Below are 57,068 nucleotides of genomic sequence, written 5' to 3' on the forward strand. Positions count from 1 at the left end.
AGCTGGAACACGCCGAGCGTGTCGCCCCGGGCCAGCAGCTGGTAGGTGGTGGGGTCGTCGATCGGGATCTTCTCGATGTCGACGTCCACGCCGCGGTTGGCTTTGACGATCTTGATGCAGTGGTCGATGATGCCCAGGTTCCGCAGACCCAGGAAGTCCATCTTGATCAGGCCCATGGCTTCGCACGACGGGTAGTCGAAGCCGGTGATGATGGTGCCGTCCTTGTCCCGCATGTGCAGCGGGATCAGCTCCAGCAGCGGGGTGGAGGAGAGGATGACGGCGGCGGCGTGCACACCGGTGCCGCGGATCAGGCCCTCGATGCCCCGGCCGGTGTCGATGATCTTCTTGACGTCGGGCTCGTTGTCGTACAGCGCCCGGATCTCGGTGCCCTCGTTGTACCGGGGGTGCTTGTCGTTGAAGAGGTCGGCCAGCGGCACGCCCTTGCCCATGACGTCCGGCGGCATCGCCTTGGTGATCCGGTCGCCCATCGCGAAGGGGTAGCCGAGGATGCGGTTGGCGTCCTTGACCGCCGCCTTCGCCTTGATCGTGCCGAAGGTGTTGACCTGGGCGGTGTAGGCGGAGCCGTACTTGTCGGTGACGTAGCGCACCATCTGGTCGCGCTGGCGGTCGTCGAAGTCGATGTCGACGTCCGGGGGGTTGATGCGCTCGGGGTTGAGGAACCGCTCGAACAGCAGGTCGTGCTCCAGCGGGTCGAGCTGGGTGATGCCGGTCAGGTAGGCGACCATCGAGCCGGCCGCCGAGCCACGGCCCGGGCCGACCGGGATGCCGTTGTCCCGCCCGTACTGGCAGATGTCGGCGACCACGAGGAAGTAGGCGTCGAACCCCATCGGGGTGATCACGCCCATCTCCAGCTCGACCCGGTCCAGCACCTCCTGGCTCGGGTTGTCGCCGTAGCGGTGCTTGAGGCCGGCGGCGATCTTCTGCCGCAGGTACGAGGCCTGGGTCTCGCCCTCGGGCACGTCGAACTGCGGCATCCGGTCGACGTAGGTGAAGACCTCCTCGTACGACTCGACCCGCTCGGCGATCGCCAGCGTGTTGTCGCAGGCCTCCGGCAGCTCGCGGAAGAGCTCGCGCATCTCCTCGGCGGTCTTGACGTAGTAGCCGGTGCCCTGGAACTTGAACCGGTTCGGGTCGTCCTTGTTCTTGCCCACGCCGACGCAGAGCAGGCTGTCGTGGGCGTCCGCCTGGTCGGCGGTCACGTAGTGCGAGTCGTTGGTGGCGAGCAGCGGAATGTTGAGCTGCTTGGCCAGGCGCAGCAGGTCCGCGCGGACGTCCTGCTCGATGGACAGACCGTGGTCCATCAGTTCCAGGAAGTAGTTCTCCTTGCCGAAGATCTCCTGGTAGGCGCCGGCCGCCTTGACCGCCTCGTCGTACTGCCCGAGCCGCAGCCGGGTCTGCACCTCACCGGAGGGGCAGCCGGTGGTGGCGATGATGCCGGTCGCGTTGGCGGCGATCAGCTCGCGGTCCATCCGGGGCTTCATGTAGTAGCCCTCCATCGACGCGAGCGAGGAGAGCTTGAAGAGGTTCCGCAGGCCGGTGGCGTTCTGCGCCCACATGGTCATGTGGGTGTAGCGGCCGCCGCCGGAGACGTCCTTGCCGCCCTCGCCGTCCGCGCTGGCCGGCCGCTGGCCGCCGGGCGACCAGAACACCTGCTTCTTGTGGAAGCGCGAGGACGGGGCGACGTAGGCCTCGATGCCGATGATCGGCTTCACGGCGGTCTTGGCGGCGGCGTGGAAGAACTCGTAGGCGCCGAACATGTTGCCGTGGTCGCTCATCGCGATGGCGGGCATGCCCTGTCTCTCCGCCTCGGCGAAGAGCTTGCCGTTCTTCGCGGCCCCGTCCAGCATCGAGTACTCGGTGTGGACGTGCAGGTGCGCGAAGCTGTCGGACACGGCGCTGGGCTCCTCGGTGGTTCCGGGACGGGGAAGCGGTCCAGGTTAATCGGTCGGCGCGTACGACACGCCGCGCCGGACCACCTCACGGACGGCAGCGCCGTCGGTATCCGCTGGTCCGCCACTCGCCAGCAGCAGCTGGAGGACGTTCTGCACCGAAGAATCTTCGTCGCCGGACGGTGGGACGACCCCACTTGACGCCATCGGCGCAGAAGAATCTCCTGTCCTCGCGGGGCGGCGTTCGTGGTCGGGTCGACGACCGTGGAGAATGTGCAGGTGAGCGATGTACGTGAAGTCCTGGATTACCAGACGTTCGGTCGGGCGGTGCGCGAGCTGGCGCAGTCGGTGGCGGATGACGGGTTCGAGCCCGATCTCATCCTGAGCATCGCCCGTGGTGGTGTGTTCGTGGCCGGGGGTCTGGCCTACGCGCTGGACTGCAAGAACATTCATCTCGTGAACGTCGAGTTCTACACGGGGGTCGGCACCACCCTCGACATGCCCGTGATGCTGGCACCCGTTCCCGAGGCGATCGACTTCACCGACAAGAAGGTCCTGATCGCCGACGACGTCGCCGACACCGGGAAGACGCTGAAGCTGGTGCGCGACTTCTGCCTCGGCCATGTCGCCGAGGTGCGCTCGGCCGTGATCTACGAGAAGTCGCACAGCCTGGTGCAGTGCGAGTACGTGTGGAAGCGGACCGACGACTGGATCAACTTCCCGTGGTCGACGGAGGCGCCGGTGGTCCGGCGCGCGGGTGGCGTTCTCGACGCCTGAGCGGGATCGGATCCGGAAACGGGTCTCCCGTACCCTGGGCAGGGCCGCGCGGTGGGTCCGCGCGTGCCCGCCCGGGCCGCTCGGCGCGCCGGGGGCGGGATGTCCGGGCGCGAGCGGGAGGTGTGGCCGGTGGACGGCGGCGGCGTTCTGTGGTGGGTCCTCGGCGCTCTGGTGGTCGTCTCCCTGGCGGTCGCGGTGGTGCTGGTCGTGAAGCTGGTCCGCGTCCGCAGGCTCCTGGTGGCGACCGGTGTCCCGATGTCGGCCAAGGTTCTCTTCTGGGCGTCCATCGCCTATCTGATCAGCCCCGTCGACCTGCTCCCGGACCCCGTTCTGCTGGACGACATCGGGCTGCTCCTGGTGGCCCTGCGCACCCTGCACAAGGCGGTCGGGAAGGCGTCGCGCGGATCGGGCGACGCCGACCGGTACGGGCCGGCCTGACCGTTCACAGCGGCTGAGCGGATCCCCGGCGCGCCCACGGGCTCCCGGTCCGGACCGCCTGGGCACTCGGGGAAAACGAGCCCGGGCCGGTGGGGGGCTCGGCTAGGGTGGGGAGACGCTTCGGTGCCGTGGGGGACGCGGTCCGCGCGGGGCGGGGAGGGGTGGCGGGGTGCTTCCGAACACGGTGCAGCAGTTGGCCGTCCTGCTCGCCCTGGTGCTGCCCGGGATCTTCTACCAGGCCGTCGCCGACCGCCTGCGCGGGCCGCGGGCCTCCGAGCAGGAGCCGCAGAACCGGGCCCTGCGGGCGATCGCCATCAGCGGGCTGCTCGACGCCGTCTACGCGGTGGTCGCGGGGCCCTGGCTGGCCCGGCTGCTGAGCGAGGGCGACGGCGGGCCGCTCGCCGGGGTGCTGCGGCATCCGCGGCAGGCCGGGTTCGTCGTCCTGCTGCTGGTCGTCGCGGTGCCGTCGGGCCTCGCCTGGGGCGCGGCGGTGGTGGGGCGTCGGCGGGAACGGGCGCGCTACGAGCCGACGCCGACGGCCTGGGACTTCCTGTTCGCCGACCGTGAGCCCTGCTTCGTCCGGATCCGGCTCAAGGGCGGTCTGTGGGTGGGGGGTTGGCTGGGCTCGCGGTCGGCGGTGTCGGCCTTCCCGCAGCAGCAGGACATCTATCTGGAATCGCAGTGGCGCCTCAGCGGCGACGGGACCTTCCTCGGCCGGGTGGCGGGCACCGCGGGCGTCTACATCAAGGGCAGCGAGGTCGAGGTGCTGGAGTTGCTGGCGCCGCCGGGCCCGGAGCGGGCACCGGCGCCGGTACCGGTACCGGAGACGCGGAGGGAGCAGGGTGATGGCAGCGGCACGGGACGGGCGCAGCGGTGACGACCAGTCGGTGGAGAGCCTGATCGAGGAGTACCGCGACCGGCGGGTGCTGCGGATCACCGGCGGTGCGGCGGAGCCCGAGCAGGGCCCCGAGGGCGCCTCGGGCACGGCGCAGGGCGAGACCGAGCCGTCGGCGGCGCCCGAGGGCGGCGGTCCGGAGGCGTCCTGACGGGGGCGCCCTGACGGGGGGCGTCCCGAGCGGGGCGTCCCGACGGCGCGCCCGCCGGTCTCAGGGGCCGACGTGCACGTGCGCCGCCCACAGGTGCGGTGCGGGCAGCAGGCGTTCGCGCAGCGCCCGGACGGGATGGTGCAGGGCGAGCGCCGGGTCGAACGGCCCCTCGTGGGCGGCGTCCCGGCGCAGTGCGGCGTAGAACTCCTCGGTGAGCCGACGCGCGACCTTGTCGGAGACGGTCCACAGCGTGCCGATGACGTGGGTGAAGCCGGCCAGCTGGAACGACGGCGCCAGGTGCACCGCCTCGTCCGGCAGGCCGAGCCCCCCCTGGGAGGTCGAGCAGGCCGACAGGAAGGCGAGTTCGGCGTCGACCGGGCGCCGTGCCGAGATGTCGAGAGCGCTGAGCCTGCCGTCGTGGAGGATCAGGCCGCTGTTCGACGGGCTTTCCGGGTCGCTGACACCGTGGCAGGTGAAGTGCACCCAGGGGTGGCGGTACAGCTCCCGGCGAACGGCTTCCACGGAGGCGTGCTCGCCGTCCAGCCGCAGGCCGCCGGGGAAGAGTTCGGCCACCAGGGCGGCCTCGGGTCCGGCGCCGGGCAGCGGCGGGCCGCCCGGCGTCTGCGCGAGCGAGACCACCAGCGGGGCGGGGCGGCGCCGGGGCGAGGCGGCGGCCCGGCGGCGGGCACGCAGCAGGGAGCGCAGGGTCGGGGTGTAGGAGGAGACGACCCGGTCCATGACCCAGGTGCCGGGGATCCGCGGGCCCTTGCCGGCGGCGTGCAGCGGCAGGAACGCCAGCCGGCCGGTCGGGCACCACCACAGCCGCGGCCACTCCTCCTCGCCGAGCGGGGTGCCGCGCAGCCCGAGCCGTTCCAGGACGGGACCGGCCAGGCTGTCCCACAGCCACGCCAGGACGGAGCGGTGCAGGTTCATCAGCTCCTTGGCCCGCGCCACGCCCTCGTCCCCGTAGGCGACGTCGATCCACCGCTCGGTGAACGCCTGTGCGGCGACGGTCACTTCGCCCGGGGTGAGGTCCGGCAGCGGTACGACGTCGATGCGCGCGCCGCCGCCGGCCGGTGCGGCCAGGACGAGGGCGTGCGAGCCGTAGTCGCTGACGTTGACCACCACCACGGGGCCCCGCTCCGCCACCGAGAGCAGCTCCCGGGTGGTCGGCGGACGCAGGAAGTCGTCGAGGTCGGGCAGCGCGCGGATCTCCTCCAGCAGCTGGTCCCAGCGGCGGGACAGGATGTGGCGCTCCTCGGCGTCGCGCAGGCCGGCCGCGCTCCCGGCCGCGTCGGCGGCCCCCTGGACGAAGAAGGCGTCGGGCGCCTCGGTGCCGGTGAGCTGCAGCGCGACCGGGTGGTCCCGGCTGAGCCGGTCCCGGATCCGCTCGAACTCCTCGGCGCGGGCCGGGTCGAGCGTGCGCAGCCGGGACAGGTCGCCCTGGTTCTCCAGACCCTGGGCGAGCAGCACCCCCCTGCCCTGTTCGAGCAGGGCGAGGGCGCGTTCGGGATCGCCGGCCCGGATCGCGAGCGCCGCGGCCGAACTGGCCAGCCCCCGGCCGGAACTCAGCCGCTCCTCCTGGTCGAGCCGGTCCAGGTGACGCGGGGCCACCCGGGACAGCAGGCCGACCGCGTGGGCGAAGCCCTCCAGGGCCTCCGCGTCCCGGCCGGTGCGCGCGGCGACGGCACCCCACAGCCGCGCCGACTGGAGGCGGGTGTGCGGCGGGAGGGACGTGTCCTCGGCGTTGCCGCGGAGCAGCCGGACCGCTTCGGCCAGGTCGACCCGCTCCCCGAGTTCGGCGCGCCGCAGTTGGGCCGTCGCCAGCACCCGGCGGGCCAGTGCGTGGAACTGGTCGGTGTCCTGCGCCTCGGCGAGCGCCTCGCGCGCGGCTGCGGCGGCCCGGCGCAGCGCCGTTCGCGCCGCGTGCTCGGGGAGCAGTTCCGCGGTGCCGAGACCCGCGTAGGCCAGTCGCGCCAGCGCGAGGGTCCGCAGCGGGTGGGGGGAGCCGAGTTCCCCGATCAGCTCCTCCAGCCGGCGGCAGGCCTCGACCGAGGCGGGGGCGTCCGAGGCCATGCGGGCCTGCTGGAACCGCATCATGGCCAGGTTGAGCGCGGCGCGTTCGCGGGCCGTGGACATCCCGTGGCGGTGGTCCGCGGCCTCGCTCAGCAGGGCGATCGCCCGGTCGTGCAGCGCGGTGTCGCCGGTGGTCGTGAACAGGGTGAACAGCGCCATGCCGAGGTTGTTCAGCACCAGCGGACGCTGGGCCGAGGTCGGGCCGGTGTGCTCCAGGGCGGTGCGGAACACGGCGGCGGCCTGGGCCTCCCAGCTGCGGTCGCCCGTTCTGTTCGCCCGGTCGAGGAGGGCGGCGCCGAGATTGGTGAGGACCAGGCCCCGGTCCCCGTATCCCGGGGGCGCGGTGGCGACGGCGGTCTTCAGGGTGTCGAGCGCGGCGTCCATCTGCTCCTCCGAGCCGGACTCCGCGGCCAGGGTCCATTCGAGGTAGCCCAGACCGGCCAGGACGGAGGCACGTTCCGGGTGGTGCCCGGGCAGGTGCTCCAGCGCGGCGCGGCAGGTGTCCATCGCCTCGGTGCGCAGCTGTCCGTCCGGCCGGAAGCCGTACAGGCTGCCGAGGCAGATGGAGAGCCCGAAGAGGGCGTACGGCTGGGGTTCGGGCGCCAGCAGGGCGATGGCCTCGCGGTAGTGGCCGACGGCGTGCTCCAGGTGGGCCGGCTCCCCGTTGAGCTGGAAGCGCATGCGCAGGCTGGTGCCGAGGCCGATCAGGCAGGCGACCCGGGTCTCGCGGCCCCCGTCGGGCCCGGCCAGGGCCTCGGAGAGCAGGATCTGGGACCGGTCGAGTGCGGCGGTGTCCGAGCGCAGCCAGGCGAGCGAGTTGAGCGCGTCGGTGAGCCGGCAGACCATGGGAAGCCGTCGGGGGTGGTCCGCCGGGGCGAGGGCCAGGGCCTGGTCGAGCAGGTCCACCGCCCGGTCGAGCAGGTCCTCCTCGATGCCGAGGTCGGCGAGGCCCAGCAGGGCGGAGCCGAGCTGGTACCGGTGGTCCGCGCGGTCGGTGGCGGGGCGGTCCGCGTCGGCCGCCGTGACCTCGCTCAGCAGGGCGACGGCCTCCCGGTAGTCGGCCGGGTCGCCGGTGTCCTCGCCGCGCTGGGCCCAGTGGATGCCGAGCCGGCCCGTGAGGTCCAGGCGCTGCGGGTCGTCGGCGGGCAGCAGCGCGAGCGCGCGGTGCATGGACGCGAGGCTCTGCTGCCAGGCCGCCTCGTCCTCCCGGCCGGCCCGGACGGCGAGTGCCCATCCCAGGGCGAAGCGCACCTCCGCCTCGAAGGCGGGCCCGGGGGACGGCAGGTCGAGGCAGGCCCGGTAGTGCTCCACCGCCTCGGCGGCGCGCTCGGGCCGTCCCTCCCGCGCCGCGGACTCGACGAGGGCGTCGGCCAGCCGGCGTTGCGCCTGCGCGCGGTCGGCGGTGGCCTGCGGACGCTCGCGCAGGAGCCGGCGCAGCAGGGCGATCGGCTCGGCCGACGGGTCGTCGGCGCCCCCGGCGTCGGCGCGCAGGCCCAGCAGGTCGGCGAGGGCGACGGCCCGGTCCAGGCGGCGCGGCGGCAGGTCCGCCGGGGTGGCGTCGAAGGCCTCGGTGGCCCGGGTGACGGCCGCCGAGAGGTCCTCCGGGCGCCGCTCCTCCAGGTAACGCCTGACCAGGGTGCCGGAGAGCAGCATCCGGGTGTCGGCGAACCGCGGTGTCCCGGCCGGGGCGAGGTCGGCCGCCTCCTGGGCCGTGGCGACCGCCAGGGTGGTGGTCCCGGCGTCGTCGTCCGGGGCCGGGAACCTCAGCAGGACGAGGGCCAGGTTGCAGAGGTACTGGAGCCGTACGGCCGGGCCGGTCGCGGCCTCGACGGCCTGCCGGGCCAGGGCGATGCCTTCGGTGTGCAGCGCGGGCCGGTCCTCCAGCGTGCCCCGGGCGATCAGTGCCATGCCCAGGAAGGAGAGCCGGTCCGTCTGCCCGGCGGTACCGGTGGACGCCGTGGAGGCGTCGTCCGGTGTGCTGTGGTCCGGGGCGCCGCGGTCCGGTACGTGGACCGCCTCGCGCAGCAGCGTGGCCGCCTCCGGCAGGCCGGCCTCGTCGCCGGCCAGCACGGCGGCTCGGGTCAGGGACATCCCGAGCTCGACGCGGTACGCCGTCAGGCCGGGGTCGTCCGGCGGGCACAGGGCCAGCGCGGTGCGCCCCTCGGACACGGCTTCGCGGACCGCCTCGTCGATCGCCGTGACGTCGGACCAGAACCGCAGCGCCGTACCGAGGTTGGCGTGCCGGCGGGCCTGTTCGCCGGGCGCGGACGGCGCCGCCGCGACCGCGGCGCGGCCGGCCTCCACGGCCTCGGCGACCGACGAGGCGTCGAACCGGTCGGTGTAGTCGTTCAGCAGGGCCACGCCGAGCGTCGACAGCACCGAGCCCAGCAGCGGGCCGTCCGGTGGGCAGCCGGCCGCCGTGTGGCGCAGCAGCCTGACCGCCACGGCGGGCGCGCCGGGGTACCGCCGGCGCTCGAACGCCAGCAGGACGGCCAGCCCCGCGGCGTGCGTCTGCTCGACGTCCGCGCCGTCGACGCTCGCGCCGTCGACGGCCGCGCCCTCCCCGGCGGCCACGGCCAGCACGGCGGCGAACGCGGGCGGCATCAGGTCCGGCCACTGGCGCCGCACCGGGAGCAGGTACAGCAGCGCCTCGCCCAGCAGCGCCGGGTCGCGCGGATCCGCGGTCAGGAAGGCGAACAGATCGCTGTAGCCGAGCGTGTGGGCATGGACGAGCGGGAGGTCCGCCGCGGACGGCGGTCCGGCGGCCCGGAGCACGGCCGTCGCCGCGGACGCCTCGGCCGTGGCGAACCACGCCGCCGCCGCGGGGTCCGCCATCGCCGGGTCGAGGCGGGCGGCGAGCAGGTCGTTGGCCTCGTCCGGGGTCACAGCCAGCCGCCCTCGGCGGGGATGTCCTCCGCCAGCAGCACCACCAGGTCCTCCCGGCTCGGCGTCCCGGCCCCGGCCAGCCGGGTGGCCTGCCGTTCGACCATCTCCTCCAGCAGCGTCCGCGCGTCACGGGCGTTGGCCGGGTCGCCCCGCAGCTCCCGGCGGGTGAAGCGCTCGGTGAGGAGCTCCGCGACGCCCGGAGCGAGGCGGTAGGTGTGGCGCTCCGCCTCGTGGAGCATGATCTCGGTGAGTTCGGCGGGGCCGTACGGGGTGAACTCCAGGATGCGGGAGAAGCGGGAGCGCAGACCGGGGTTGGAGTCCAGGAAGGCCCGCATCTCCTCGGTGTAGCCCGCCGCGATGACTACGACGTCGTCCCGGTGGTCCTCCATCAGTTTGGTGAGGACGTCGATCGCCTCCTGGCCGAAGTCGGTGCCCGAGCCGAACCGCCGCGCCAGGCTGTACGCCTCGTCGATGAACAGCACACCGCCGTCGGCCCGCTCGAACGCCTGATGGGTCTTCTGCGCGGTGTGCCCGAGGTACTGGCCGACGAGGTCGCCGCGCGCGACCTCCACCAGGTGGCCCTTCTTCAAGGCTCCGAGCGCGGCCAGGATCTGGCCGTACAACCGGGCCACGGTGGTCTTCCCGGTGCCCGGTGGGCCGGAGAAGACCAGGTGGTGGGCCCGGGGCGGCGGGGGGAGGTCGGCGTCGGAGCGCCAGCGGGCCAGCCGGAGCAGGTCGACCTGGACGGCGACCTGGCGCTTGGCCTCCGCCAGCCCGATCATGCGCTGGAGTTCGGCGATCGGGCCGGCCTCCGGCTGCAGGATGTCCTCCGCCGTGGCCCCGGTGCGGACGTTCTCCAGCAGCACCCGGTTGTTGACCGCCACCGCCTCGCCCGCGCAGCCGGTGACCTCGCCGTCCGTCACGCTGCCGAACACGTCGTCGTCCAGGCGCAGGCCGTCGCCGCCGGCGCCGTACACCCGCACCCCGGTGAGGATGACCCGGCTGGCGTTGCGCGCCCAGATGCCGTTGAGCCGGCTGCCGGAGACCTCCAGCCGGTCGATCTCCACGCTGGTGTTGGAGATGGCCAGCAGCCCGGTCTCACCCGGCTTCGACACCGTGCAGTCCCGGGCCGTCAGCCGGCTGTCGTCACGGCAGTTCAGGCCGTACAGGCCGGCCCGCTCCACCGTGACGTGCTCGGCGGTGGCGCGCACGGCGTTCTGCAGCAGCAGTCCGGAGGACGTCGCGTCGGCGATGACGGCGCCGACCAGCCGGATCGTCACACCGGTACCGTGCCCGCGCACGCCGTACTGGCAGCGCTCCAGGCGCAGTTCGGCCAGGTCCACCACCGAGCCCTCCTGGACCTCGACCGCGCTCTCGGAGTGGTCGTGGACCCGGAGCCGGGTGAAGTCGCCGCGCGCCTTGTGCACGGTGACCCCGGTGCCGCCGAAGGCCACCGCGCAGTCGTCGACGACCGGGAAGCCGCCGGACACCACCCGGATGCCGTGCTGGCCGGCGTTCTCGATCCGGCACGTCTCCAGCCGCCCCCGTCCCTGGTCCTCGACCAGCACCCCGTCGGCCCGGCAGTGGGCGAACAGGCAGTCCCGGACCCTGGGGTCGGCGCCCCGCGCGACGTACAGGCCGGTCGTGGCGCCGTTGACCGTGGTGTCCTGCACGGTGCCCTGCGCCTGGCGGTCGAAGACGATGCCGGACGCGTGGACCTCGTCGATCCGGGAGCCCAGGACCTGCACCGCGGAGTGGTCGCCGGCGGCGATGGCGGTGTCGCCGGTGCCGCGGAACTCGCAGCCGCGGATCTCCGCCGTGGAACCGGTCACGTCGATGCCGCGGCCCCGGCTGTCCGTCACCGCGCAGTCGGTGATCTCGGCCTTGGCGCGGTCCTTCAGCACCAGCGCGTGGTCGCGGGCCGAGAGGAACCGGGTGCGCTCCAGCGTGCCGGTGGCGCCGACGAGTTCGGTCCGGCCCGCGGTGATCTCGCAGTCCCGCAGGATCAGTTCGGAGCCCTGGGAGGCGAGCAGCGCGTACTCGCCCGGCCCGTCGATCCGGCAGCCGCGCAGCTCCAGCCGGCCGGTGGTGGCGACGGCCGTCGCGCCGCGGCCCTGCACGGTCAGGGAGTCCAGCGTGATGTGCCCCTCGCACTGGAGGGCGGATTGCTCGGGCGTCTCGATCACCACCGGCTCCTGGCCCGGCGCCCCGACCAGTTCGACGGTGCCGGACAGCACCAGCGGCCCCGCCTCCCGGTACCGGCCCGGTTCGAGCAGCAGGCGCAGCGGCCGGTCCCTCGGCGCGGCCCGCAGCGCCGAGGCGAGCGTCCGGTGGACCGTCCCGCGCCCCGGTCCGACGCGGACCGTGACGGCCTCACCGGTGACGGGCCCGCCCTGCCCGGTGCGGTCGGCCAGGAGGTTCGCCCCGTACGAGGCCAGCGCGTCCGCCAACTGCGCGGGGAAGACCGTGAGTCCGTGCAGGTGGCCGAGCGCGGGGGAGTGCACCGGCAGCAGGTCGACGGACAGCCCGTTGGCGGGCAGCGGCCAGTGCGGCAGCGGCGCCGGGCGGTCCGCCCCCGCGTTGAACCGGGCGCGCACCGACGTCACCCGGAAGCGCTGACCGACCAGGGAGACGTCCTGCTGCGCCGTCTCCAGGGCGGCGATCCCGGACCACGGCAGGGACCGTTCCCGGCCGCCGACGCGCACCACGACGGCCCGGCTCTCCACCCGCAGCTCGCAGGGCCGGGACAGGCCCAGGACCAGCCGCCGCACCCCCACGGATCCGAGCAGGACCAGGGCGACGGCCGCCAGGACCGGCTGCCCCAGGACGGGCGTGTCGAGGGAGCGCAGGACGAGGAGGGAAGCCGCCACGGCCACCAGCACCAGGATCCCCTGCAACCGCAGCAGCATGCGGGCGGGCCTGGACAGCAGCGCGCCGGACGCGAAAACCGCGGCCCCGCCGGGACCGTCCGGCAGCCGGGTCGTTCCGCCCCACCGGTCGGACGCCCACGGTGTGAACACCTCGTCGAGGCGTTCCAGGGGAACCGCCAGCGGGGCCAGGTCGACGAGGATGCCCTGCCACGACGCCGACCAGCGCGGCGAACCGCGCCCCGGCAGCGCCGTCGGGCTGCCCTCCGAGGTGCGCACCAGCAGGGAACCCCGGTAGAACGGTGCCGCGTAGACGGCCTCGGATCCCCGGACCGGCAGCACGCACAGACCGGCGATCGCGTTCCACGGCAGCCTGACCTTCCGCAGGCCGCCGCTGAGTTCGAGGTATCCGGGATCGACCACCACCGTGGGCGGCGCCAACGCCAGGGTCGCCTGCCGGAGCAGGACCACCGCCCACACCGCGGTCGCCACGACGTCGACCACCGTCGGAAGCGGCCACCCCGGTTCCTCGCCGAACAGCTCCAGCGCGCACGCGACCAGCGCGGCGGCGGCGAACACCGCGGCCGCCGCCCGCCGGCGGCGGTACTGCCCCGACGGCCGCAGCCGGACCCGCGCACTCTCCCGGCCATCCGCCCGCACCATCGCGCCCCCCAGGAACCGCCGGCTGTGTACTCCCATCAAATCAGCCAACTCGTGTCCCTGGCTGTCTATTTGGCTATTCCGCCCGGCCACCGGCCGGGTGGGCCGGAGGGCGCGGCCGGGATGACGGCGGCGGGGCGCACCCCCGCCGCCGGGGTGGTGCGGGCCCGGCGGCGGGGGTGGCACCTCGTGTGCGATCGGTGCCGGGGGGTGCGATCAGGTGTGCTGCGCCCCGTTGAAGACGTTGTAGGCGTCGTCGCGGTAGTAGGAGCTCACCGCCCACCACTTGCCCTGCCAGCTGTAGCCCGTCACGAAGTCGCCGGTCTGCACGGCCGAACCGTCGGTCTGGTCGTAGTTCACGAAGAACGGTCCGCCGCTGGAGCCTCCGCTCAGGCCGTTGCAGTTGTCGATCAGCGCGGTGGACGGCTGCTCGGGGCCGGCCACCGGCTGGCCGCCGCACCAGAGCATGTGCTCCTGGCTGGCCGGGGTCTTCCCGGGGATGCCGATGATGTGCGCGTAGTTGTTGAGGGGCTGGTTGAAGCCGATGCCGGTGGCCCCGACGACGTCCGCGATGTGCCGGCCGTTGAGGGTGTTCAGCACGATGAACGCGATGTCGCCCTGCGGGGCGGGAGCGTCCACCCAGCCGGCCGACCGCCAGGACCACCAGCCGTAGGGGGCGTTGCCCGCGTCGTAGCCGGGCGCGAACTTGAAGTCGCTGCCGCCCTCGACGCAGTGCCGGGCGGTGGCGATGACGTCGCGGTTGGCGCTGGAGACGACATTGGCGGTGCACACGCCGCCGCCGGTGAGCAGGCGCCCGGTGGTGACCCAGACGCTGGCCTTGGCGAGCGAGGGCGCGCCGGCGGCCGGGGCGACGGTGGGTTCGGTCGCGTGGATCTTCAGCGGCCGGCCGTCGAGGGAGCTCTGCGCCTCGGGCGTCCAGGTGGTGGTGGCGGCGTTCGCCGGGTTGATCAGGACATGGGTGCCGCCGCTGACCCGTTCGATCGGCTCGGCGCCCTTGGCCGGTGCGGCGGACGAGACCGGTGCGACCAGGCCGATGGCCGCCACCGAGACCACGACTGCCGTGAGGAGACCGCGCATGCGCATGGGTGTCCCCTTCCTTCCTCTGCTGGGGGATGTGCTGTCCCGGTCAGTCTCGAAGCGGCATGTCCACGACGCGTCGACAGCGTGTCAACGGCCGCGTCGGCGTCCGCTGTCGTCCGGTGTTCACGTCGACCGTCTTTCGGCCAACCGTGCGAAAAGTCTGGTCGTGAGCACGACACCCCCCTAGAGTGACCGCGACCTTCCGCAAGTGTCCTTTTCTTCACGTCGGTTCACCGGCCCTCTGGATGTTCGGCGCAGCCTGTTCCCATCATCGAGCCGGAAAGGGCCGGGCCAGTGACACAGGCGTTCCAGTCCCCCGGCTTCGCCGCGCTGGCGGCCGACCGCGCGGTCGAGACCCGGCTCGTCGACGACCGCTGGCAGGCGGTGGCCTGGGACCTGGGCACGGGGCGGCGCCGGGTGGTCACCGACCGGCCGGGGGGCGTCCACCTGAGCGAGATCGAGCCGGACGGCGGCGCCATCTGGTGGTTCGACGCCGATGCGGCGGGGGAGGGGCGGTGGCTCCGCGAGCCGTTCGCGGGCGGTGAGCCGGGCGGGGAAGCGGACGGCGGGACAGCTGGCGGCGAGGCGCTGCACGGTGTGCCCCGCGGGCGGCCGTACGGCGTGGCCTTCGACCGGACCGGCGCGCTCGCCGCGGTGGCCGTCGGCGTCGACGGCGTCTCGCACTGCTACGTCGGACCACCCGCCGGCGAGGCCCGGCCGGTCGCCTCGGCGCCGGGGTACCTGAGCCTGGCCGACCTGTCGCCGGACGGCCGGCTGCTCGCGCTCGGCGGGCGGCCCGACGGGGACGACGCGGTGGTCCTCTGGCCGACGGAGGGCCGGCCGGAGGCCCGCACGCGCGCTTGGCCGGGCGCTCCGCAGCGTCTCGCCGGGAACCGCCGACTGCGGCTCTGGCCGATCGAGTTCAACCCGCTCGCGCTACGGGAGCCGGAGCTGCTGCTGGTGGTCGAGCAGGACGAGCGGTACGCCGTCGCGACCTGGCGGGCGGGCGAGGGACTGCGCCGGTACCCGGGGCTGTCGTTCGACACGGAGATCTCGGCGGGCTGGTACCGGGGGCCGCGCGGGGTGCTGATCCAGCACGAGCAGGCCGGGCGGAGCCGCCTCCTGCTCGCCGACCTCGGTCCGCCGGCGGGCCGGGGAACGCCGGAGCGGGAACCGTCGGCCCGGGAGCTGCGCACCCCCGGCGGCACGATCCACGACCTGTCCAGCGCCCCGGACGGCACCCTGCACTGTGTCTGGAGCCGGGAGTCGACGCCGCCCCGCCCGCTGGTCCTGCGCCCCGGCACGGAGCCGGCGGACGACTCCGCACCGGAGCGGGACGACACCTCCCGCACCCGGCGCTGGACACCCCGGCCGTACGGGCGGATCCACAGCTTCGTCAGCACCCCGGCGGGCCCGGGCCCGTGGCCGACCCTGTTCCTGGTGCACGGCGGCCCCGCCACCCACGACCGGGACTCCTACGACCCCCGGGTGAACGCCCTGGTCGGCGAGGGCTACGCGGTGGTGCGCACCAACTACCGCGGCTCCACCGGCTACGGCGCCCGCTGGCAGCACGAGTACGGCCACCGGGTCGGACTGGCGCAGATCGAGGACCTGGCCGCCGTCCGCGCGGAGCTGGTCGCCGACGGCACGGCGCTCGCGGAGCGCACCGGCCTGTGCGGATTCTCCTGGGGCGGCTACCTGGCCCTGCTGGCACTGGGCGCCCAGCCGGAGCTGTGGTCGCTCGGCATGGCCGCCCAGCCGATCGCGGACTACCCGGCGGCCTACCGCGGCACCACCCCCGCGCTGCGCGAACTCGACCGGCAGCTGTTCGGCGGCACCCCGGAGGAGGTGCCCGAGCGCTACCGCGCGGCCGACCCGCGGTCCTACGTGCACCGGGTCCGCTCGCCCGTCCTGCTGGTCGCCTCGCGGACCGACGAGCGCTGCCCGCCCGACCAGGTGGCCCGGTACGCCGCGGACCTGAGCCGGCTGGCGGTGCCGCACGAACTGCTCTGGGTGGACGGCGGCCACTACAGCCGCCGGACCGCCGACCACCGGTCGGTGCTGGCCGCGATGGTCCGGTTCGCCGGGCGCGCCTGGCCGACACCGGCCCCCAGGACACCCCGCGGTGATCGCCCCGGGGGACCCGCCGAACCGGTGGAAGGAGGTGAACAGCCATGAAGCGTCGCAGCATTCAGAACGACCCGATCAGCACCCCGGAGCGTGACCGGGGCGCCGTGGTGGTCCAGAACTTCGCGCTCGACATCACCAAGGCCGCAGCGGTCGCGCCTGCCCTCAAGGGGCAGCCGAAGCCGAAGAAGGCACCCGAGGGCAAGTGACCCTCCGTCGCTCCGGGGCGCCCGCGGTGCCCCGGAGCGACACCTCGCCCGGCCCCGACCCTCACCGACCCGTCCGCGGACAACAGAAGTGGCCACCATGCGTATCGTCCTGCTGCACATGCCCTGGGGCGCGATCGACGTGCCGTCGCTGGCGCTCGGGATCCTGCACACCGCCGCCGCACGCGCCGGCCATCAGGTCGAGGTGCGGTACGCCAACCTGGACTTCGTCGACTGGGCGGCCGGGAACGCGGGCTTCGGCGCGGACGACTACCAGTACTTCTCCGAGAAGTCCTACTTCCAGGGCGCGGGCGACTGGGCGTTCGCCGGCGCGCTGTACGGCGACGGCGAGGCCGGCGAGGGCGGCGCGGACGACGACGAGTTCGCGGGCTACTTCGCGTACCTGGCCGCCAACGGCGCGAGCGAGCACGAGATCGCCCTGACCCGGACCACCCGCGCGCTCGCCCCCGCGTTCATCGCCCGGCTGGTCGAGGAGATCGCCGCCGACCCGCCGGACCTGGTCGGCTTCACCACCACCTTCCAGCAGAACACGGCGAGCCTCGCCGCCGCGCGGCTGCTCAAGCAGCGCTGCCCGCAGGTGCGCACGGTGTTCGGCGGCGCGAACTGCGACGGTCCGCAGGGCGCCGCGATGCACCGCAACTTCCCCTTCCTGGACTACGTGGTGCGCGGCGAGGGCGAGGCCGCCTTCCCGGCGCTCCTGGAGGGCGGTGACCTCTCCGCCGTCCCCGGGCTGTGCTGGCGCGACGACTCCGGGACGTCGACGGCCAACGCGATGACGACGCGCCCGCTGCCGCCCGCGGCCATCCTGGCGCCCCGCTACGACGGCTTCTACGAGCGGCTCGACGCCTCCGTCGCGGCCGGCTGGGTCGATCCCAAGCTGGTCCTCGAAGGCTCCCGCGGCTGCTGGTGGGGCGAGAAGCACCACTGCACCTTCTGCGGGCTCAACGGCTCCTCGATGGAGTTCCGCTCCAAGCCGCCCGCGGACTTCCTCGCCGAGGTGCTCACGCTCGCCGAACGGCACCGGCTGCTGGACGTCTACGTGGTCGACAACATCCTGGACATGGGCTACTTCGACACCGTCCTGAAGTCGCTGGCCGAACTCCCGGTCGATCTGCGGCTGCACTTCGAGATCAAGGCCAATCTGCGCCGCCACCAGTTCCAGCTGCTCGGCGACTCGGGCGCGGCCCAGGTGCAGCCCGGCATCGAGAACCTCAGCACCCGGGTGCTGCGGATCATGGACAAGGGCGTGACGGGCTGCCAGAACGTCCGCGCGCTGCGGGACGCGCAGAGCGCCGGGGTCTCGGTGACCTGGAACTACCTCTACGGCTTCCCCGGCGAGCAGCCGGCCGACTACGAGTCGGTGATCCGCCAGCTGCCGGTGCTGCACCACCTGGACCCGCCGACCGGGGCCGGACGGATCGCGATCGAGCGGTTCAGCCCGTACTTCGACCGCCCCGAGCTGGGCTTCGCGATCACCCGGCCGGCCTTCCAGTACCGGGCGACCTACCGCCTCCCGGAGAGCGAGCTGAACGACCTGGCCTACGTCTTCACCGCGCCGCCGCGCGGGATCGGCGGCGAGCTCGCGGAGCGGCTGAGCGCGGCCGTGGACACCTGGCTCGCCCGGTTCCCCGACAGCCGGCTCACCTACCGGGACGCGGACGGGCGGATCGTCCTGGTCAACACCAGGCCCGGGTTCGACTGGCGGGTGGTCGAGCTGACCGATCCGGTGGAACTCGCCGCCTTCCGGCTGCTGGCGCAGCCCCGCTCGGCCGCCGCGCTGGCGGCCAGGGTCCCCGGCGGCGCGGCGGCGGTCGAGCCGGTGCTGGAGCGGTTCACCGCGCTGGGTCTGCTGTTCCACGACGGGGACGGCTATCTGCAGGTCGCCGTCGAGTCCGACAACCAGGTGCTGATGCGGATGCGGCACCGGCACGGCCCGGCCGCCCGTCCGCGGACCGAGGAGGTGCTCGATGCCGTCGCGACCGGCTGAGCGGAACGACGCCGCCGCCTGGGCCGAGGCCGGCCCGGAGGTCGAGCTCTGGCTCGACCACGACCCCGCCGCGAGGGAGCTGCCGGGCTACGCGCTCGGACACCGCACCCTGTCCGGCCCGGCGCAGCAGGAGGTCACCGGGCTGCACCGGGCCGGGGTCCGCTGCCTGCGGCTGACCGAGCCGGTACGGCTCTGCGCGGACGCGCCGGCGGCCTCGGCGCGGGCGCTGATGCTGCTGCGCGAGGCGACCGGACAGGGGCTGGCCGTGCTCTGGCAGGCGGTCTGCACGGACGGCTGCGCGACGCGGCGCCGGTTCCACCACCTGTACCCGCCCGAGCGGTTGACCGGCGACGGGGCCCCGCAGGACGTCCTCGCCGACTGGCGGGCCACGTACTACCCGAGCAAGTGCGTCGTCCGGCGCGGCCCCGGGTTCGTCGAGGTGCGCGACCGCCGGTTCGGGACGCTGGAGCTGTTCACCATCGACGAGCCCGGCCACCTGGCCCAGCTGGACGCGCTGGCGGAGGGCGTCGAGCTCGGGCTGCTGCCCGAGGCCGTTCACCGGGACCTCGCCGAGGCCGGTCTGATCGCCGAACAGGCCGGGCGTGCCTGGTTCCTGCCCATGCGGGTGCGCCGCTGGCCGTTCCCGTCGCTGACCGTGTGACCGCCGGAGCCCCCAGCCCCCAGCCCCCGGCCCCCAGCCCCCAGCCACCGCGTCCAACCCGTGCCCGAGCCCCAGCCCCAGGAGAGACCATGAGCACCGCGGTCGACGACGCCGCCGCCCGGATGTCCGCCTTCATCCGCGACCCCTACCCCACCCTCGCCCGGATCCGCGAGGCGGGCGCGGTCTCCGTCGTGGAGTTCGGCGAGGGCCTGCCGGTCTACCTGGTGACGCGCCACGACGACGTCCGCGCCGCGCTGATGGATCCCCGGTTCGGGCAGGACGTCCGCCGCAGCCAGGCCATCGCGAGCGGGCGGGGCTCCGCGCTGACGCTCGGCTCGGAGGTCGTCCACATGCTCAACAGCGACCCGCCGGACCACACCCGGCTGCGCCGCCAGATCCAGGGCGTCTTCACCCGCCGGCGGGTCGACCTGATGCGACCGCTGGTCGAGCGCATCGCCGGCGACCTGCTGGACGGGCTGCGCGGGCGGGAGACCGCCGACCTGGTGACGGACTTCGCCTTCCCGCTGCCGATCATGGTCATCTGCGAGCTGCTGGGCTTCCCCCCGGAGGACATGCAGGCCTTCCGCACCTGGTCGACGGCGATCCTCACCCAGGGCGGCGAGCTGACGTTCCAGCAGGCCACGGCCGAGCTCAACGACTACCTGCGGGAGCTGATGACCGCCCGGCGCGCGTCGCCGCGCGCGGACATCCTCACCGATCTGGTGCAGGCCGCCGACGCCGGCGAGCTCACCGAACAGGAGGTGTTCTCGATGGTCTTCCTGCTGCTGATCGGCGGCCACGAGACCACCGTCAACCTGCTCGGCACCGCCACCCTGGCCCTGCTCCACCACCCCGACCAGCTCGCCCGGCTGCGCGCCGATCCGGCGATGATGCCGGTCGCGATCGACGAGTTCCTGCGCTACGAGTCCCCGGTGAGCATGGCCACCCTGCGGTTCACCAACGCCGACGTGATGGTCGACGACGTGGAGATCCCGGCGGACGAACTGGTGCTGCTCTCGCTCGGCGCGGCCAACCGGGACCCGGCCCGCTTCACCGATCCGGACCGGCTGATCCTGGACCGCGGTGATCCGGGCCACCTGGCCTTCGGGCAGGGCCTGCACCGCTGCCTCGGCTCCTTCCTCGGCAAGCTGGAGAGCGAGGTCGCGCTGACCGGCCTGCTGGAGCGCTTCGGAACGATCGAGCTGGCCGCGGAGGAGGCGACCCTGCCCTGGCGCAACACCATCATGCTGCGCGGCCTGGAGTCGCTGCCGGTCTCGCTCGATGGCTAGCAGCACGGGGGCGGGGCGCGCGGCGGGTCGTGCGACGGGTCTGGCGCGGTTCCGGCCCCGGATCGGCGTCGCCCCGCTGCGCTCGCGCGGCTACCGGCTGCTGGTGATCGGGCAGGCCACCTCGGAGTTCGGCAACGCCTTCCAGGTGGTCGCCCTGCCGCTGCTGGTCTACTCCCTCGCCGGAGGCGCCCGCCAGCTGAGCCTGGTGGTCGCCGCCTACGGCGCGGGACGGCTGGCCGCCACCCCGCTCGGCGGGATCCTCGCCGACCGGTTCGGCGCCCGGCGGGTGATGCTGGCCGCCGACCTCGGCCGGCTGCTCGCCACCGCCGGGCTGTGCGCGGTCGCCGCCGGCGGGAGGGCGGACTTCTGGCTGATCGGCGCGCTCGCGCTGCTGGTCGGCCTCGGGGCGGGGGTGTTCCTGCCGGCTGCCTGGGCGATCACCCCGACCCTGCTGCCCGCCGAGGACCTGCACGCGGGCAACGCGCTGAACAGTACGGTCACCTTCGCCGCCGGGCTGGTCGGTCCGGCGGTGGCCGGCCCGCTGGTCGCCTGGCTGAACCCGGCCGCCGCCCTGGGACTGGACGCGGTGACCTTCGCGGTGTCGGCGGCGACGCTGCTGCTGATCGGTCGCGGCAGCCTCGTCGCCCCGCCCCGCCCGATCTCCGAACGGGCCTCGGTGCCACGGAACTTCCGCAGTCTGCTGCGGGAGTCACCGCTGCTGCGGGCGGTGCTGACGGTGACGGTGATCGCGAACCTGACGGTGGGCGGCGCCACCAGGGTCGCCCTGCCGGCGCTGGCCACCGGAGGATTCGCCGCCGGTGCCGTCGGGCTGGGCCTGCTGCTGGCCGCGTTCACCGGCGGTGCGCTGGTCGGCGGCCTGTTCGCGGCCGGCCTCACCGAGGTGCGCTCGCGCGGCCGCACGGCGATGCGCTCCGGCCTGGTGATGGGCGCGGCGATCGGGCTGGTGCCGTTCACCGGGCTGGTCGGTGCCGTGCTGCTGCTCTGCCTGGCGGGCGGCGCCAGCACGGTGACCAACGTCCTGGTCGTCACCGGCGTGCAGAAGAGCACCCCGCCCGCGCTGCTGGCCCGGGTCATGGCGGCCATCACCTTCTGCGGGCTGGGGGTCTTCCCGCTCTCGGTGATCGCGGCCGGCGCGGCGGTCGACGCGTTCGGGAGCCGGGGGGTGTTCGCGACGACCGGGCTCTGCCTGCTGGGCGCCTTCGGGTACGCGCTGACCAGGCGTGAGATCCGCGAGCTGTGAGGACGGCCGGGGTGGCCCAGGACGCCCGGGAGGCCCGCGGGGATCGCGGGCCTCCCGGGCCGGCAGGTCAGCGCGGTGGGGCCGCGGTCCAGCCGGGAACGCAGGAGAGGAGCCGGACCACGGCGTCACGGATCTGGTCGGAGTGGTCGGCGGGGTTGCCCCGGAAGAAGAGTCCGACGTCGAGTCCGTCGGGGCGGGGCCGGATCCGCATGTGCTCGATTCCGCTGCGCGGATCCAGGTGGGCCCAGAGGGTGTCGTGGATGCGCTCGGCGTCCATGGAGGTGGGGTGGGCGGAGTCCGGGTGACTCAGGACCAGGTGGAGGAAGCGCACCGCCCTCAGTCCCAGCCGATGCCGGTCGACGTCGGCTCCTGCGCCGCCGGAACGGACGGGACGGCGGACGGGGCGCCGGGTGCGGCGGCGGGCGCGACGGTCGCCCGGGGCCGGTACCGGCCGATGCCGTCACCCAGCACGGCCGTCGAGGCGGCACCGGTGCCGAGGGCGCCGACGGCGCACCCGGCCAGCAGGGCGGCCATCCCGGCGAAGCGAGCGGTCCTGGACATGGTTCTCCCCCGAATTCTCATGGCGCGGCCGGTGGTTCGGTCTCCCGGAGCGGATGCCGGTCCGGTGCTCCGGCGCCGGTGCTCCTCGTCCTCCCGGCGCCTGAGAAGAGACTGCCCTTCCGGATCCCGCAGCGGAACGCCGATCCACCGGCACCAAGCTGCCCGGCACCTTGGTGCCTCCGAACCGTCGAGCGTTGCAGCCCCGTGTCGGCTGCTGGAAGAATCACCGGTCGCACGGGCCGATCGGTCGGGGAAGCGACGCGCACGGGGGTGCGGCCATCATGCTGCTGGGTGTCCTGGGCCTGGAACCGGTGGTGGAGCAGGTCTACGCGACGCTGCTCGACCGTCCGCAGTCCGATCTGGCCGGGTTGGTGGAGATCACCGGGCTGACCGGGTCGCAGGTGCGCGGCGCGCTCGACGAACTGGCCGACCGCGCCTTCGTCCGGCCGTCCCGGGAGACGGCGGGCGGGTTGCGGGCGGTCAGTCCGCAGCTCGCCCTGGACCTGCTGCTGCGCCGGCAGGAGGCCGAACTGGCCCGCCGGACGCAGCAGCTGGCGGAGGGGCGGGCCGCGGCGGCGGAGGCCGTCGCGGCCTACGGGTCGCTCGCCCCCAGCGCGGTGGTGAACGGGGCGGAGCGCCTCGTCGGTCTGGACGCCATCGAGGCCAAGCTGGAACTCCTCACCAAGGAGCTGCGCCACGAGTGCCTGTCCGTCATGCCGGGCGGCGCCCAGTCGCAGGCCAGCCTGGACGCCTCCCGCCCGCTGGACGCCGACGCGCTCGCCCGCGGGGTCGCCATCCTGACGCTCTACCAGGACAGCGTCCGCAACGATCCGCCGACCCACGCCTACGCGCACTGGCTGACCGCGCTCGGCGGTGAGGTCCGCACCGCGCCGCTGCTGCCGCCCCGGATGCTGATCTTCGACCGCGAGGTCGCCGTCGTCCCCATCGACCCCGGCGACACCAAGGCCGGCGCCCTGTGCACCCGCGAACCGGGCATCGTCGCCGCACTGGTCGCGGTCTACGAGCACACCTGGGCCACCGCCGTACCGCTGGGCGCGGCCGCCCGCGAGAACGAGGAGGGTCTGACCGCCGCGGAACGCGAACTGCTCACCCTGCTCGCCCGGGGCCTCACCGACGACGCCGCGGCCAAGCGCCTGGGCATGGGCCTGCGCACGGTCCGCCGGCAGATGGCCGGGCTGATGGAGCGCCTCGGTGCCACCAGCCGTTTCGAGGCCGGCCTCAAGGCCGCCCGGCGCGGCTGGCTGTAGCGGATCACCCGGGAAGGCCGTCCGTCGCGGCGAGCGGGTCGGCGAGCGGTCCGGCGAGCAGGTCGACGGGCAGGTCGACGGGCAGGACCGGGTCGGGGCGGTGGCCGGCGGCGGGGCCGAAGACGGCCGGCCAGTCCGGTTCGGCGCCCAGGGTGAAGAGCGTGGCGACGGCGGTGAGCAGGGTGGCCCGTTCGGGAAGGCCGGCGCGCAGCGCGTGGGCGAAGCCGCCCTCGGGGGCGGCCGTCCGTGCGAAGGCGCTGAGCACGGGCGCGGGCCCGAGTTCGAGGAAGGTGCGCACACCGTGCTCCGCGAGCCAGCCGATGCCCTGGGCGAAGCGCACGGGGCGCCGGATGTGCGCGACCCAGTAGCCGGGGTCGCCGAGCTCGTCGGCGCCCGCCGGGCGGCCGGTGAGGTTGGAGACGACCGGGATCCGCGGGGCGCGGTAGTCCACGGCGCTCGCGGCGGCGCGGAACTCCTCCAGGATCCCGTCCATGTGGAGTGAGTGGAAGGCGTGGCTCACCCGCAGCCGGGTGGTCTTGACCCCCGTGGCGGCCAGCGCGGCGGCGACCGCCTCGGCCTGCTCCTGCTCGCCGGAGATCACCGTGGCGCCGGGTGAGTTGACGGCCGCGACGTCGACCCGGCCGCCGCCGTGGCGGCCGATCGCCTCGGCGACGGCGGCCTCGTCCGCGGCGATCGCGATCATCGCCCCGCCGGCCGGCGCGGACTGCATCAGCCGGGCCCGGGCCGCGACCAGTTCGCAGGCGTCGTCGAGTGTGAACACTCCGGCGACATGGGCGGCGACCAGTTCGCCGAGGGAGTGACCGATCACCTGGCCGGGGGTCAGCCCCCAGTCGGTGACCAACCGGAACAGGGCCGTCTCCAGGGCGAACAGGGCGGGCTGCGCGTACCGGGTGAGGTGGAGCAGCGCGGCCGGCTCGGAGCCCTGGGGCGCGAACATCACCTCCAGCAGGGGCCGTTCGAGGTGCCGGTCGAAGCGGGCCGCGATCTCCTCGATCGCGGCGGCGAACACCGGGTACCCGGCGTGGAGTTCGCGGCCCATGCCGGGCCGCTGGCTGCCCTGGCCGGTGAACAGGAACGCCGTCGGCCCGGCACCGGCGAGGGCGGCCGGGACGGCGTTGGGCGCGAAGCCGTCCTCGGCGAGCGCGGTCAGGGCGGCCAGCGCCTCGCCGCGGTCGGTGGCGACGAGCGCGGCCCGGTGCGGCCGTGCGGCGCTCCCGGTCCCGGTATCGGAGGTCGCGGTCGCGAGTGCGAACGCCGCCGCGCCCAGGTCGAGTTCGGGGTGCTGCTCGACGTGGTCCCGCAGCCGCGCGGCCTGCCGGGCGAGCCCGGCGCCGTCCTCGGCGGACAGTACCCAGGGCAGCGCGCGCGGGGGAGCGGCGACGTACTCGGCGAGGACGCCGTGGAACAGGTCCAGGAACTCGGCGCGGTTGTCGCGGACGAAGAAGTGCCCGCCGTCGACCTCGTGCAGGCGGAAGCCGGACGTCGTGCGCTGCGCCCAGCCGGTCGTCCGGTCGCGGTGCACCAGCGGGTCGGCGGTGCCCGCGAACACGTGGATCGGGCACGGGAGCCGGGGGGCGGGATCGTCCCGGTGCGTGCGCCACACCGCCAGGTCGTCGCGGAGCGCGGTGGTCACGGAGTCGACCCAGTCGGGGTAGGCGAGCACCTCCCGCGGCATTCCGGTGATCTCCAGGACGAACTCGATGAGGGCGTCCTCGTCGAGGTCCAGGGACTCCAGCGTGTGGGCCGCCTCCGGAGCCGGGAACGCCCCGACGAACAGCGCCTCGGGGGTGCGCAGGCCGCGGGCGGCGCGGCGGCGCACCAGCTCGTAGCCGACCAGGCCGCCGAGGCTGTGCCCGTACACCAGGTACGGGCCGGTCAGCAGCGGTGCGAGGCCCTCGTCGAGCCGGCCGATCAGTTCGTCGAGGTCCGCGGCCCGCGGCTCGCCGCCGCGGCCCGGCAGGTTGACCGGGACGACCTCCAGTTCCTCGCCGAGGCGGTGCTGCCACCCGGAGAACAGGGAGGCGTCGCCCCCTGCGTGGTGGAAGCAGACGAGTCGCATCGGAATCCCGGCCATCTCTATTCCCTCCTCGCGCTCGGACGCCTGGGATTCACTCTTTCGAAGGGCTCTAAAGCGCTGTACAAGGCATGGTCATGACTGCGTGTTTAAACTGGATCGAACACTCGGGATTCCCGGTCGCGGTCACCGGGGGAGTCCACCACCGATGGGAGCACTATGCGCGCGGTCGGTTTCACCTCACCCGGCGGGCCGGAGGCACTGCGGGTCATGGAGGTGCCCAGGCCGGCCCCGGGCCCGGGCCAGGTCCTGCTCGAAGTCGCCTACGCGGGCGTGAACTTCGCCGAGGTCTACCGCCGCCGGGGCTGGGCGCGGACCAACGGCGAGGCGGTGGTGCCCGGGCTGGAGGTCTCCGGGACGGTGGCCGGCTGGGGCGCGGGCGTCGACGGGCTGTCGGTGGGCGACCCGGTGGCCGCGCTCACCCACGACCGGGTCGGGGCCAGCGGCGGGTACGCGCAATTCGCGGTCGCTCCGGCGGAGTTGGTGTACCCGCTGCGCACCCCCGCCGGTGAGGTCGACCTGCTGGCGGCGGCCGCGCTGCCGTGCACCGTCACCACCGCGTACGGTCTGCTGGCGGCGGGCCGGCTCGCCCCCGGGGAGGACGTGCTGATCCACGCCGCACTCGGCGGCGTGGGCAGCACCGCGGCCCGGGTCGCCCGCCTGCTCGGGGCCCGGCGGGTGCTGGGCACGGTCGGCACGGCGGCCAAGCTCGACCGGCCCGAAGCCGCGGGCTACGACCGGCTGTACCTGCGCGAGGACCTCGACGGCTGGGTGCGGCCGGACGGCCCGGACGGCGGCTTCGACCTGATCCTCGACTCGATCGCGGGCCCGACCACCGAGGCGAGCCTGCGGGCGCTGCGCACCCTGGGCCGGGTGGTCGTCTACGGCAACCCGGGCGGCCACGACGACACCCGGCTCTCCGCCCAGGAGCTCTGGCTCTCCTCGCGGGCCGTGGTCGGCTACAACCTGGGGGAGATCGCCGTTCGCGCCCCGCATCTGCTGCGCGAGCAGGCGCTGGCCGCCGCCGGTCTGCTGGCGGACCGGCGGCTGACCGTCGACATCGGCGAGGTCCTGCCGCTGGAGGAGGCGCGGGAGGCCCACCGCCTGCTGGAGAGCGGGGCCAGCGTCGGCAAGCTGGTGCTCCGGCTGGCGAACTGAGCCGAGCCGAGCCTCCCGCGGCGGATGTCCGCTAGTCCGCCGCGCGCAGCAGCCCTCCGATCCGCTCGGCGAAGCCCCGGTTGGCCGCGGCGGCGGCCGCGCTCACCCGGTCCATGTAGAAGAAGCCGTGCATCAGCCCCTCGCCCCGGGACACGGTCACCGGGACGCCGGCCTCCCGCAGGCGCCCGGCGAGCGTCAGCGCCTCGTCGTGCAGCACGTCGAACTCCGCCAACTGGAAGAGCGCCGGGGGCAGTCCGTCCACCAGTGGTGCCCGCGCCGGGGTGGCCTCGACCGGCGGATCGGTCAGCCGCTCGCCGAGGTACTGCGTCCAGAACCACTTGGCGTTGACGCGGGTGAGCGCGTACCCGTGGGCGTAGCGCCGGTACGAGGGCGTGTCGAAGTCCGCGTCCAGGGACGGGGTGATGACGGCGAGGGCCCGCAGCCTGCCCGGCCGCGTCCGGGCGAGGCCCACGGCGGCGCCGACGGCCAGTGCGCCGCCGGAGCTGTGCCCGCCGACGCCGATCCGCCCGGGGTCGGCGCCGAGTTCGGCCGCGTGGTCCACGGCCCAGGCCAGGGCCGCGGCGGCGTCCTCGTTGGGGAGCGGGAAGGGGTGCTCGGGGGCCGAGCGGCACTCGACGGCGAGCACCGCGACCTGCGCGGTGGCGGCGATCCGCCGCACCGGGGTGTCCTCCACCTCCAGGGAGTTGGCCACGAACCCGCCGCCCACCACGAACACCAGCAGCGGCAGGGCCTGCTCGGGCCGCGGGTGGTACAGCCGGGCCCGGATCGTCGTGCCGCCGGGGCCGGGGACGCCGATGTCCTTGACCTCGGCGACCTCCGGTCCCTCCAGCGCCACCTCCATCCAGCCGTCCACGGCGGTCCGCACCTCGGGGACCGTGAAGTCGTGGAAGTCGACCTCCCCCTCGGGTGCCGAGTCGAGGAACGCCCGCATCTCCTCGTGCAGTGCCATCAGTACCCCATTCCCAGTCCGCCGCTCACCGGCAGGACCGCGCCCGTGATGTACCGCGCCCGTTCGTCCGCGAGGAAGCGGACGGCCGCGGCGACCTCCTCGACCGTGCCGGGGCGGCCCAGCGGTGTGGCCGCCAGCAGTTCCGCGCGCCGCGCATCGGTGATCGCGGCGGCCATGTCCGTCTCGACCATGCCGGGCGCGACCACGTTGGCGGTGATCCCGCGTGGCCCCAACTCCCTTGCCAGTGAACGCGCCAGACCGATCAAGCCGGTCTTGGAGGCGGTGTAGTTGGCCTGCCCGGGCGCGCCCGCCATGCCGACGGCGGAGGAGATGAACACCATCGTCCCGCGCCGTCGGCCGAGCATGCCGAGTGCCGCCCGCCGGGCGACCCGGAAGGCGCCGGCGAGGTTGGTCTCCAGCACCGCCAGGAAGTCGTCGTCCGACAGCGTGAGCGACAACCCGTCACGGGTGATGCCCGCGTTGGCGACCAGCACCTCGACCGGGCCCTGCCGGGCCTCGACCGCCGTGAAGGCCTCCTCGACGGAACCGGCGTCCGTCACGTCGCAGCGCACCGCGAAGAACTTCCCCTCCGGTGGATCGGAGCGATGGGTGACGGCCACCTCGTCCCCCGCGTCCGCGAAGGCGTGGGCGATGGCCAGGCCGATCCCCCTGTTCCCACCTGTCACCAGTACCGAACGACTCACTGCTTCCTTCCCTCTCCGTATTCCCTGCTCGGGGTCAGGGGCTGTCTTGGAACTCGCCCGCAGGGCGGTCAGCCGCGCCCCAGGACCAGGACGCCGTTCTGTCCGCCGAAGCCGAAGGAGTTGCTCACGGCCACCTCCAGCGGCGCCTTCCGGGCCTCCTTCGCCACCACGTCGATCTCGATCCGGTGGTCCAGGCTCTCCAGGTTGGCGGTCGGCGGCACCAGGCCGTCCTCCAGCGCCAGCACCGTGTACACGGTCTCGATGGCGCCGGCCGCGCCCAGCGCGTGCCCGGTGACCCCCTTGGTGGAGGTGACGGCCGGCCGCTCGCCCAGCACCCGGCGCAGCACCCGGGCCTCCGTCACGTCGTTGAGCGGGGTGGACGAGCCGTGCGCGTTGACGTGGTCGACCTCGCCCGGGCCGACCCCGGCGTCGGCCAGGGCGGCGCGCAGGGCACGCTCCGCCCCCTCGCCCTCGGGGTGCGGGGCCGACGGGTGGTGGGCGTCGGCGGAGGCTCCGTAGCCGAGCACCCGGGCCCGTACCCGGGCCCGGCGTGCCCTGGCGTCCGCCAGGCGCTCCAGCACCACCACGCCGGCGGCCTCGGCCACCACCATGCCGTCGCGGCCGGTGTCGAACGGCCGCGAGGCGGCGGCCGGGTCGTCGACGCGGCGGGAGAGCGCGCCCATCTGGGCGAGGCCCGCCATGGTCATGGGGGTGACCGGGGCGTCCGCGCCGCCGGCGATGACGACGTCGCAGGCTCCGGAGGCGAGCAGCTGTCGGGCGGTGCCGATGGCGGTCGGGCCGGAGGCGCAGGCGGTCGCGGTGACCAGGTTGGGCCCCCGGGCGCCGAGTTCGATCGCGAGGTAGGCCGCGATCATGTTCACCGGTGCCATCACCCACACCAGCGGGGAGATCCAGGCCGGGCCCTCCTCCAGGGTCTTGCGGTGCTCGGCCTCCAGGGTGCCCATGCCGCCCATCGAGGTGCCCAGGACGACGCCCACGCGGGCGCCGTCCCAGGTCGCCGGGTCGAGCCCGGCGTCGGCCACCGCCTCGCGCGCCGCCACCAGGGCGAGCTGGCTGACCCGGTCGAGCTTCCAGGCCTGGCCGGGCGCGAAGTGATCGTCCGCCCGGTAGGCGGCGGCCCGGCAGGAGATGTCCACCGGGAGACCGGCGAGTTCCGGGTCCGTGGCGGCGGTCGGGGCGCCGGAGAGTACGCGCTCCCAGTTGCCCGGCACACCGAGCCCGGCCGGGGAGACCAGCCCCAGGCCGGTGACGGCGGTCTCCTGACGGGAGGTCGGTGCGCTCACTTGACCGCCGCCCCCTTGGACTCGATCAGCTCGACGATCTCGGCCACGGTGTGGGCGGAGGTGATCTCGTCCGGGGCGAGCGGCACGCCCAGCGCCTTCTGCAGGGTCAGCGTCAGTTCGACCGTGACCAGCGAGTCGATGCCCAGCTCGTTCAGGGTGCCGCCGGTCTCGATCCGGGCCGCCGGGACGCCGTAGCGGGAGGTCAGGATGGCGGTCAGGTCCTCGGTGATCTTGCTCATGTCGGTGACTCCTCGGTCGGAAGAACAGGTGCGGATGCGGATGTGGATGTGGTTCTGGGAGCGGCTTCCGTGGGTTCAGGAGTCCGCCGGGGCCGGGGCGAGGCCGGGCCATTCGAAGGCGGCGGCGCCCCAGGTCGCGCCGCCGCCGTAGGCCGTGACCAGGACGTGGTCGCCCTTGCTCAGCCGCCCGGCGTCGACGGCGTCGGCGAGGGCGAGCGGGATGGAGGCGGCGGCGGTGTTGCCGACCCGGTCGATGTTGGCCACCAGGCGCTCGGTGGGCAGGTCGAGCTGCTCGGCGACGGCGTGCAGGATCCGCAGGTTGGCCTGGTGGCCCACCACGGCGTCGACGTCCTCGACGTCCCAGCCGACCCGGCCCAGGACCTCGCGCGAGGACTCCGTCATCTTCAGCACGGCCTCCCGGAAGGTCTCGCCGCCGATCATGCTGAAGTACCGGTCCCCGTCGGCGACTTCCGCGTCGGCGCCGGGGCCGCGCAGCGGGCGGGCGGAGCCGCCGGCCCGGACCGTGATCAGGTCCGCCCTGGTGCCGTCGCTGCCGAGGCCGAGGCCGAGCAGGGCGCCGGGCTCCCCGTGCTCGCCGGCCCGCAGCAGCACCGCCCCGGCGCCGTCGCCGAAGACGGCGAGGGTGGTGCGGTCCCGCGGGTCCAGGAGGGTGGAGAAGGTGTCGGCGGCCACCACCAGCACGTGCTCGGCGAGCCCGGCGGCGATGTGCCCCTGCGCCGCGGCGAGCGCGTACAGGAAGCCGCTGCACACCGCGTTGACGTCGTAGGCGGGGATGCCGCCGAGGCCCAGCCTGGCCGCGACGTCGGGCGCGGTGGCCGGGCAGGGCCGGTCCGGCGTGGTGGTCGCGAGGATCAGCAGGTCGGCGCGGGCCGGGCGGCCGCTGGTCGCGGCGGCCGAGGCCAGGGCGCGCCGGCCGGCCCGCTCCGCGAGGTCGCCGGTGGCGGTGCCGGGGTCGACGACATGGCGCTGCCGGATGCCGGTCCGGGTCCGGATCCACTCGTCGGAGGTGTCGAGGCGCTGGGCGAGTTCGTCGTTGGTCACCACCCGTGGGGGCAGTGCGGCCCCCACACCGGCGAGGACGGCGGCACGGGTCATCGGGCACCTCCGGTCGGGGTCGGTTCCTGGGGACGGTCGGGCCGGTCGGGCCGCACGCCCAGCCGGTGGAGGGCGCGGACGACGGCGTCCGGGTCCTCGGGCGGCACCGCGGCGGCCAGGTGGCCGTCCGGCCGGACCACCACCGCGAGCGGGCTGCTGCCGAGGGCGGCGCGCAGTCGGCGGCGGACCAGGGCGTCCGGTTCGACGACCGGGGCCAGTCCGGCGAGCTCCTTGAGCAGCCGCTCCTTGACGCGCTCCCAGTCGGCCGGGCGGGTGCGCCCGGGCCACAGCAGGACGCCGGGTTCGTCGCGGGCGATCAGCCGGCGCCCGTTGACCGGGGTGAGCGGCAGCGGCACCCGGTCGCCGGCGCGCAGGCCGGGCGCCTCGGAGCGGCTGGAGGCCGGGGTGTCGTAGCGGACGCCGAGCTGGCTCACCAGGGGGGTGACGCTGCGGCGCAGCAGTCCGGCGCGGTGGGCGAGGTGGAACAGGCCGTCCCGCAGCAGGATCCGCTTCGGGGTGCGGGCCATGCCCCACTTGGTCTGCGCGGTGGTGGTGCGGGCGACGAAGTGGGCGGCCGCCCGGCGCTCGTGGTCGTAGTGGTCGAGGACGTCCTCGTGCAGGCTGCCGTCGACGACGCCGGCGAGCCGCCAGCCGAGGTTGACGGCGTCCTGGATGCCGGTGTTCATGCCCTGGCCGCCGGCGGGGCTGGTGATGTGGGCGGCGTCGCCCGCCAGCAGGCAGCGGCCGACCCGGAAGGTGGCGGCGATCCGGCACCGGGCCCGGAAGACGGCGCTCCAGCGCAGTTCGCCGACGACGGGCTGCCCCGGGGCGCGGGCGTCGACGGCCTGCTGGAAGACCTCGCGGCCGGGCGGCGGGGTGCCGGGCTCCTGGTGGGGGACGGTGATGGCCAGTCGCCAGACGCCCTCGCCGAACGGGCCGAGGGCGAGGCCGCCGTCGGGGGAGTAGCAGTAGTAGGTCAGGTCGTCGTCCGGCGCGCCGCTGACGGGGGCGTCGGCGACGGCGAAGCTGACGTCGACGACATCGCCGTCGAACTCCACGCCGAGCAGCTGCCGGGTGGTGCTGTGCGCGCCGTCCGCGCCGACCAGCCAGTCGCTGCGGACGGTGCGGACGGTGCCGGCGTCGTCCTCCAGGGTGGCCAGCACGCTGCCGTCGGGCGACGTCCGGTCGAGGGCGGTGAGCCGCAGGCCGGACTCGATGGTGCCGCCGAGTTCGGCGAACCGGGCGCGCAGCACCTCCTCGACGGTGTTCTGGGAGATGACCAGGGCGAAGGGGTAGCGGGTCGTGCCGCCCATCGGGACCTCGCCGATCCGGCGGCCCCGGGAGTAGTAGCCGACGCCGGAGACCGGGTGGCCGTGGCCGATCAGGCGCCGGGTCACGTCGGTGCGGTCGAGCAGTTCCATGATCCTCGGCCAGAGCACATTGGCCCGCGAGTGCCGGGTGAAGCGCCGTTCGGCGTCCACCAGGCGTACCCGCGCGCCGCGTTGCAGCAGCTCGCAGCCGGTCACCAGGCCGACCGGCCCGGCGCCGACGATCAGTACGTCGGTGTGCGTCCCGCTCATCGGGTCTCCTCCTTCGCTTCGTCGGCGGGGGTCGGTGCGGCGGGGCGGGTGCGCCGGGCCGTCAGCCGGGTCACCAGCACGCCGGAGTAGGCGAAGCCGGCGCCCGCGTTGAGCACCAGTCCGCTCTCGCCGGGGGCGAGTCGGTCGACCAGGTCGGCGATCCCGGCCAGGGCGTCGCCCGGTCCCAGGTGCCCGGTGCGGTGCCCGACGGACAGCGTCGGCGCGCTCGTCACCTCGGCGATCGCCGGCACCCAGGCCTGGCGGAGCGTCTTGGCGCCCAGGCGCGGCAGCACCACATGGGCCGGCCGGTCGGCGTCGGCGGTGAGGCCGGCGTCGGCCAGACAGTCCCGGACGACCGCCCGGACCATCTCGCGGGTGGTCGTGGTGAAGGCGTCCAGGCCGTGCCGGCTCAGGTAGGACTTCTTCGCGCGCCGGATGTCCACCCGCTGGTCGGGCCACAACGGGGCGGGCCCGAAGGGGAGTTCGCCGCGGTGCAGCAGCTCCAGCCGCGGGGCGGAGTGCGTCACCAGCGCGCGCAGCCGGAACAGGTCGCGCCCCTCGTCCAGCGGCCCGACCAGCGCGGCGGTGGCGCTGTCGCCGTAGACCAGCGAGTAGTCGGCGTTCCAGCGGTCGAAGGCGGGGGGCGTGAAGCGGTCCGCGGTGGTCACCAGCGCCCGGTCCACCGCGGGGTCCGCGGCGATCCGGGTCGCGGCGACCTCCAGTGCGGCGACGGCGCCGTTGCACACCTGCTGCACGCCGATGGGCTGGGCCCGCTCGGCGCCGAGCGCGGAAGCGAGGTAGTGCGGGGCGGACCACACGTCGTGGCCCTGGTGGTACATCCAGGAGTGGGCGATCAGCCCGAGGCCGTCACCCGGCCAGCCGGCGTCGGCGAGGACGGTGCGGGCGGCTCGCAGGGCCATCTCGGGCGGCGCCTCGGCGGTGGCGACCGGGACCTCCCGGTAGCCGAGGTCCTCGACGTCGTCCGGGTCGAGCCGGCCCTGGGCGAGGGCCTGCCGCGCGCTCTCGCGTGTGGGCGGGAAGTAGGCCTCGACGGCGGCGATGCCCAGTTCGGTGGCGAGGCGCATCTCAGGCCCCCGGCGCGGACCGCGCCAGCCGCGGTTCGAGCCGGCGGATGGCCTGCTCGGCGTCGGTGAAGTGGACGGCCTGCCAGCCGGCGGCCCGGGCGCCCGCGCAGTTCTTCTCCAGGTCGTCGACCAGCACGCACCGGGCCGGGTCGACGCCGGCCCGTTCGGCGGCGAGCGCGAAGATCTCCGGCTCGGGCTTGCGGCTGCCCACCTCGAAGGACATCACCAGGTCGTCGAAGAGGCCCTCGGGCGGGACCATCCGGCGCCAGTGGACGTCCCAGGCGGGCGGCATGTTGGACAGCAGCCCGACGAAGACGCCGTCGTCGTGCGCGGAGCGCAGCCACCGCTCCCAGGCCGGGTTGCCGCTGCGGCCCCCGAACCAGCGGTCGGCGAAGCCGGAGAGGTCGGTGCGCACGCCGTACTCCTCGGCGAGCACCGCCTGGACCTCGGCGGCCCAGACGTCCTCGGTCACCAGGGGCGTGTCCAGCGGGCCCATCGGGTCGGTGCCGTAGCGCTCGCCGACGATCCGCATGGCGCCCTGGAACTGTTCGGGGGTCATGCCCTGGCGGGCGCAGAACACCGCGGTGTCCTCGGCGACCGGCGGGGTGAGCACGCCCCCGAAGTCGGTCCAGACGGCGGAGACGGTGCCGGCCGCGAGACCGGTGGCGGGGCTGTCGGGCGTCGTCATGCGTTCCTCCTGGCGGCCGTGACGGGCGCGTAGGTGATGCCGAGGTCGGCGATGGTCCGGTCGTGCTGGCGCACCTCGACCGCCGCCGTGCCCTCGGGCGTCGCTCCCTCGGGCGCGGCGGCGCCGCCGGGGGCTTCGGGGATGCTCAGCAGGACGGGCGCGTCGAGCTCGGCGAACCGGCTGAAGGTGCCGGTGAAGCCGGTCAGGGCGAGTCCGGCGGCGGGTGCGCCGGTGGCGCGGGCGTGCCGGGCGAAGCACAGCTGGCGGGCCGCGTCGGTGAGGATCAGCGCGGTGAAGTGGTCGTTGGGGTGGACGAAGAGCGTGGGGTGGCGCAGCGGGACGGCCAGTCGGGCCTCCCGCACCGGGGCCGTCGCGCAGAGGCCGGCCACGAGGACGTTCTCCGCCCGGGCACGGCCGACCTGCGCGGGCGGCGCGGGGGAGTCGGCGGGCCGGTCGGGCAGCGCGTCCGACCGCGGCGGTGGTCCGCCGTACTGCAGCGTGCGCAGGGCCCGGTACTCCGTCGCGCCGGCGTAGACGACGCCGATGACGGCCTCGCCGACCTCCGCGCGGCCGGCGCTGAGGGCGATCCGCCAGCGCACCGAGCGGACGGTGCCGGCGCGCTGCACCTGGTTCTCCGCGGTGATGCGCAGGGTCAGCCCGCCGTCGCCGTCCTCGAACAGCCGCTGCGCGGCGGGGTGGGTGCGGACCTCCCAGTCGGTCACCAGGAAGGCGGTGCTGAGCGGCAGTTCGAAGGCGGTGTGGGCGAGATAGCTCCCGGCCTGGCGGCAGGCCTCCAGCAGCACCAGCGGATCGGCGCCCCGGGGATTGTCCGGAAGGTCGTTGTAGTAGGGGTGCCGGCGGGGCAGCCGGGCCGTTGCGGTGAATTCGTGTTCCCCGGCCGGCCGGGCGTCGACGAGGAAGACCTCCGTCTCGGCACCGCGGTGCACCAGCGCACCGATGTCGGCCGCCGGAAGAACGTTCCCTGCGGTCATCTGAAATGCCCCCCCTCGTTGATCTCAGCTCGATGAAGCCGCGGGCACGGCGACCCTCGCGAGTCGGTGGCGGCGCGGTGGACCCATGCTCGCAGCGGGCATGCAAGGGCCACTCAAGCCGCGGCCTAGGCGGTCCGGCGGCCGCGCCGCCACACACAACCGAAATGACGCGTTCACGCCGGACGTCAAGTTCCGGCCAAAGGTGGCCGGCCGGTTTAGCGGAGAAACAGCCGGTCGTGCAGGAAAGCTGCGATTCGAAGGCGCCGGAATGTGACGCGGGTCATATTTGCGTGTCCATGTCATTTGCCATGATGTTTTCTTGCCCGACGGCCGACCCGTCGGCCTCCCGCAAGTTCCCAGGGGGATTCACGTGTTAACTTTCCAGCTGCTCGGGCCGCTAAAAGTAGCGGTCGATGACCGGCCGGTCCAGATCAATGCCAAGAAACCACGCATTCTGCTCGCCGCACTCCTGCTCGGCGGAAATCGCGGAGTCAGCAACGACCGGCTCGTCTCGCTCCTGTGGGATGGCGAGGAGCCTCCCAAGAACAGCCGCGGCGCCCTGCACATCCACATCAACCGCCTGCGTCGTACGCTGACCGACGCCGCGGGCGCGGGCGGCGACCTCATCCGCACCACCCCCGACGGCTACGCCATCGACGTCGGCGCCGACGAGCTGGACATCCTCCGCTTCGAACAACTGGAACACGAATTCCGCAGGCAGCGCGGCCGCATCGGCCCGCAGGCCGAATCCGACCTGGCCGAGGCGGCGCTGGCGCTGTGGCGCGGGCCGGCGCTCTGCGACATTCCCAGCGAGCGGGTCCGCCGACGGATCGCGGCGCAACTCGCCGAACGCCGGCTCGCCCTGCTGGAATGCCGATTCGAGCTGAAACTGCGCACCGGCTCCCAGGAGGAGGCGATCGGCGGAATCCGCAGCGCCCTGATCAATTACCCGCTGCACGAGGTGCTGTGGGCACAACTCATTCGCGCGCTCTACGAGACCGGCCGCAAGGCGGAATCACTGGAGGCCTATCGAGCGCTTTCCCGGACGCTCGCCGAGGAGGCCGGAATCGATCCCGGCCGGGAACTCCAGGAATTGCACCGGAGCATCCTGGACGACTCCTACGCGCCCCCCGGGGCGTACCCGGCCGTCACGCCGCCGGAGTCGGAACCCGACCACGACGGCGCACCGATCGCCCCCCACAGCTGGACCGAACTCTGCCAGCTCCCGCCCGTCGTCGCGGACTTCGTCGGCCGCGAGGAACCGCTGGAGCAGGTGGCCGCCCTGCTGAAGGGCAACGCTGCGGGCAGCGCGTTGCCCATCGTGGTGGTCACCGGCCCGGCCGGCGTCGGCAAGACCGCGCTCGCCGTCCGGGCGGCCCACCAGGTGCGCTCGCACTTCCTCGACGGCCAGTGGTTCGTCCGCTTCGACGGCGCCGACCGGCCCGAGTCCCCGTCCGAGGTGCTGGCCGAGCTGCTGCGCCGCTCCGGTGTCTCCAGCGCCGCCATCCCCTCCGACGTCGAATCGCGCGCCGCCCTGTTCCGGGCCCGGCTGGCCGACCGGCGCGTCCTGCTGCTGCTGGACGACGTCCGCGACGCCGAGCGGATCGTCCCGCTGCTGCCCGGGACCTCCAGCTGCACGGTGCTGATCACCAGCCGCAGCAACCTGACCGAGCTGGTCGCCCTGCACGGCGCCCGGCTGGTCCCGCTGAACGTGCTCACCGCGGGCGAGGCGGAGTCGCTGCTGGGTACCGTGCTCGGCCCGGGGCGCTCCGCCGCCCGGCGGGAACTCGCCGAACTCGCCGAGCTCTGCGCCCACCTCCCGCTCGCCCTGCGCGTCGCCGCCGCCAGCCTGCTGTCGAGACCCCGGCTGCCGCTGCGCACCTACGTCGAGGAACTGCGCCACGGCAACCGGGTGGCAAAACTGACCGTGGGCAGCAACCGGCGCGCCGCCGTGCAGGCCGCCTTCGACCTCTCCTACCACGCCCAGACCCCGCGCGCGCAGCGGCTCTTCCGCACGCTGGGGCTGGTCCCGGTGCGCGACTACACCGCCGCCTCCGCCGCCGCGCTGCTCGACCTGTCCGTCCCCGACGCCGAACTGCTGCTCCAGGACCTCGCCTTCGCCAGCCTGCTGGAGGAGCACCTGCCCGGCCGCTACCGCTTCCACGAGCTGATGCAGATCTACGCCGCCGAGCGGGCGCGCGAGGAGGACGCCCCGCAGGCCCGCCGGGCCGCCGAGCTGCGGCTGTTCGGCTGGTACCTGCACAGCGCGGCCTCGGCCGTGGTCCCGCGCTACCCGGGCATGATCCGGCTGTCGCCCGCCGAGCGGCCCGCAGCCGTCCACCCGCTGTCCTTCGCCACCGACGAGGCGGCCCTGCAGTGGCTGCTGGTGGAACGCGCCAACCTCATCACCGTCATCGCCTGCGCCGCCGCCCGGGACTCCCGGCAGGCCCACGAGATCGGCTGGCTGCTCACCGATGTGCTGCGCGGCTACTTCTGGTCGGGCTGGAACGGCAACGAGTGGAAGACGGCCGCCGGTTGGGGCCTCGCGTCCGCCCGCAAGGCCGGCGATCCGCCCGCCCAGTGGGCGATGAACTACAGCCTGGGCCTGGCCAACTACCGCAGCGCCGACTACGGCCGTTCCCACGCGCACCTGACCGAGGCCCGCGACCTCGCCGCGCGGCACGGCCTGCGCGCCTTCGCCGCCGAGACCAGCAACGCCCTGGGCCTCCTGCTGCTGGCCCAGGGCCGGCTGGGCGAGGCCGCGCGGGAACTGGAGGGCGGCCTCGATCTGGAACGCGAGCTGGACCTGCCGATGGCGGAGGCCAGGGCCCGGCGCCACCTGGGCAGCGTCGAGCACGCGCGCGGCCACTTCGACAACGCCCTGGCCCAGTTCGCCCGGGCGCAGGAGATCGACCGGGAGCACGGGGTCGAGTTCACCAGGTCGGAGAACCTGGGCCGGATCGGGCTCACCCTGTGCGCCCTCGGCCGGCCCGAGGAGGGACTGCGCGCGCTCTGGCTCGCGCTGCGCACCAGCCACGACCTGGGCGGGCGGTTCGACCGCGTCGCCGCCCACGCACGGCTCGCCGTCGGACAGCTGATGGAACGCCAGCCGAAGATCGCGACCGAGCACGCGCGGGCCGCCGAGATGCTCGCCAAGGACCTCGGCGACCAGATCGTCTCGGCCGACGCGTACAACATCCTGGCGTCCTGCAGCCGGATGTCGGGCCGGCTGGACCTGGCGGAGCAGGAGCACGAGCGGGCCGCCGAGCTGGCCGCCCTCGCCGGGCACGCGCAGTCGGCCGTCGAGGCGCTGTTCGGGCTGGCGCTGATCCGCATGGAGCGGCGCCTCCCGGAGGAGGCGCTGGACTGCCTGGCCCGGGCGATGGGGGCCGCCCGCGGGGACCGCCTGGTGCTCTGCGAGGCGCAGAGCCTGCTGCTGCGCTCGATGGCCTTCTGCGCGATGGGCGCCTGGCCGGACGCCGTGCGGTCGGCGACCGAGGCCGTACGGGCGTACCACGCGCTCGGCGGCACCTGCGGCGAGGAACGCTCGCGCGAACTGGTCCGCCAGGCCGAGTTGCGGATGTTCGACCTGACGCGGTTCCTGCGCTCGGCGCCGCGGATCGTCCCGCTGGCCACCACCGTGCTGGCGCAGTCGGCCTGCGGCTTCGACAGCTGAGCCGGGGCGCGTCCGGTACCCGGACGCGCGTGCGGGGGCCCGGCGACCAGGGGTTCTCGAATGCAAGAGCGATGAAAGCGACCCGACATCGCCGTCTGACACCTTGGAAACCGTTCAGCTCGGGAGCACAGCGTCGTGCCCCCCGTTGTCTGTGCCCGGCTCGGCGGCACATCCACCACGGGCCATCAGTCAGCAAGGAGGTTGTGCTCGTGTCCCCTTCGGCGTCCGTCCTCCACAGGAGCGACGTGTTCGGCTCCATCCACACCGCCGGTCAACCCCCGGTGCGCATCCAGGTGCTCGGCCACTTCCAGGCCGCGGGGGACCACGGCTGCGCGACGCCCAGCGCGCCGAAGGTGAGACAGGTCCTCGCACTGCTCGCCGTCAATGCCCACCAGGTGGTCCCGGTCTCCGCGATCTTCCGGGAGCTGTGGCCCGAGGAGGCCCCGCGCACCGCGCTGCGGACCGTGCAGACCTACCTGGGGCAGCTGCGCAAGCTGCTGGCCGACGCCACCGGCCTGCCCACCGCCGTGGTGGCCAAGGACATGCTGGTCACCGAGGGCCGCGGCTACATGCTGCGCGGCGGCGCGGTGACCCTCGACACCCGGGAGTTCGAGCGCCTGGTGAACCGGGCGCGCAGCGCCGCGGCGGCCCAGGACCACGCCAAGGCCGCCATGCTGTTCACCTCGGCGCTCGCCCTGTGGCGCGGTCCGGCGCTCGCCAACGTCCAGGCCGGCCCGCTGCTGCACGCCCACGTCGGGTCGCTGGAGGAGTCGCGGCTCAGCGTCGTGGAGCAGTGGATCGCGGCGAAGCTCGCGCTGCAGCAGCACCAGGACGTACTGGGCGACCTCACCGCGCTGGCGGTGCAGCACCCGCTCAACGAGGGTCTGCACGCCCAGCTGATGACGGTCCTGCACCGCTGCGGGCGGCGTGCCTCGGCACTGGAGGTCTACCAGCAGCTGCGCACCCGGCTGATCGAGCACATCGGCCTGGAGCCGTCCTCCCAGGTCAAGGCGCTGCAGCAGGTCATCCTGGCCGGCGACCACCTGCCCGAGGCCGTCACGGCGCTCGGCGGGGCGGCGTCCCGGCGGCTGGCCGACCGCGGCCGGCGGGGCCTCGCCCGCCCCGCGTGACGTCTCCGGCCGGGCCGGCGCGACCCCGCGCCGGTGCCGGCCGGCGGTTCCCCACCTTTCCCCGCCCTTTCCTTCCTTCCTTTCACGAGAGGCCGTTCATGCGTCTGCGCATCCACACCGAGCCGTCCCAGGGCGCCTCCTACGACACCGTGCTGAAGGTCGCCCGGACCGCCGAGGAGCTCGGCTTCGACGCGTTCTTCCGCTCCGACCACTACCTGAAGCTGGGCGACGTGGACGGCCTGCCGGGCCCGTCCGACGCCTGGGTGACCCTGGCCGGTCTCGCCCGGGAGACCTCCCGGATCCGGCTCGGCACGCTGGTCACCCCCGTCACCTTCCGCTGGCCGGGCCAGCTCGCGATCCAGGTCGGCCAGGTCGACCACATGGCGGGCGGCCGGGTGTCGGTGGGCATCGGCACAGGCTGGTACGCCGCGGAGCACGCCGCCTACGGAATCCCCTTCCCGGCCAAGCGGTTCGGGCTGCTGGAGGAGCAGCTGGAGATCGTCAAGTCGCTCTGGGAGACGCCGCCCGGCGGCAGCTACGACTTCAAGGGCGAGCACTACCAGCTGACCGGCGCGGTGGCGCCGCTGCGGGCCGGTGACGGCCGGCCGCAGATCATCGTCGGCGGGGTCGGCACCGGCCGGACGCCGGCGCTCGCCGCGAAGTACGCCGACGAGTTCAACACCGCCTTCGTCGCCCCCGAGCGGGCCGCCGAGCTGTACGAGCGGGTGCGCGAGGAGTGCCTGGCGGTGGACCGTGACCCGCGGTCGCCGGAGTTCTCGATCATCCAGACCGTGTGCGCGGGCAGGGACGACGCCGAGGTGAAGCGCCGCGACGAGGCGTTCAGCGAGACCCTGGACGGCAACGCGCTGCGCGGCACGCCGGCCGAACTGGTCGACCGGCTGGGCCGGTTCGCCGAGGCCGGGGCGCAGATCGCCTATCTGCGGGTGCTCGATCTGCAGGACCTGGACCACCTGGAGCTGATCGCCTCCGAGGTCCTGCCGCAACTGGCCTGAGCCCGTCGCGGGACGACGCCGAGGGGCCGCCGGATCTCCGGCGGCCCCTCGGTCGTGGTGGTCGGCGCTCTCAGTCCGCGGCGTGGGCCACCTCGGCGGTGCGCGGCAGCGCGTTCTCCTCGGGGGCGCCGGCCACGGCGCCACGCGGCTCGCGCAGCAGCAGCGCGACGACCACGAAGGTGACGGCGCACAGCGCGGCCAGCACCCAGAGCAGGCCGTGGAAGCCCTGGGCGAAGGCCGAGGCGGCGGTGTCGGCGAACGCGCCGCGCTGCGAGGCGGGTTCGACGGTCTCGACGGCGCTCTTCAGCTCGCCCTGGTTCATCAGGTTGGCGAGCGCGGCCGGGTCGTCGGCGTAGCGGCTGCTGAAACCGCCGAGCTTCCCGCTCACCTCGGACTGGGTGAAGCTGACCAGCAGCGAGCCGGCGACCGCGATGGCGATGGTCTCGCCGGCCAGCCGGACGGTGTTGAACATGCCGGCCGCCATGCCGGCCCGGGAGACCTCGACGCTGCTCACGGCGGCGCCGTCCAGCAGGCCGAAGGAGAGGCCGACGGCGATGCCGATCAGGGCCAGCGGGGGCAGCAGCGTCAGGTAGCCGACGCCGGGCTCCAGCACGGTCAGCCAGGCGAGGCCGACGGCGGTGAGGATCACCGTGAAGGCGATCTGCACCTGGGCGGGGATCCAGCGGGTGGCGTAGCCGGCGATGGTCGGGAAGAACAGCGTCAGGCCGGTGAGCATGATCAGGATGAGCCCGGCCTGCTGGGCGCTGACGCCGTCGGCGGCGATGAAGTACGAGGGCAGGTAGACGGCGAGCGGGGTGAACCCGAAGACCACCGGGATGGTGGCGAGCGAGACGCCGACGAACTTGCGGTGCTTGAGCAGGCCCAGGTCGAACATGGGCTCCGACTGGCGCTGCTCGACCACGCCGAAGAGGACCAGCAGGACGACGAAGCCGATGAAGCTGCCGAGCACCAGCGGGCTGCTCCAGCCGGCCTGCGGGCCCTCGACCAGGCCGAGGATCAGCAGCAGCAGCGCGAGGGTGAAGGTGATGGTGCCGGGCCGGTCGACCTTGCTCGCCGCCGGGTTGCGGGAGTCCGCGAGGGTGGGCGTGAGCAGCAGCACGACCAGGCCGATGATCGCGGGCACCAGGAAGACGGAGCGCCAGCCGAGGTTGCTGGTCAGCAGGCCGGCGATGCTGGGACCGAAGGCGAGGCCCAGGCCGATCGAGGTGCCGAAGAGGCCGAAGGCTCGGGCGCGGGCCGGCCCGTCGAAGGCGTGGGCGAGGATGGCGCTGCCGCTGGTGGTCGCCGCGGCCGCGCCGATGCCGGCCACCGCGCGGGCGAGGTCGAGGACGAGGATGTTCGGCGCCAGCGCGGAGATCAGGGCGCCGCCTCCGAACAGCACCAGGCCGACCTGGAACACCTTGCGGCGGCCCACGAGGTCGGCGATCGAGCCGCTGGCGAGCATGAAGCCGGCGTAGGTCAGGTCGTAGCCGTTGACCACCCACTGCCCCGCCGCCAGGGAGTTGCCGAGGTCGGAGCCGATCGACGGCAGCGCGACCGACGCGCCGGTGATGGCCAGCGGGAACAGGACCACGGTGAGGCAGATGGCGAGGAGCGTCAGCCCCGGCCGGCGGACGTCGTCCTGGGGTAAGGCGGTCGAGGTCATGGGCGTCTTCCTTCGTTGACGGGCGGCCAGGACGGGACCGGCCGGGTAAGGTGTACGACATGAATCAAACAGATCCTAGGAGTGTACGATCCCGCTCAAACACCACTTCGCGCAAGTCGGATGCGAAAGTCACCGCGCGGGCCGCCACTCTGACGCACCGTCATCCACGTGACGTGCCGTTGCTGACGGTGCTCCAGGCGGTCGCCGATCCGGTACGGCTGTCCCTGCTGCGGCAGCTCGCGGCCGCCGAGCCCGCCGAACTCGCCTGCGGCACCTTCGATCTGCCGATCCGCAAGTCCGGGCTGAGCCACCACTTCACCGTGCTGCGGCAGGCCGGGCTACTGCTGCAGCACGACGACGGTTCGCGCCGCCTCAACCGGCTGCGCCGGGCGGAGTTCGACGAGCAGTTCCCCGGCCTGCTGGACCTGGTCCTGGCGGACCGTCCGCTCACCGAGCCGCCGGCCGACGAACTGCCGCCCGTCGACGCGGCGGTCACTGGAACGTGACGTGCCGCGGCGTCATCCGGTAGACGACGCGGGACGGCGCGTCCGGCGGGACCGTCGCGTCCTCCACTCCGTAGCGCTTCGCCAGCCGCAGGAACGTCGACGCCGCCGGGTCCGGCTCCACCAGGTCGACCTGGCCCCGGATCTCCAGATAGCGGTAGGGCTGCTCCGGGTCGATGACCGAAACCGCCACCGCGGGATTCTCCTGGATGTTCAGGTACTTCCGCCGCAGCGTCGAATTGGTGAACCACAGGTGGTTCCCATCCCATTCGAACCAGGTCGGGTTCACCTGGGGGGAACCGTCCGGCCGGACCGTCGCGAAATGCGCGAAGAGCGGCCGCTCCAGCAGGTCTCGATGGCTCTCAGGAATCACGGGGACTACCCTTCTCTCCGCGCGTTCGGACGGAACTCCCGACATCGGTCGAGATCCTGACGAACCGCGGTCCGGCCTGTCCAGCAAGGCCGGAGCGGCCTCGGGTGATCCTTGTGCGGGCCTTGTGCGCCGGCGCCTAGCCTCGGTCGAAACGTCATCGTGCGAAGGGGGTCCGGCGTGTCCAGGTTCACCGGAAAGGTCGTGGCGATCACGGGGGCGGCCCGCGGGATCGGCCGTTCCTACGCCCTCGCGTTTGCCGCCGAGGGGGCGCACGTCGTCCTCTCCGACATCGCGGCCCAGATCGATTCCGTGCCGATTCCGATGGGCACCTCGAAGGACCTGGAGGAAACCCGGCGGGCGGTCGAGGAAATCGGCGCCAAATGCGTCGTGCGGACGGCCGACGTCCGGGTCTCCGCCGAGGTGGACGGGGTCGTCGACACGGCGGTGGAGGAGTTCGGGCGGCTGGACGTCGTCTGCGCCAACGCCGGCCTGTGGAGCACCTCCCCGCTGCTGGAGATGACCGACGAGGTCTGGCGCGACATGATCGACACCGACCTGACCGGCGTCTTCCACACCTTCCGGGCCGCGGCCCGGGTCATGGTGCCGCAGCGCGGCGGCCGCATCCTGGTCACCGGCTCGGTCGCCTCCCGGGTCGGCGCGGCGAACATGACCCACTACGCGGCCGCCAAGTGGGGCGTGCTCGGCCTGCTCAAGTCCGCCGCGCTGGAACTGGGCCCGTACGGCATCACCGTCAACGCCGTCTCGCCCAGCTTCACCAACACCGCGATGATCAACAACGAGCTGAACTACCGCCAGTTCAGCCCCGACGACCCCACCCCGCAGGCCGCCGCCGCGGCCTGGGCGAGCCTCATGCCGATGCGCGTGCCGTACATCGAGCCCTCGGAGGCCGCGGACGCCGCGCTGTTCCTGGCCTCCGACGCGGCCCGGCACATCAGCGGCGTCTCGCTCGACGTGGCCGCCGGCTGGAACGCCCAGTACACGGCGTGAGCGGCGGACAGGTCCCGGGGGGAGGCCGTCATGCGGTACGAGGTGCTCGGCCCGCTGCGGGTCACCGCCGGAGCCACCGTGCTGACCGTCAACGCGCCCAAGGTGGCGACGCTGCTGACCGCCCTGGTGGTCCGGGCGAACACGGTCGTCTCCAAGGAGGCGCTGATCACCGAGCTCTGGGACGGCTCCCCGCCCCGCCGCGCGTCCGCCGGCCTGCACGTCTACGTCTCCCAGCTGCGCAAGCTGCTGGCGCGGGCCGCGCCCGGACCCTCGCCGATCGTCACCGAGCACCCCGGCTACCTGCTGGCGGTCGATCCGGCCGACACCGACTGGGGGGAGCTGGAACGGCTCACCCGTCTGGCCCGGGCCGCCCGGGCCGGAGGGGACCTGGAGGAGAGCTCCCGCGCGCTGGCCCGGGCGGTCGCGCTGTGGCGCGGACCGCTCCCGGACCCGCGCCGGCACGGCCCGCTGATCGGGGTCTTCGCCGCCTGGGCGAGGACCCGGCGGCTGCAGTGCCTGGAGGACCACGTCGAGGTCGGCCTCGCGCTGGACCGGCACCGCTCGCTGATCGGGCTGCTCTCCGCCCTGGTCGCCGAACACCCCCTGCACGAGGCGTTCCACGCCCAGCTGATGCGGGCCCTGTACGCCTCGGAGCGCCGGGCCGAGGCGCTGTGGGCCTACCGGCGGGCCGAGACCACCTTGCGGCGGGAGCTGGGCCTGGGTCCGGGCCGGCAGCTGCGCGAGGTGCACCGGGCGATCGTGGCCGGCGAGCCCGTCCCGGGTCCGCACCCGTGCGTGGCGGGCGCCGACACCCGGCCCTGACCCCGGCCCGGCCCTGACCCCGGCCCGGCCCTGACCCCGGGCCGCCCCGCGCCGGGCGCGGATGCGGGAGCGCCCGGGTGGGCCTAGCGTGGCCCCATGGAGCTGTTTCCCCCCATCCCGCTGGCGCGGTGGCAGGACTCCAAGGCGACCGTGCACCGGTTCGCCCAGGTCGTCGGCAAGATCCGCCTGGCGGAGAGCGTGCGGCGCAACCACTGGTGGAACGTCCCCTACTACCTCACCGGGCGCGGAATCACCACCCGGCCGATGGCCCTGCCCGACGGGGGCGGCACCTTCTGCGTCGACTTCGACTTCGTCGACCACCGGCTGGTGGTCTGCTCCTCGGACGGCCGCCGGGTCTCGTTCCCGCTCACCGGGCAGTCCGTGGCCTCGTTCTACCGCCAGACGCTCGACGCCCTCGCGGTGGTCGGCGTGCCGGTGGCCCTCCCGCACCCGCACCCCTTCGACCTGCCCGACGCCGGGCGGCCGTTCACCGAGGACACCGAGCACGCCGCGTACGACCCGTTCTGGGTCAACCGCTACTGGCAGGTGCTCGGCCAGGTCGCCCTGGTGCTGGAGGAGTTCGCCGCCCGCTTCTGCGGGAAGATCAGCCCGGTGCACCACTTCTGGCACACCTTCGACATCGCCGTCAGCCGCTTCTCCGGCCGCCGGGTGGACCAGCCGCCGAGCGTCGACCCGGTGACCCGCGAGGCCTACTCCCGGGAGGTCATCAGCGCCGGCTTCTGGTTCGGCGACGACGCCTTCCCCCGGCCGGCCTTCTACTCCTACACGGCGCCCGAACCCGCCGGCCTGGCCGAACGCCCGCTGCGCCCCGGCGCGGCCCGCTGGGTCGAGCGCAACGGCAGCCACCTGGCCGTCCTGGAGTACGACGACGTGCGCGGCGGCGAGGACCCGCGGGCCGCGGTGCTGGACTTCTACGAGTCCGTCTACCAGTCCGCGGCCGGCCTCGCCGACTGGAACATCGGCGGCGAGGCCTCGCCCGGCGGCGTCACCGACCCCGTGGCCGCCCGCGGCGCCGGCTGATCTACCGTGCGGTGAGGCGGCGGCCGAGGTCGTCCAGGTACGGGGTGCCGTAGGCGTCCGCGAGGTCGTCGAGGTCGATCATCGGCGGGATGTCGATCACGGGCTGGCGCTCGACCAGGAAGGCCACCGTCTCGTGCACGATCCTGGTCTCGTCGGCCCCGGCCGCGGTGATCTGCGGCTGGTCGAGCACACCGTCGGTGACCCGGATCCGCGTCTCGGCCTCGGCGGCGCCCTCGCGGACCCGGACCAGGTGCTCGTGGTCGCCCAGGGACTCGACCTGGATCTCGACTGCCATGGCGCTCTCCGCCTCTCCATGTGGTCAGGGCCGTGCGGCCCGACCTTGCATGGATGCTAACGCCCGGTCGGCGTGGCGGCGGTGTCGGCCGCTCGCGGGCCCGGTCGGCGCGTCGGGGACGGTCGCGCGGTCGCCGACGCGTGTCCGGGACCTCGGCCGACGGGACCTCAACCAGTGGGAGCCTCAACCAGCGGGCGCCTCAGCCGACGGGCGCCTCGGCCGCCGGGGCCTCCTCGACGATGCGGCCGTCGCGGAGTTCGACCACGCGGTCGGCGAGCTCCATGAGGTTCGGGTCGTGGGTGGCGACCAGGATGGTGACGCCCTCGCTGCGGACCACGGCGCGCAGCAGCTCCATGATGGAACGGCCGGTCTCCGAGTCCAGCTGGCCGGTCGGCTCGTCGGCGATGATCAGGTCGGGCTCGTTGGCCAGCGCCCGGGCGACGGCGACGCGCTGCTGCTGGCCGCCGGACAGCTCGCCGGGGCGCTGGTTGGCGTGGTCGGCCAGGCCGACCAGCGCCAGCAGGTCGCGGGCGCGCTCCTCGCGCTGGGCGGCCGGCACCTTGCGCAGCCGCATCGGCACGCCGACGTTCTCGGCGGCGGTGAGCACCGGGAGCAGGCCGAAGGACTGGAAGACGAAGCCCAGCCGGTCCCGGCGCAGCGCCAGCCGGCCGTCCTCGTCCAGGCCGCCGAGGTCGGTGCCGTCCAGGGTGATGGTGCCCCCGCTCGGGCTGTCCAGGCCGCCGACCAGGTTGAGCAGGGTGGTCTTGCCGGAGCCGGAACGGCCCTTGAGCGCGGTGAGTTCGCCGCGGCCGATGGTGAAGGAGACGCCGCGCAGGGCGTGCACGGCCCGTTCGCCGGTTCCGAAGCTGCGGTGGACGTCGGTGACGGTCACCATCGGAGCGGTCGCGGTGCCGGCCGGTTGCTGCGTCATACGGCGTCCCCCTGGGCGGGCCCCGGCGCGTCCCGCCGACGGGGCGGCGCCGGATTGTTTGAAGTGTCCATGGCTGCGCGAATCCGGTAAGAGCCGACGTGCCGTCAGGCGTGGTCCGGTCGTGGTTCGGAGCATTTGCTCATTACTTGCATCCTTCGCGCAAGTCCCTTCCCTTCTTTGACCGGATCTGACAGCATCGTCCGCTATCCGGTGATCAAGCATCGGAGATCACCTTGCGGCGCCCGCGGGCGCCCCATTCGCGCAGCGGGAGACGCGCGCCCGGTCCGGGCGGCGCGGTGCGGCGCGGACATTCCTGAGGACCGGGGGAGGAACAGGATGCTCGGCTTTGTCGTGCGCCGTTTGCGCGGGCGACTGCCCCTGGCCGCCGCCGCCCTGCTCACCGTACTGATCACGACGGCGGTGCTCACCGCGCTGGTCGCCTTCCAGCGCACCGTCGGCGAGATCGGACAGCGCCAGGCCCTCCAGGGCCAGGGCCATCCGAGGACCACCGTGGTGGTCAACTCCGAGCACGGGCTGGACCGGCGGGCCAAGGACGACGCGGCGGTGGGCGACTACGCCCGCGCCCTCTTCGGCGACCTGCCGACCGAGACCCGCGGCCTGTCCCGCAGCCGCTCCTACGGCCTGCCCGGCGCCCCGGCGGCCGGCGCGCAGACTGCCCCGGCGGACAAGCAGACGAGCAATGCGGCCGCGCCCGGCGGACCCGGCGCCGCCAAGGAGGACGACCTCACCGTCCTCGCCGCCCTCGACCGCCAGGACGTCCAGCTGCTCGCCGGCGCCTGGCCCGCCCCCGCGGCGTCCGGCACCGCGGCCCCGGTCCAGGCGGCCGTCCCGAAGGCCGCGCTCAGCCGCCTCGGCCTCGCCGCCGACGCCCTCCCCGCAGAGGTGCGGCTCACCGACCGCTACGGCGGCGCCCCGCTCACCGTCCGGATCACCGGCGTCTACCGCGCCACCGACCCCGGCGACCTCTACTGGCGGCTCGACCCGCTGCAGGGCCGCGAGGTCCTGGTCGGCGGCTTCACCACCTACGGCCCGCTGCTCGTCGACGACACCGCCTTCACCGCCGCCGGCATCCCGCAGAACGGCCGCAGCTGGCTGGTCGACGCCGACTTCACCACCGCCGGCGCCGGCGACGTGAACGCCCTGCGCACGCGGATCACCCCGGCCGGCGACGACCTCAACAGGAACGGCGGGCTGATCGCCCGCACCGACCTCGCCGACCTGCTGCGCGAGCTGGACTCCAGCGCCATGGTCGCCCGCTCCACCCTGCTCATCGGCGCCCTCCAGCTGATCGTGCTGGCCGCCGCCGCCCTGCTGCTCGTCGTCCACCTGATCGCCACCCGCCAGCAGGCCGAGAACGCGCTGCTCGCCGCCCGCGGCGCCTCCGGCCTGCGGCTCGGCGCCTTCAGCGCCACCGAGGCCCTGCTGCTCGCGCTGCCCGCCGCCCTGCTCGCCCCGCTGCTCACCCCGCCGCTGCTGAGCCTCCTCGGAAGCTTCGGTCCGCTGCGCCACGTGCCGCTGGACACCACACTGCGCTGGACCCTGTGGCCGGTCGCGGTCGCCTGTGCGCTGGGCTGCGTCCTGCTCGCCGCCGTGCCCGCCCTGCTGCGCGGCGCCGGCGCCGCCGTGCTGCGCCGGGCCGGCAGCCGCCAGGCCCTGGCCGCGGGCGCCGCCCGCTCCGGCGCCGACCTCGCCCTGCTCGCGCTGGCCGTCCTCGCCTACCAACAGCTCTCCCAGTACAGCGGCGGCCTGTCGCCGGACGCCGACGGCCGCCTCGGCCTGGACCCGGTCCTCATCGCCACCCCCACCCTCGCCCTCGGCGCCGGCACCCTGCTCGCACTGCGCCTGCTGCCGCTCGCCGCCCGCCTCGGCGCCCGGATCGCCGCCCGGGGACGCGGCCTCGGACCCGCCCTGGTCGGCTGGCAGCTCGCCCGCCGCCCCGGCCAGGCGGGCGGGCCGGTCCTGCTGCTGGTGCTCGGCGTCTCCACCGGCGTCCTCGCCCTCGGCCAGCACGACACCTGGAACACCTCCCAGCAGGACCAGGCCTCCTTCGCCACCGCCGGCGGCCTGCGCGTCCACAGCCTCCACACCGACCCGCTCGGTCAGGGCAGCCGCTTCGCCGCCCTGCCCGGCGGCGACCGGATCGTCCCCGTCAGCCGCCAGGAGCAGTCACTGCCCGACGGCGGCCACGGACAGATCCTCGCCGTGGACGCCGCCGCCTTCGCCGAGCGCGTCCCGGTCCGCTCCGACCTGCTCGACGGTCAGGACCCGAAGCGGCTGTTCACCCCGCTCGCCGCGAACGCGCCCGCCGGGGCCGCGGCCGGGATCCCGCTGCCCGGCCGTCCGCAGCGCATCGAGGCCGAGGTCACCTTCACGCCGAACGCGTGGCGGCCGGAGCCCGGCGAGGCCATGCCGCCACCGGTCAGGGCCCCGGACGCCTGGCTGCTGCTGCGCGACCGCCACAACGTCTCCTTCGTCGCCCCGCTGCGCGGCATCCCCGCCTCCGGCGAGGGCCGCGCCACCGCGAACCTCGCCTGGCTCACCGACGGCGGACGCAGCTCGGTGTCCGCGCCGCTGACCGTCGTCGGCGTGACCCTCTCCTTCGGCCCCACCGACGGCGGCACGCTGACCCTCCGGGGGCTCGCCGCCGCCGACGACGCGACGTCCCCCGCGGTACCGGCCGCCGTCCCCGCCGGCTTCGGCTGGGCCAACCCCGGCGACGGCACCGACCACGACGCCCACGTGGAGATCCTCCCCGGCCGGGCCGACGACCGGCCGCTGCTGAGCGCGCGCTACTGGGCCGTCACCGGCAACCGCGGCACGCAGCGCGCCGTCATCACCCCGGCCGGAGCCGAGCCGCCGACCGAGATCACCGGCGTCGCCACCCGCGACTACCTGGCCGCCACCGGCTCCGGCGTCGGCTCGACCATGCGGGTGCCGTTCGGCCTCGCCACCGTGCAGGTGCGGATCACCGGCGAGGTCGAATCGCTGCCCGTCGTCGGCGGGAACGCCCTGCTGGTCGATCTCGGCACCGTCGGCCGGGCGCTCGCGGCCACCGGCCGGGAGACCCCCCTCCCCACCGAGTGGTGGCTGCCCGCCGCCGGCCCGGACGACCCGGCCCCCGCCCAGGCGGCCGCCGCCCTGCGCGCGGCTCCCAACACCCCGGGACTCCAGCTCCGCGACGAGGTCGCCGCCGACCTGCTCGGCGACCCGCTGAGCGCCGCCCCGCAGAACGCGCTCGCCGCCATCGCCCTCGTCACCACGGTGCTCGCCGCGATCGGCTTCGGCGCCGCCTCGGCCGCCGCCGCGGCCGAGCGCTCCCGCGACTCCGCGCTGCTGCTGGCCCTCGGCGCCCCCAGGCGCCGTCTGGTCCGCACGGCCACCGCCGAGCAGGCCGTCCTGGTCGGCCTCGGCACCGTCGTCGGCCTCGCCCTCGGCACGTTGATCGTGCGGCTGATCGTGCCGCTCGTTGTGCTCACCCCGGAGGCCCGCCGCCCCGTCCCGGACGCCGTCGTCGACCTGCCGCTCGGCACCGCCGTGCTGCTGGCCGCCGCGATCGCCGCCGTCCCCCTGCTCTCGGCCCTGCTCGGCGGCCGTCGCCGCCGCGACGTGGCCCAACGCCTGCGGCACCTGGAGGAGATGTGACCAGCCCGGCCGGATCCGAGGCCGCCCGGCCCGCCGACGCCGGACCGGAGAGCGCCCACCGCCCCGCGGCGTGGGTGAGCACCCGGCTGCGCGCGACCCCGCTCGCCGCGCTGCTCACCGCCGTGCTCGCGTTCGGCACCGTCTTCCTCGCCGCAGCCTTCCCGCGGATGCTGGACCGCGGCGCCGACCAGGGTCTGCGCGAGTTCCTCCGCGACCGGGGCCCGGCCGCGACCAGCATCCTCGCCACCGCCGACCTGCGCGGCGACGCCGAGGACCTGGACCGCGACGCCGCCCTGCTCACCGCGCACACCGGAGCCACCTTCCGCGTCGCGCCCGGCGGACCGGTCTACGGCAGCCGCAGCGGCAAACCGCGCCCCCTCATCAACCCGGGCCTGGCCCGGCCCGAGAAGGCCGATCCGATGCTGGACCTGCTCTACCTGCAGGGCCTGCGCGACCACGTGACGCTCGCCGAGGGTGACTGGCCGGGCGCCCCCTCGGCGGAGGGACCCGTCCCGATCGCGATCAGCCGCGACGTCGCCGAGACCGTCCACATCCGCCTCGGCGACATCCTGCAGACCTCCTCGGCCACCAGCGACGAGAAGTCGCCCCGGGCCCAGGTGGTCGGCATCCTCGACGTCGACGACCAGAACGACCCCTACTGGACCGACCTGCCCTGCCCCAACCGGGCCTGCCTCAACTACACCACCGGCAAGGAGCCCGCCGCCTACTGGCACATCGGCGGACTCGTCGACGGCTCCGCCCTCCAACCGGTGCGGACCTGGCAGACCGGCGCGCAGGACTTCTGGCGGCTGCCCGTCGACGTCGACGGCCTGCGCGCCGACCGGCTCGCCGGGACCGACCGGGAGGTCGCCTCCTACCTCACCGGACCGACCGCCAACGCGCTGGCGAACGCCAGCCGCCGCCCCGACCTGCACCTCGTCTCCCAGCTGCCCACGCTGTTCCGCCAGGCCACCGAGCGGCAGGAGGCCGCCGCGCCGCTCGCCGCGATCGGCCCGGCCGGCCTCGCGGGCGTCGGCGTGGTCGTGCTCTGCCTGGCCGCCGCGCTCACCGGCGACCGGCGCGCCGCCGAACTGCGGCTGCTCCAGGCCCGCGGCGGCTCGCGCTCCGGCGTCCTGCTGCGGCTGCTCGGTGAGGGCGCGGTGACCGTCCTGCCGGCCTCCGTCCTCGCGACCGCGCTCGCCCTTTGGCTGCTGCCCGCCCCGCGCTGGGGCGGCGCCCTGCTGGCCGCCTCGGCCGTCGCCCTGTTCAGCCTGCTCGCCCTCCCGCTGCGCGCCGCGCGGCTGTGGGCGCGTCCCCGGCCCGGCGGCGGCCGGCGCCGCCTGGTCGGCGAACTCGCCGTCCTGGCCCTGACCATCACCGCCGTGGCGGAGGTCCGGCGGCGTGGCGTCGCCACCACCGGCGAGAGCGCCGACCCCCTGCTGATCGTCGCCCCGCTGCTGCTCGCCCTCACCGGGGGCCTGCTGCTCGCTCGCCTCCAGCCGTTGCTGGTCGGCGCGCTCACCCGGGTCGCCGCCCGGCGTCCGGGCGCCGTCGGGTTCCTCGGTCTGACCCGCGCCGCCCGCGGCACCGGCGGCCGGCAGGGCACCTCCGTGCTGCCGCTGCTCGCCCTGCTGCTCGCCGTCACCACCGCCGGCTTCGGCGCCACCGTGCTGGGCGCCGTCGACACGGGGCGCACCCGCGCGGCCCGGCTGAGCGTCGGCGGCGACGCCTCCGTGATCGTGCCGGTCGGCGTCACCGTGTCGAGCGCCTTCGCCGAGGAGGCGGCCAAGCTGCCCGGTGTCCGGGCCTCCGCCCCGGTCTGGGCCGACACCGAGGTGTTCGTGCTCGGCGGCAACGGCACCACCCGGGTCTTCGCCGTCGTCGCCGACCCCGCCTCCTACGCGGAGATCTCCCGCTCGCTCGGGCGCGGCGCCTTCGACCCCGCCGTGCTGTCCGGCGGCGCCGGCGGACCCGACGCGGCCGTGCCCGTCCTGGTCTCCACCGCGCTCGCCAAGCAACTCGGCGCGGAACCCACCCACCGCCTGCGCCTGCCGAACGGCGGCGAACTGCTCACCGCCACCGCCGGCACCGTCGACGCCACCCCCGCCCTCCAGGGCGAGGACCGCCTGTTCGTCGTCCTGCCGACCGCCCCGGCCGTCGCCGCCGCCCCCGAACTCGGCCGCGCCAACCTCTGGCTGGCCACCGGCTCGGTCGACGAGGGCGAACTGCGGCGCCTGGTGCGCGAACGGATCGCCGGCGACGCCGAACGCGCCACCCGCGCCACGATCGCCGGGTCCGCGGGCCAGGGGGAGGGACTGCCGGCCGGCTACACCGTGCGCACCAGCGCGGCCGTCACCGCCGCACTCGCCGACGACCCGCTCCAGGAGTCCGCCGCCCGACTGTTCTGGGGCGCCGTCCTCGGCTCCGGCGCGCTCGCCCTGCTCGCCGTCCTGCTCACCCTGGTCCGGGCCGCGCCGGAACGCACCGCCCTGCTCGCCCGGCTGCGCACCATGGGCCTGCGCCCCCGGCAGGGCCTGGCGCTGATCCTGGTCGAGACGCTGCCGCAGACCCTGGTCGCGGCGGTCGGCGGCGGCCTCGTCGCGCTGGCCGCGGTCGCCCTGCTCGGCCCGTCCTTCGACCTGTCGATCCTGGTCGGCGCCGAGATCGCGCGCGGCCTGCCGGTCGACGTCCCGCCGGTCCTGCTGCAGACCGCCGGCCTCGCCGCGCTCGTCGCGGCCGGCGTCGTCGCCGAGGCACTGATCGCCGGCCGGCGCCAGATCACCACCGAACTGCGGGCGGGGGACCAGCGATGACGCCCCCGTGCCCGACCGGAACCGACACCACCACCCCAGCGCCGACGAGAGGAGAGCCGCGGTGAACGGCAGCGCCCAGGACCAGCGGACCGCCCAGGCCCCCACCTTCCAGGAACTCCAGGAGCGGGCCCGCGCCGCCGCGGCCGGAGCCAGAGGCGCCCACGGCGCGGACGCCGCGATCGTCTGCGACCGGCTGGTGCGCATCTTCAGCGCCCAGGGCGTCGAGGTGCAGGCCCTGCAGGGCCTCGAACTGACCATCCGCCAGGGCGACCTGGTCGCGCTGGTCGGCGCGTCCGGCAGCGGCAAGTCCACCCTGCTGACCATCCTCGCCGGGCTGGACGTGCCGACCGCCGGCACCGCCACCGTCGCCGGCTGCGACCTGCTGGAGATGTCGCCCCGCGAACGGCTGCGCTACCGCCGCGAGGTGGTCGGCTTCATCTGGCAGCAGACCGCCCGCAACCTGCTGCCCTTCCTCACCGCCGCCGAGAACATCGCCCTGCCGATGCAGCTTCGCGGCGGCCGCCGGACGCACGGCGGATCGCGCGGGCAGGCCGCCCGGGTCGCCGAACTGCTGGAGGCCCTGGAGATCGGCGAACTCGCCCGCCGCCGGCCGAGCGAGATGTCCGGCGGCCAGCAGCAGCGCGTCGCGATCGCCGTCGCCATGGCCAACAACCCGCCGGTGCTGCTCGCCGACGAGCCCACCGGTGAGCTGGACTCGGAGACCGGGGCGAGCATCTTCGAGGCCTTCCGCACCGTCAACCGGGAACTCGGCGCCACCGTCGTCATCGTCACCCACGACCCGATGGTGGCCGGTGAGGTCCGCCGTACCGTCGCCATCCGTGACGGCCGCACCAGCAGCGAGGTGCTCCGCCGCACCCTCACCGACGAGCACGGCGAGGAGTCGGTCAACGAGACCGAGTACGTGATGCTGGACCGCACCGGCCGGGTCCAGCTCCCGGCCAAGTTCCTGGAGGCGCTCGGCATGGAGCACCGCGTCGCCGTCGAACTCGCCCCGGACCACATCGCGGTGCGTCCCGACGACCTCGAAGGGCACTGACGGTCCGACGGTCCGGTGCTGGGATACTGGACCGGAACGTTCCGCGGTGACGGCAGGCGGTGGCAGGTGGCGACAGGTGGCGAGGGGCGGCCCATGAGCAGCCGGGTGAGGGTGCTGAGGAAGCAGAACCGGCTCAGCCTGGAGGCGTTGGCGGCGCAGGTCGGCGTCACCAAGAGCTACCTCTCCAAGGTGGAGCGCGGCCTGAGCGACCCGTCGATCTCCACCGCGCTGAAGCTCGCGCACGCGCTCAACGTGGACGTCGGGCGGCTCTTCTCGGACGAGGTGGAGCCCGAGCTGGTCACGGTGGTGCGGGCCGGCGAGCGGACCCCGATGACCGCGGGCGCCGTCCCGGGCGGCGCCCGCTACGAGGGCATCGCCACCGGGCTGGCCGGCAAGCAGATGGTGCCGTTCATGATGCACCCGCCGCTGGAGCCCGCCGACGCGCCGTTCAAGTCCCACGCGGGCGAGGAGTTCCTCTTCGTCCACGAGGGCACCGCCGAACTGGAGTTCCCGGAGCGGACGGTCGCCCTCGCCCCGGGGGACAGCGTCTACTTCAACGCCGCGCTGCCGCATCGCTGCCGCTCCACCGGCGGGGCACCGGCCGCGATCCTCGTGGTGATCCACGACGACCCGGCCGGTCCCGGCGACCGCGTCCCGACCTTGCCCTGACGGCGTCCCGGCCGGTCAGCCGCGATGGCGGCGGACCCGCCTCGCCCGCAGGTACTCCCGGGCGAGCAGCCGCAGCGCGGCGGGCTTGGCCGGGCTCGCGGAGCGGTGCAGCAGCGCCCCGAGGTCGGCCCGGGCAGCGGCGCTGGTGAGCGTCTCCACCTCGACGACGCAGCGGACCATCGGCCGGTGCGCGGCCGGCACCAGCTCGACGACGGCCCGGCCCTCGGCCAGCGTGCGGTCGGCGGTGTCGAGCAGTTCGCCGAGCAGGGCCCGGACGGCCGGGCGGTCGCGGGCCTGCTCCAGGTCGTCCCGGGTGACGCCGTACCGCTCCAGCGCCTGCCGGGGGATCGTGAGCCGGCCCTCGGCGAGGTCCTCGGCCAGGTCGTTGACGAAGTCGAGCCGCTGGCTGCCGTCGATGAAGGTCCGGCAGGCGGCCCGGTAGGCGCTCTGGTCGCCGGCCGGGCCGAGCAGCGCGGCGACGACCATGAAGCCCGGCAGCGAGTACCCGTCGACGTAGCGCTGGTAGTCCGCCTCGGTGGCGAACCCGGTGAAGTCGAGGTCGGCGTCCGCCGCCGCCAGGTAGTCCAGGACCCGGTCCCGCAGCACGGGGTGCTCGGCGGCGCTGTGCAGCAGCGGGCGCAGCCCCGGGTCGTCGGTGCGGCCGGTGGCGAGGCCGTCGGTGATGTCCTGCCGCCACCGGGCGGCCGCGTCCCGCCGTCCCTCGACCGGGCCGCTGTCGAGCAGGGTGTCCGTGCGGTGCATGAGCGCCGCCGCGGCGATCACGTGCGGGACGGTGCGCTCCGGCAGCAGCAGCCCGGCCGCCACCGCGACCTCGCGCCGGTAGCGGGTCACCTGCTCCCGCTGGCGCCCGTACTCGGCCCGCAACCCGGCCTCCCGGACCCCCGCCGCGTCCAGCGCCCGCTCCCACCTGCCCACCCGGCCCACCGTTCCTCCCGTGCCCGATACACCGAAAGGCCCGAGCCTAGCCGCTCGAAGATCACCCGGGCCGTCCGGCCCGGTGGCGTCCCGGGCCGGACGGTGGGCGGGCGGGCCTCAGCGGCCGGGGACCACGATGCCTTGGGCCGACCGGCCGCTGCCGCTCCAGTCGCCGGTGACGGGGAACCCGCTGTCGCCGTAGGCGACCGAGGTGTCGGATCCGTCGGGCGCGGCGCCGCGGAAGCGGAAGACGCTTCCGGCGGCTCGGTGGACGCCGACCCGGGTGGTGCCGTCGCCGTTCCAGTCGCCGGTGATCGGCGTGTCACCGCGGTCGCCGAACCTGAAGGTGATGCCGGCGTCGCCGTCGTGGACGGAGTTCAGGAGGCGGAAGGTGGCGGT

General features: G+C 74.5%; 45 protein-coding genes (2 of these 45 only partly in view). 23 read left to right on the top strand and 22 right to left on the bottom strand.

Going from position 1 to position 57,068, the window contains the following annotated elements; translation table 11 throughout:
* A protein-coding gene (gene dnaE, locus ACFVVU_RS18505) for a DNA polymerase III subunit alpha (protein WP_387790938.1) crosses the window boundary here: on the bottom strand, positions 1–1,913 show its 5' portion. Its footprint begins 1,654 nt before the window's first position; only the first 1,913 of its 3,567 coding nucleotides appear in the window; it begins with the start codon at positions 1,911–1,913; the stop codon falls past the left edge of the window.
* Positions 1,914–2,189: 276 nt separating this feature from the next.
* On the opposite strand from dnaE, the gene ACFVVU_RS18510 reads away from it, so the two are divergent.
* The 4 genes from ACFVVU_RS18510 (at position 2,190) to ACFVVU_RS18525 (ending at position 4,171) form a co-directional block, all read left to right on the top strand.
* Complete coding sequence (locus ACFVVU_RS18510) at positions 2,190–2,687, top strand: phosphoribosyltransferase (protein ID WP_380683367.1); 498 nt, start codon at positions 2,190–2,192, stop codon at positions 2,685–2,687.
* Between the two features lie 99 nt (positions 2,688–2,786).
* The gene (locus tag ACFVVU_RS18515) at positions 2,787–3,125 is read left to right on the top strand and encodes a YkvA family protein (protein WP_387790940.1); all 339 of its coding nucleotides are present in this window, start codon (positions 2,787–2,789) and stop codon (positions 3,123–3,125) included.
* 169 nt (positions 3,126–3,294) lie between these two features.
* The gene (locus ACFVVU_RS18520; RefSeq protein ID WP_380683365.1) at positions 3,295–4,002 is read left to right on the top strand and encodes a DUF6338 family protein; all 708 of its coding nucleotides are present in this window, start codon (positions 3,295–3,297) and stop codon (positions 4,000–4,002) included.
* Positions 3,971–4,171 (top strand): hypothetical protein, encoded by a 201-nt coding sequence (locus ACFVVU_RS18525; RefSeq protein ID WP_380683364.1) that lies wholly within the window; start codon positions 3,971–3,973, stop codon positions 4,169–4,171. The genes ACFVVU_RS18520 and ACFVVU_RS18525 overlap by 32 nt, the downstream gene beginning before the upstream one ends.
* Positions 4,172–4,231: 60 nt before the next feature.
* On the opposite strand, the gene ACFVVU_RS18530 is transcribed toward ACFVVU_RS18525, so the two are convergent.
* The 3 genes from ACFVVU_RS18530 to ACFVVU_RS18540 form a co-directional block, all read right to left on the bottom strand.
* On the bottom strand, positions 4,232–9,133 hold the full coding sequence (locus ACFVVU_RS18530; protein WP_387790943.1) for a CHAT domain-containing protein: 4,902 nt from the start codon (positions 9,131–9,133) through the stop codon (positions 4,232–4,234).
* A complete protein-coding gene (locus ACFVVU_RS18535; RefSeq protein WP_387790945.1) occupies positions 9,130–12,699 on the bottom strand; it encodes a right-handed parallel beta-helix repeat-containing protein in 3,570 nt (1,189 codons plus the stop codon). The genes ACFVVU_RS18530 and ACFVVU_RS18535 overlap by 4 nt, the downstream gene beginning before the upstream one ends.
* 177 nt (positions 12,700–12,876) lie before the next feature.
* Positions 12,877–13,764: a peptidase gene (locus ACFVVU_RS18540; protein WP_387790947.1), complete on the bottom strand. Its 888-nt coding sequence runs from the start codon at positions 13,762–13,764 to the stop codon at positions 12,877–12,879.
* 291 nt (positions 13,765–14,055) lie between these two features.
* On the opposite strand from ACFVVU_RS18540, the gene ACFVVU_RS18545 reads away from it, so the two are divergent.
* The 6 genes from ACFVVU_RS18545 to ACFVVU_RS18570 all read left to right on the top strand — a co-directional run bounded on the left by ACFVVU_RS18545 (position 14,056) and on the right by ACFVVU_RS18570 (position 21,313).
* Entirely contained in the window at positions 14,056–15,939 is a 1,884-nt protein-coding gene (locus ACFVVU_RS18545) for an alpha/beta hydrolase family protein (RefSeq protein WP_387790948.1), read from the top strand.
* Entirely contained in the window at positions 15,936–16,097 is a 162-nt protein-coding gene (locus ACFVVU_RS18550) for a hypothetical protein (RefSeq protein ID WP_355361235.1), read from the top strand. Before ACFVVU_RS18545 ends, ACFVVU_RS18550 begins: the two co-directional genes overlap by 4 nt.
* Positions 16,098–16,194: 97 nt before the next feature.
* The gene (locus ACFVVU_RS18555) at positions 16,195–18,102 is read left to right on the top strand and encodes a RiPP maturation radical SAM C-methyltransferase (protein ID WP_387790951.1); all 1,908 of its coding nucleotides are present in this window, start codon (positions 16,195–16,197) and stop codon (positions 18,100–18,102) included.
* Complete coding sequence (locus ACFVVU_RS18560; RefSeq protein WP_387790952.1) at positions 18,083–18,763, top strand: DUF5825 family protein; 681 nt, start codon at positions 18,083–18,085, stop codon at positions 18,761–18,763. The genes ACFVVU_RS18555 and ACFVVU_RS18560 overlap by 20 nt, the downstream gene beginning before the upstream one ends.
* Before the next feature lie 89 nt (positions 18,764–18,852).
* On the top strand, positions 18,853–20,052 hold the full coding sequence (locus ACFVVU_RS18565; protein WP_387790954.1) for a cytochrome P450: 1,200 nt from the start codon (positions 18,853–18,855) through the stop codon (positions 20,050–20,052).
* Positions 20,045–21,313, top strand: a complete 1,269-nt coding sequence (locus tag ACFVVU_RS18570) for an MFS transporter (RefSeq protein ID WP_380688465.1) — start codon at positions 20,045–20,047, stop codon at positions 21,311–21,313. The genes ACFVVU_RS18565 and ACFVVU_RS18570 overlap by 8 nt, the downstream gene beginning before the upstream one ends.
* A gap of 67 nt (positions 21,314–21,380) precedes the next feature.
* On the opposite strand, the gene ACFVVU_RS18575 is transcribed toward ACFVVU_RS18570, so the two are convergent.
* Both ACFVVU_RS18575 and ACFVVU_RS18580 read right to left on the bottom strand, forming a co-directional pair.
* Positions 21,381–21,644 (bottom strand): hypothetical protein, encoded by a 264-nt coding sequence (locus ACFVVU_RS18575; protein WP_380683167.1) that lies wholly within the window; start codon positions 21,642–21,644, stop codon positions 21,381–21,383.
* A 5-nt stretch (positions 21,645–21,649) separates the two neighbouring features.
* On the bottom strand, positions 21,650–21,874 hold the full coding sequence (locus ACFVVU_RS18580; protein ID WP_387790956.1) for a hypothetical protein: 225 nt from the start codon (positions 21,872–21,874) through the stop codon (positions 21,650–21,652).
* Between the two features lie 281 nt (positions 21,875–22,155).
* On the opposite strand from ACFVVU_RS18580, the gene ACFVVU_RS18585 reads away from it, so the two are divergent.
* Positions 22,156–23,142, top strand: a complete 987-nt coding sequence (locus ACFVVU_RS18585) for a LuxR C-terminal-related transcriptional regulator (protein WP_387790958.1) — start codon at positions 22,156–22,158, stop codon at positions 23,140–23,142.
* 4 nt (positions 23,143–23,146) lie between these two features.
* Here ACFVVU_RS18585 and ACFVVU_RS18590 read toward each other — a convergent pair whose 3' ends face one another.
* Complete coding sequence (locus ACFVVU_RS18590; RefSeq protein WP_387790960.1) at positions 23,147–25,237, bottom strand: acyltransferase domain-containing protein; 2,091 nt, start codon at positions 25,235–25,237, stop codon at positions 23,147–23,149.
* 210 nt (positions 25,238–25,447) lie between these two features.
* Here ACFVVU_RS18590 and ACFVVU_RS18595 point away from each other — a divergent pair, with 210 nt between their 5' ends.
* Complete coding sequence (locus ACFVVU_RS18595) at positions 25,448–26,395, top strand: zinc-binding alcohol dehydrogenase family protein (protein ID WP_387790962.1); 948 nt, start codon at positions 25,448–25,450, stop codon at positions 26,393–26,395.
* Positions 26,396–26,426: 31 nt separating this feature from the next.
* Here ACFVVU_RS18595 and ACFVVU_RS18600 read toward each other — a convergent pair whose 3' ends face one another.
* The 9 genes from ACFVVU_RS18600 to ACFVVU_RS18640 all read right to left on the bottom strand — a co-directional run bounded on the left by ACFVVU_RS18600 (position 26,427) and on the right by ACFVVU_RS18640 (position 35,073).
* Complete coding sequence (locus tag ACFVVU_RS18600) at positions 26,427–27,365, bottom strand: alpha/beta hydrolase (RefSeq protein WP_387790963.1); 939 nt, start codon at positions 27,363–27,365, stop codon at positions 26,427–26,429.
* Entirely contained in the window at positions 27,365–28,069 is a 705-nt protein-coding gene (gene fabG, locus ACFVVU_RS18605) for a 3-oxoacyl-ACP reductase FabG (RefSeq protein ID WP_380683173.1), read from the bottom strand. The genes ACFVVU_RS18600 and fabG overlap by 1 nt, the downstream gene beginning before the upstream one ends.
* Before the next feature lie 68 nt (positions 28,070–28,137).
* On the bottom strand, positions 28,138–29,373 hold the full coding sequence (locus tag ACFVVU_RS18610) for a beta-ketoacyl-[acyl-carrier-protein] synthase family protein (RefSeq protein WP_387790965.1): 1,236 nt from the start codon (positions 29,371–29,373) through the stop codon (positions 28,138–28,140).
* Positions 29,370–29,612, bottom strand: a complete 243-nt coding sequence (locus tag ACFVVU_RS18615) for an acyl carrier protein (RefSeq protein ID WP_355361215.1) — start codon at positions 29,610–29,612, stop codon at positions 29,370–29,372. Before ACFVVU_RS18615 ends, ACFVVU_RS18610 begins: the two co-directional genes overlap by 4 nt.
* Before the next feature lie 75 nt (positions 29,613–29,687).
* Complete coding sequence (locus tag ACFVVU_RS18620; RefSeq protein WP_387790966.1) at positions 29,688–30,728, bottom strand: beta-ketoacyl-ACP synthase III; 1,041 nt, start codon at positions 30,726–30,728, stop codon at positions 29,688–29,690.
* The gene (locus ACFVVU_RS18625) at positions 30,725–32,308 is read right to left on the bottom strand and encodes an FAD-dependent monooxygenase (protein ID WP_387790968.1); all 1,584 of its coding nucleotides are present in this window, start codon (positions 32,306–32,308) and stop codon (positions 30,725–30,727) included. Before ACFVVU_RS18625 ends, ACFVVU_RS18620 begins: the two co-directional genes overlap by 4 nt.
* The gene (locus ACFVVU_RS18630) at positions 32,305–33,393 is read right to left on the bottom strand and encodes a ketoacyl-ACP synthase III family protein (protein WP_387790970.1); all 1,089 of its coding nucleotides are present in this window, start codon (positions 33,391–33,393) and stop codon (positions 32,305–32,307) included. The genes ACFVVU_RS18625 and ACFVVU_RS18630 overlap by 4 nt, the downstream gene beginning before the upstream one ends.
* 1 nt (position 33,394) lies before the next feature.
* Complete coding sequence (locus ACFVVU_RS18635) at positions 33,395–34,081, bottom strand: HAD family hydrolase (protein WP_380683178.1); 687 nt, start codon at positions 34,079–34,081, stop codon at positions 33,395–33,397.
* Complete coding sequence (locus ACFVVU_RS18640) at positions 34,078–35,073, bottom strand: AfsA-related hotdog domain-containing protein (protein ID WP_387790972.1); 996 nt, start codon at positions 35,071–35,073, stop codon at positions 34,078–34,080. The genes ACFVVU_RS18635 and ACFVVU_RS18640 overlap by 4 nt, the downstream gene beginning before the upstream one ends.
* Positions 35,074–35,443: 370 nt before the next feature.
* Between ACFVVU_RS18640 and ACFVVU_RS18645 the strand changes: the two genes are divergently transcribed.
* From ACFVVU_RS18645 to ACFVVU_RS18655, 3 genes are all read left to right on the top strand, one after another.
* Positions 35,444–38,749, top strand: a complete 3,306-nt coding sequence (locus ACFVVU_RS18645) for a BTAD domain-containing putative transcriptional regulator (RefSeq protein WP_380683180.1) — start codon at positions 35,444–35,446, stop codon at positions 38,747–38,749.
* Positions 38,750–38,994: 245 nt separating this feature from the next.
* Positions 38,995–39,879, top strand: coding sequence for a BTAD domain-containing putative transcriptional regulator (locus ACFVVU_RS18650; protein ID WP_380683181.1), 885 nt, complete (start codon positions 38,995–38,997; stop codon positions 39,877–39,879).
* Positions 39,880–39,977: 98 nt separating this feature from the next.
* Positions 39,978–40,892, top strand: a complete 915-nt coding sequence (locus ACFVVU_RS18655) for a TIGR03560 family F420-dependent LLM class oxidoreductase (RefSeq protein ID WP_380690436.1) — start codon at positions 39,978–39,980, stop codon at positions 40,890–40,892.
* Positions 40,893–40,962: 70 nt separating this feature from the next.
* Here the strand turns inward: ACFVVU_RS18655 and ACFVVU_RS18660 are convergent, their stop codons facing one another.
* Positions 40,963–42,558, bottom strand: coding sequence for an MFS transporter (locus ACFVVU_RS18660; protein ID WP_387790975.1), 1,596 nt, complete (start codon positions 42,556–42,558; stop codon positions 40,963–40,965).
* Positions 42,559–42,731: 173 nt separating this feature from the next.
* Between ACFVVU_RS18660 and ACFVVU_RS18665 the strand changes: the two genes are divergently transcribed.
* Positions 42,732–43,064: an ArsR/SmtB family transcription factor gene (locus tag ACFVVU_RS18665; protein WP_380683436.1), complete on the top strand. Its 333-nt coding sequence runs from the start codon at positions 42,732–42,734 to the stop codon at positions 43,062–43,064.
* Here ACFVVU_RS18665 and ACFVVU_RS18670 read toward each other — a convergent pair.
* Entirely contained in the window at positions 43,051–43,479 is a 429-nt protein-coding gene (locus tag ACFVVU_RS18670) for a PPOX class F420-dependent oxidoreductase (RefSeq protein ID WP_380683435.1), read from the bottom strand. The genes ACFVVU_RS18665 and ACFVVU_RS18670 overlap by 14 nt on opposite strands.
* 132 nt (positions 43,480–43,611) lie before the next feature.
* Here ACFVVU_RS18670 and ACFVVU_RS18675 point away from each other — a divergent pair, with 132 nt between their 5' ends.
* The 3 genes from ACFVVU_RS18675 to ACFVVU_RS18685 all read left to right on the top strand — a co-directional run bounded on the left by ACFVVU_RS18675 (position 43,612) and on the right by ACFVVU_RS18685 (position 46,305).
* Positions 43,612–44,442: a mycofactocin-coupled SDR family oxidoreductase gene (locus ACFVVU_RS18675; RefSeq protein ID WP_387790977.1), complete on the top strand. Its 831-nt coding sequence runs from the start codon at positions 43,612–43,614 to the stop codon at positions 44,440–44,442.
* 30 nt (positions 44,443–44,472) lie between these two features.
* Positions 44,473–45,264: a BTAD domain-containing putative transcriptional regulator gene (locus ACFVVU_RS18680; protein ID WP_380683433.1), complete on the top strand. Its 792-nt coding sequence runs from the start codon at positions 44,473–44,475 to the stop codon at positions 45,262–45,264.
* Between the two features lie 96 nt (positions 45,265–45,360).
* The gene (locus tag ACFVVU_RS18685; RefSeq protein WP_387790978.1) at positions 45,361–46,305 is read left to right on the top strand and encodes a DUF5996 family protein; all 945 of its coding nucleotides are present in this window, start codon (positions 45,361–45,363) and stop codon (positions 46,303–46,305) included.
* Position 46,306: 1 nt separating this feature from the next.
* On the opposite strand, the gene ACFVVU_RS18690 is transcribed toward ACFVVU_RS18685, so the two are convergent.
* Positions 46,307–46,600: a hypothetical protein gene (locus ACFVVU_RS18690; protein WP_380683430.1), complete on the bottom strand. Its 294-nt coding sequence runs from the start codon at positions 46,598–46,600 to the stop codon at positions 46,307–46,309.
* Positions 46,601–46,799: 199 nt separating this feature from the next.
* Positions 46,800–47,531 carry an ABC transporter ATP-binding protein gene (locus ACFVVU_RS18695; RefSeq protein WP_387790980.1) on the bottom strand — a complete coding sequence of 244 codons (732 nt, stop codon included), beginning with the start codon at positions 47,529–47,531 and terminating at the stop codon, positions 46,800–46,802.
* Positions 47,532–47,867: 336 nt separating this feature from the next.
* Between ACFVVU_RS18695 and ACFVVU_RS18700 the strand changes: the two genes are divergently transcribed.
* The 4 genes from ACFVVU_RS18700 to ACFVVU_RS18715 all read left to right on the top strand — a co-directional run bounded on the left by ACFVVU_RS18700 (position 47,868) and on the right by ACFVVU_RS18715 (position 55,733).
* Complete coding sequence (locus ACFVVU_RS18700) at positions 47,868–51,194, top strand: FtsX-like permease family protein (RefSeq protein ID WP_387790982.1); 3,327 nt, start codon at positions 47,868–47,870, stop codon at positions 51,192–51,194.
* Positions 51,191–54,007, top strand: a complete 2,817-nt coding sequence (locus ACFVVU_RS18705; RefSeq protein ID WP_387790984.1) for an FtsX-like permease family protein — start codon at positions 51,191–51,193, stop codon at positions 54,005–54,007. The genes ACFVVU_RS18700 and ACFVVU_RS18705 overlap by 4 nt, the downstream gene beginning before the upstream one ends.
* 61 nt (positions 54,008–54,068) lie before the next feature.
* Positions 54,069–55,064, top strand: a complete 996-nt coding sequence (locus ACFVVU_RS18710) for an ABC transporter ATP-binding protein (protein WP_380683424.1) — start codon at positions 54,069–54,071, stop codon at positions 55,062–55,064.
* A gap of 93 nt (positions 55,065–55,157) precedes the next feature.
* The gene (locus ACFVVU_RS18715; protein ID WP_380683423.1) at positions 55,158–55,733 is read left to right on the top strand and encodes a helix-turn-helix domain-containing protein; all 576 of its coding nucleotides are present in this window, start codon (positions 55,158–55,160) and stop codon (positions 55,731–55,733) included.
* 15 nt (positions 55,734–55,748) lie between these two features.
* Here the strand turns inward: ACFVVU_RS18715 and ACFVVU_RS18720 are convergent, their stop codons facing one another.
* Positions 55,749–56,669, bottom strand: coding sequence for a phytoene/squalene synthase family protein (locus ACFVVU_RS18720; protein WP_387790987.1), 921 nt, complete (start codon positions 56,667–56,669; stop codon positions 55,749–55,751).
* Positions 56,670–56,786: 117 nt separating this feature from the next.
* Positions 56,787–57,068: the 3' portion of a hypothetical protein gene (locus ACFVVU_RS18725; protein WP_387790989.1), read on the bottom strand. The gene runs 129 nt beyond the window's last position; only the last 282 of its 411 coding nucleotides appear in the window; its start codon lies beyond the right edge, outside the window; its stop codon occupies positions 56,787–56,789.

Source organism: Kitasatospora sp. NPDC057965, assembly GCF_042887135.1.
In the GTDB taxonomy this organism is placed as follows: domain Bacteria; phylum Actinomycetota; class Actinomycetes; order Streptomycetales; family Streptomycetaceae; genus Kitasatospora.

Bases quoted from the DNA above. Each gene is read 5' to 3' on its own strand.
- ACFVVU_RS18515 (WP_387790940.1), top strand. From the start codon at position 2,787: ATGTCCGGGCGCGAGCGGGAGGTGTGGCCGGTGGACGGCGGCGGCGTT.
- ACFVVU_RS18525 (WP_380683364.1), top strand. From the start codon at position 3,971: ATGGCAGCGGCACGGGACGGGCGCAGCGGTGACGACCAGTCGGTGGAG.
- ACFVVU_RS18535 (WP_387790945.1), bottom strand. From the start codon at position 12,699: ATGGGAGTACACAGCCGGCGGTTCCTGGGGGGCGCGATGGTGCGGGCG.
- ACFVVU_RS18540 (WP_387790947.1), bottom strand. From the start codon at position 13,764: ATGCGCATGCGCGGTCTCCTCACGGCAGTCGTGGTCTCGGTGGCGGCC.
- ACFVVU_RS18550 (WP_355361235.1), top strand. From the start codon at position 15,936: ATGAAGCGTCGCAGCATTCAGAACGACCCGATCAGCACCCCGGAGCGT.
- ACFVVU_RS18555 (WP_387790951.1), top strand. From the start codon at position 16,195: ATGCGTATCGTCCTGCTGCACATGCCCTGGGGCGCGATCGACGTGCCG.
- ACFVVU_RS18560 (WP_387790952.1), top strand. From the start codon at position 18,083: ATGCCGTCGCGACCGGCTGAGCGGAACGACGCCGCCGCCTGGGCCGAG.
- ACFVVU_RS18565 (WP_387790954.1), top strand. From the start codon at position 18,853: ATGAGCACCGCGGTCGACGACGCCGCCGCCCGGATGTCCGCCTTCATC.
- ACFVVU_RS18570 (WP_380688465.1), top strand. From the start codon at position 20,045: ATGGCTAGCAGCACGGGGGCGGGGCGCGCGGCGGGTCGTGCGACGGGT.
- ACFVVU_RS18580 (WP_387790956.1), bottom strand. From the start codon at position 21,874: ATGTCCAGGACCGCTCGCTTCGCCGGGATGGCCGCCCTGCTGGCCGGG.
- ACFVVU_RS18585 (WP_387790958.1), top strand. From the start codon at position 22,156: ATGCTGCTGGGTGTCCTGGGCCTGGAACCGGTGGTGGAGCAGGTCTAC.
- ACFVVU_RS18590 (WP_387790960.1), bottom strand. From the start codon at position 25,237: ATGGCCGGGATTCCGATGCGACTCGTCTGCTTCCACCACGCAGGGGGC.
- ACFVVU_RS18595 (WP_387790962.1), top strand. From the start codon at position 25,448: ATGGAGGTGCCCAGGCCGGCCCCGGGCCCGGGCCAGGTCCTGCTCGAA.
- ACFVVU_RS18600 (WP_387790963.1), bottom strand. From the start codon at position 27,365: ATGGCACTGCACGAGGAGATGCGGGCGTTCCTCGACTCGGCACCCGAG.
- ACFVVU_RS18615 (WP_355361215.1), bottom strand. From the start codon at position 29,612: ATGAGCAAGATCACCGAGGACCTGACCGCCATCCTGACCTCCCGCTAC.
- ACFVVU_RS18620 (WP_387790966.1), bottom strand. From the start codon at position 30,728: ATGACCCGTGCCGCCGTCCTCGCCGGTGTGGGGGCCGCACTGCCCCCA.
- ACFVVU_RS18625 (WP_387790968.1), bottom strand. From the start codon at position 32,308: ATGAGCGGGACGCACACCGACGTACTGATCGTCGGCGCCGGGCCGGTC.
- ACFVVU_RS18630 (WP_387790970.1), bottom strand. From the start codon at position 33,393: ATGCGCCTCGCCACCGAACTGGGCATCGCCGCCGTCGAGGCCTACTTC.
- ACFVVU_RS18635 (WP_380683178.1), bottom strand. From the start codon at position 34,081: ATGACGACGCCCGACAGCCCCGCCACCGGTCTCGCGGCCGGCACCGTC.
- ACFVVU_RS18640 (WP_387790972.1), bottom strand. From the start codon at position 35,073: ATGACCGCAGGGAACGTTCTTCCGGCGGCCGACATCGGTGCGCTGGTG.
- ACFVVU_RS18655 (WP_380690436.1), top strand. From the start codon at position 39,978: ATGCGTCTGCGCATCCACACCGAGCCGTCCCAGGGCGCCTCCTACGAC.
- ACFVVU_RS18660 (WP_387790975.1), bottom strand. From the start codon at position 42,558: ATGACCTCGACCGCCTTACCCCAGGACGACGTCCGCCGGCCGGGGCTG.
- ACFVVU_RS18670 (WP_380683435.1), bottom strand. From the start codon at position 43,479: ATGTCGGGAGTTCCGTCCGAACGCGCGGAGAGAAGGGTAGTCCCCGTG.
- ACFVVU_RS18680 (WP_380683433.1), top strand. From the start codon at position 44,473: ATGCGGTACGAGGTGCTCGGCCCGCTGCGGGTCACCGCCGGAGCCACC.
- ACFVVU_RS18685 (WP_387790978.1), top strand. From the start codon at position 45,361: ATGGAGCTGTTTCCCCCCATCCCGCTGGCGCGGTGGCAGGACTCCAAG.
- ACFVVU_RS18690 (WP_380683430.1), bottom strand. From the start codon at position 46,600: ATGGCAGTCGAGATCCAGGTCGAGTCCCTGGGCGACCACGAGCACCTG.
- ACFVVU_RS18695 (WP_387790980.1), bottom strand. From the start codon at position 47,531: ATGACGCAGCAACCGGCCGGCACCGCGACCGCTCCGATGGTGACCGTC.
- ACFVVU_RS18700 (WP_387790982.1), top strand. From the start codon at position 47,868: ATGCTCGGCTTTGTCGTGCGCCGTTTGCGCGGGCGACTGCCCCTGGCC.
- ACFVVU_RS18715 (WP_380683423.1), top strand. From the start codon at position 55,158: ATGAGCAGCCGGGTGAGGGTGCTGAGGAAGCAGAACCGGCTCAGCCTG.